Annotated in this window: 46 protein-coding genes, 1 tRNA gene and 1 other annotated feature (1 of these 48 running past the window's edge); of the genes, 27 read left to right on the forward strand and 20 right to left on the reverse strand. The window is 67.3% G+C overall.

Annotated features, from left to right (window positions below; genetic code table 11):
• Together MFF01_RS02290 and MFF01_RS02295 are read left to right on the forward strand one after the other, a co-directional pair.
• Window positions 1–162 carry the final stretch of a hypothetical protein gene (locus MFF01_RS02290; RefSeq protein ID WP_238221492.1) on the forward strand. Its footprint begins 210 nt before the window's first position, so 162 of the gene's 372 nt are visible here — the last part of the coding sequence; its start codon lies beyond the left edge, outside the window; its stop codon occupies window positions 160–162.
• A gap of 195 nt (window positions 163–357) precedes the next feature.
• Window positions 358–1,131 (forward strand): pirin family protein, encoded by a 774-nt coding sequence (locus tag MFF01_RS02295; RefSeq protein ID WP_238221495.1) that lies wholly within the window; start codon window positions 358–360, stop codon window positions 1,129–1,131.
• Window positions 1,132–1,537: 406 nt separating this feature from the next.
• Here MFF01_RS02295 and MFF01_RS02300 read toward each other — a convergent pair whose 3' ends face one another.
• The 3 genes from MFF01_RS02300 to MFF01_RS02310 form a co-directional block, all read right to left on the reverse strand.
• Window positions 1,538–3,346: an ATP-binding protein gene (locus MFF01_RS02300; RefSeq protein ID WP_238221496.1), complete on the reverse strand. Its 1,809-nt coding sequence runs from the start codon at window positions 3,344–3,346 to the stop codon at window positions 1,538–1,540.
• Between the two features lie 281 nt (window positions 3,347–3,627).
• Window positions 3,628–3,849 (reverse strand): hypothetical protein, encoded by a 222-nt coding sequence (locus tag MFF01_RS02305; protein WP_238221499.1) that lies wholly within the window; start codon window positions 3,847–3,849, stop codon window positions 3,628–3,630.
• Between the two features lie 126 nt (window positions 3,850–3,975).
• The gene (locus MFF01_RS02310; RefSeq protein ID WP_238221501.1) at window positions 3,976–4,497 is read right to left on the reverse strand and encodes a DUF421 domain-containing protein; all 522 of its coding nucleotides are present in this window, start codon (window positions 4,495–4,497) and stop codon (window positions 3,976–3,978) included.
• Between the two features lie 344 nt (window positions 4,498–4,841).
• Between MFF01_RS02310 and MFF01_RS22105 the strand changes: the two genes are divergently transcribed.
• From MFF01_RS22105 to MFF01_RS02340, 7 genes are all read left to right on the forward strand, one after another.
• Entirely contained in the window at window positions 4,842–5,072 is a 231-nt protein-coding gene (locus tag MFF01_RS22105; protein ID WP_306421577.1) for a ribosome modulation factor, read from the forward strand.
• Between the two features lie 107 nt (window positions 5,073–5,179).
• The gene (locus MFF01_RS02315) at window positions 5,180–5,452 is read left to right on the forward strand and encodes a hypothetical protein (protein ID WP_238221502.1); all 273 of its coding nucleotides are present in this window, start codon (window positions 5,180–5,182) and stop codon (window positions 5,450–5,452) included.
• Between the two features lie 23 nt (window positions 5,453–5,475).
• Window positions 5,476–7,617: an ATP-binding protein gene (locus tag MFF01_RS02320; RefSeq protein WP_238221510.1), complete on the forward strand. Its 2,142-nt coding sequence runs from the start codon at window positions 5,476–5,478 to the stop codon at window positions 7,615–7,617.
• Window positions 7,618–7,637: 20 nt separating this feature from the next.
• The gene (locus MFF01_RS02325; protein WP_238221513.1) at window positions 7,638–8,303 is read left to right on the forward strand and encodes a response regulator transcription factor; all 666 of its coding nucleotides are present in this window, start codon (window positions 7,638–7,640) and stop codon (window positions 8,301–8,303) included.
• Window positions 8,304–8,584: 281 nt separating this feature from the next.
• Complete coding sequence (locus MFF01_RS02330) at window positions 8,585–9,082, forward strand: BA14K family protein (protein ID WP_238221515.1); 498 nt, start codon at window positions 8,585–8,587, stop codon at window positions 9,080–9,082.
• Window positions 9,083–9,205: 123 nt separating this feature from the next.
• Entirely contained in the window at window positions 9,206–9,538 is a 333-nt protein-coding gene (locus MFF01_RS02335; RefSeq protein WP_238221517.1) for a hypothetical protein, read from the forward strand.
• Between the two features lie 235 nt (window positions 9,539–9,773).
• The gene (locus MFF01_RS02340; protein ID WP_238221519.1) at window positions 9,774–10,175 is read left to right on the forward strand and encodes an exopolysaccharide production protein YjbE; all 402 of its coding nucleotides are present in this window, start codon (window positions 9,774–9,776) and stop codon (window positions 10,173–10,175) included.
• A 76-nt stretch (window positions 10,176–10,251) separates the two neighbouring features.
• Here the strand turns inward: MFF01_RS02340 and MFF01_RS02345 are convergent, their stop codons facing one another.
• On the reverse strand, window positions 10,252–11,328 hold the full coding sequence (locus MFF01_RS02345) for an AI-2E family transporter (RefSeq protein ID WP_238221521.1): 1,077 nt from the start codon (window positions 11,326–11,328) through the stop codon (window positions 10,252–10,254).
• 143 nt (window positions 11,329–11,471) lie between these two features.
• On the opposite strand from MFF01_RS02345, the gene MFF01_RS02350 reads away from it, so the two are divergent.
• Window positions 11,472–12,044 carry a hypothetical protein gene (locus MFF01_RS02350; RefSeq protein ID WP_238221523.1) on the forward strand — a complete coding sequence of 191 codons (573 nt, stop codon included), beginning with the start codon at window positions 11,472–11,474 and terminating at the stop codon, window positions 12,042–12,044.
• A gap of 84 nt (window positions 12,045–12,128) precedes the next feature.
• Here the strand turns inward: MFF01_RS02350 and MFF01_RS02355 are convergent, their stop codons facing one another.
• From MFF01_RS02355 to MFF01_RS02370, 4 genes are all read right to left on the reverse strand, one after another.
• Window positions 12,129–12,989, reverse strand: a complete 861-nt coding sequence (locus tag MFF01_RS02355) for a mechanosensitive ion channel family protein (protein ID WP_238221525.1) — start codon at window positions 12,987–12,989, stop codon at window positions 12,129–12,131.
• Between the two features lie 180 nt (window positions 12,990–13,169).
• Entirely contained in the window at window positions 13,170–13,424 is a 255-nt protein-coding gene (locus MFF01_RS02360) for a hypothetical protein (RefSeq protein ID WP_238221527.1), read from the reverse strand.
• A 171-nt stretch (window positions 13,425–13,595) separates the two neighbouring features.
• A complete protein-coding gene (locus tag MFF01_RS02365) occupies window positions 13,596–14,102 on the reverse strand; it encodes a hypothetical protein (RefSeq protein ID WP_238221529.1) in 507 nt (168 codons plus the stop codon).
• Between the two features lie 160 nt (window positions 14,103–14,262).
• Window positions 14,263–15,324, reverse strand: coding sequence for a PRC-barrel domain-containing protein (locus tag MFF01_RS02370; RefSeq protein WP_238221531.1), 1,062 nt, complete (start codon window positions 15,322–15,324; stop codon window positions 14,263–14,265).
• Window positions 15,325–15,674: 350 nt separating this feature from the next.
• On the opposite strand from MFF01_RS02370, the gene MFF01_RS02375 reads away from it, so the two are divergent.
• Window positions 15,675–17,006 (forward strand): cation:proton antiporter, encoded by a 1,332-nt coding sequence (locus MFF01_RS02375; RefSeq protein WP_238221533.1) that lies wholly within the window; start codon window positions 15,675–15,677, stop codon window positions 17,004–17,006.
• Here MFF01_RS02375 and MFF01_RS02380 read toward each other — a convergent pair.
• Complete coding sequence (locus tag MFF01_RS02380) at window positions 16,970–18,259, reverse strand: DUF2254 domain-containing protein (protein ID WP_238221535.1); 1,290 nt, start codon at window positions 18,257–18,259, stop codon at window positions 16,970–16,972. The genes MFF01_RS02375 and MFF01_RS02380 overlap by 37 nt on opposite strands.
• A 287-nt stretch (window positions 18,260–18,546) precedes the next feature.
• On the opposite strand from MFF01_RS02380, the gene MFF01_RS02385 reads away from it, so the two are divergent.
• Both MFF01_RS02385 and MFF01_RS02390 read left to right on the forward strand, forming a co-directional pair.
• Window positions 18,547–18,687 (forward strand): hypothetical protein, encoded by a 141-nt coding sequence (locus tag MFF01_RS02385; RefSeq protein WP_238221647.1) that lies wholly within the window; start codon window positions 18,547–18,549, stop codon window positions 18,685–18,687.
• Between the two features lie 255 nt (window positions 18,688–18,942).
• Complete coding sequence (locus MFF01_RS02390) at window positions 18,943–19,446, forward strand: hypothetical protein (protein WP_238221537.1); 504 nt, start codon at window positions 18,943–18,945, stop codon at window positions 19,444–19,446.
• 67 nt (window positions 19,447–19,513) lie between these two features.
• On the opposite strand, the gene nhaA is transcribed toward MFF01_RS02390, so the two are convergent.
• Window positions 19,514–20,725: a Na+/H+ antiporter NhaA gene (gene nhaA / locus MFF01_RS02395; protein WP_238221539.1), complete on the reverse strand. Its 1,212-nt coding sequence runs from the start codon at window positions 20,723–20,725 to the stop codon at window positions 19,514–19,516.
• 721 nt (window positions 20,726–21,446) lie between these two features.
• Here nhaA and MFF01_RS02400 point away from each other — a divergent pair.
• Both MFF01_RS02400 and MFF01_RS02405 read left to right on the forward strand, forming a co-directional pair.
• Window positions 21,447–22,217 carry a potassium channel family protein gene (locus tag MFF01_RS02400; RefSeq protein WP_238221542.1) on the forward strand — a complete coding sequence of 257 codons (771 nt, stop codon included), beginning with the start codon at window positions 21,447–21,449 and terminating at the stop codon, window positions 22,215–22,217.
• Between the two features lie 224 nt (window positions 22,218–22,441).
• On the forward strand, window positions 22,442–22,705 hold the full coding sequence (locus tag MFF01_RS02405; RefSeq protein WP_238221544.1) for a hypothetical protein: 264 nt from the start codon (window positions 22,442–22,444) through the stop codon (window positions 22,703–22,705).
• A gap of 374 nt (window positions 22,706–23,079) precedes the next feature.
• Here the strand turns inward: MFF01_RS02405 and MFF01_RS02410 are convergent, their stop codons facing one another.
• The 3 genes from MFF01_RS02410 to MFF01_RS02420 all read right to left on the reverse strand — a co-directional run bounded on the left by MFF01_RS02410 (window position 23,080) and on the right by MFF01_RS02420 (window position 26,211).
• On the reverse strand, window positions 23,080–24,585 hold the full coding sequence (locus MFF01_RS02410; RefSeq protein ID WP_238221546.1) for a SulP family inorganic anion transporter: 1,506 nt from the start codon (window positions 24,583–24,585) through the stop codon (window positions 23,080–23,082).
• Between the two features lie 114 nt (window positions 24,586–24,699).
• Window positions 24,700–24,755, reverse strand: a sequence feature (sul1 is cis-regulatory element that is thought to sense ions involved in sulfur or methionine metabolism; They are found in Alphaproteobacteria).
• A gap of 77 nt (window positions 24,756–24,832) precedes the next feature.
• Window positions 24,833–25,912: an endonuclease/exonuclease/phosphatase family protein gene (locus MFF01_RS02415; protein WP_238221550.1), complete on the reverse strand. Its 1,080-nt coding sequence runs from the start codon at window positions 25,910–25,912 to the stop codon at window positions 24,833–24,835.
• A gap of 20 nt (window positions 25,913–25,932) precedes the next feature.
• A complete protein-coding gene (locus MFF01_RS02420; RefSeq protein WP_238221551.1) occupies window positions 25,933–26,211 on the reverse strand; it encodes a hypothetical protein in 279 nt (92 codons plus the stop codon).
• 280 nt (window positions 26,212–26,491) lie between these two features.
• On the opposite strand from MFF01_RS02420, the gene MFF01_RS02425 reads away from it, so the two are divergent.
• A complete protein-coding gene (locus MFF01_RS02425) occupies window positions 26,492–26,935 on the forward strand; it encodes a PRC-barrel domain-containing protein (protein WP_043382524.1) in 444 nt (147 codons plus the stop codon).
• A 137-nt stretch (window positions 26,936–27,072) separates the two neighbouring features.
• Here the strand turns inward: MFF01_RS02425 and MFF01_RS02430 are convergent, their stop codons facing one another.
• From MFF01_RS02430 to MFF01_RS02440, 3 genes are all read right to left on the reverse strand, one after another.
• Window positions 27,073–28,230, reverse strand: a complete 1,158-nt coding sequence (locus MFF01_RS02430; protein ID WP_238221553.1) for an MFS transporter — start codon at window positions 28,228–28,230, stop codon at window positions 27,073–27,075.
• A gap of 259 nt (window positions 28,231–28,489) precedes the next feature.
• Window positions 28,490–28,792 (reverse strand): DUF3862 domain-containing protein, encoded by a 303-nt coding sequence (locus MFF01_RS02435; protein ID WP_043382738.1) that lies wholly within the window; start codon window positions 28,790–28,792, stop codon window positions 28,490–28,492.
• Window positions 28,793–28,850: 58 nt separating this feature from the next.
• Complete coding sequence (locus MFF01_RS02440; protein ID WP_373319595.1) at window positions 28,851–30,050, reverse strand: efflux RND transporter periplasmic adaptor subunit; 1,200 nt, start codon at window positions 30,048–30,050, stop codon at window positions 28,851–28,853.
• 130 nt (window positions 30,051–30,180) lie between these two features.
• On the opposite strand from MFF01_RS02440, the gene MFF01_RS02445 reads away from it, so the two are divergent.
• Window positions 30,181–33,351: an efflux RND transporter permease subunit gene (locus tag MFF01_RS02445; protein WP_238221554.1), complete on the forward strand. Its 3,171-nt coding sequence runs from the start codon at window positions 30,181–30,183 to the stop codon at window positions 33,349–33,351.
• A gap of 407 nt (window positions 33,352–33,758) precedes the next feature.
• Here MFF01_RS02445 and MFF01_RS02450 read toward each other — a convergent pair whose 3' ends face one another.
• Together MFF01_RS02450 and MFF01_RS02455 are read right to left on the reverse strand one after the other, a co-directional pair.
• Window positions 33,759–34,760 (reverse strand): catalase family peroxidase, encoded by a 1,002-nt coding sequence (locus MFF01_RS02450; protein ID WP_238221557.1) that lies wholly within the window; start codon window positions 34,758–34,760, stop codon window positions 33,759–33,761.
• A gap of 155 nt (window positions 34,761–34,915) precedes the next feature.
• A complete protein-coding gene (locus tag MFF01_RS02455; RefSeq protein WP_238221559.1) occupies window positions 34,916–35,821 on the reverse strand; it encodes a LysR family transcriptional regulator in 906 nt (301 codons plus the stop codon).
• A 218-nt stretch (window positions 35,822–36,039) separates the two neighbouring features.
• Here MFF01_RS02455 and MFF01_RS02460 point away from each other — a divergent pair, with 218 nt between their 5' ends.
• Genes MFF01_RS02460 through MFF01_RS02470 form a run of 3 tightly spaced genes read left to right on the forward strand, consistent with a single transcriptional unit; the run spans window position 36,040 to window position 38,747 of the window.
• Complete coding sequence (locus tag MFF01_RS02460; RefSeq protein WP_238221560.1) at window positions 36,040–37,350, forward strand: dicarboxylate/amino acid:cation symporter; 1,311 nt, start codon at window positions 36,040–36,042, stop codon at window positions 37,348–37,350.
• A 36-nt stretch (window positions 37,351–37,386) separates the two neighbouring features.
• Window positions 37,387–38,223 (forward strand): bifunctional allantoicase/(S)-ureidoglycine aminohydrolase, encoded by an 837-nt coding sequence (locus tag MFF01_RS02465; protein ID WP_238221562.1) that lies wholly within the window; start codon window positions 37,387–37,389, stop codon window positions 38,221–38,223.
• A 17-nt stretch (window positions 38,224–38,240) separates the two neighbouring features.
• A complete protein-coding gene (locus tag MFF01_RS02470; protein WP_238221645.1) occupies window positions 38,241–38,747 on the forward strand; it encodes an ureidoglycolate lyase in 507 nt (168 codons plus the stop codon).
• A gap of 73 nt (window positions 38,748–38,820) precedes the next feature.
• Here MFF01_RS02470 and MFF01_RS02475 read toward each other — a convergent pair.
• A tRNA-Gly gene (locus MFF01_RS02475) sits at window positions 38,821–38,894 on the reverse strand.
• 214 nt (window positions 38,895–39,108) lie between these two features.
• On the opposite strand from MFF01_RS02475, the gene MFF01_RS02480 reads away from it, so the two are divergent.
• Both MFF01_RS02480 and yacG read left to right on the forward strand, forming a co-directional pair.
• Entirely contained in the window at window positions 39,109–39,759 is a 651-nt protein-coding gene (locus MFF01_RS02480; protein WP_238221564.1) for a Maf-like protein, read from the forward strand.
• A complete protein-coding gene (yacG, locus tag MFF01_RS02485) occupies window positions 39,756–39,962 on the forward strand; it encodes a DNA gyrase inhibitor YacG (RefSeq protein ID WP_238221566.1) in 207 nt (68 codons plus the stop codon). The genes MFF01_RS02480 and yacG overlap by 4 nt, the downstream gene beginning before the upstream one ends.
• Before the next feature lie 104 nt (window positions 39,963–40,066).
• Here the strand turns inward: yacG and MFF01_RS02490 are convergent, their stop codons facing one another.
• A complete protein-coding gene (locus tag MFF01_RS02490) occupies window positions 40,067–41,401 on the reverse strand; it encodes an MFS transporter (protein WP_238221568.1) in 1,335 nt (444 codons plus the stop codon).
• 364 nt (window positions 41,402–41,765) lie between these two features.
• On the opposite strand from MFF01_RS02490, the gene cyoA reads away from it, so the two are divergent.
• Genes cyoA through MFF01_RS02515 form a run of 5 tightly spaced genes read left to right on the forward strand, consistent with a single transcriptional unit; the run spans window position 41,766 to window position 46,889 of the window.
• Window positions 41,766–42,971, forward strand: a complete 1,206-nt coding sequence (gene cyoA, locus MFF01_RS02495) for a ubiquinol oxidase subunit II (protein WP_238221570.1) — start codon at window positions 41,766–41,768, stop codon at window positions 42,969–42,971.
• 58 nt (window positions 42,972–43,029) lie between these two features.
• Entirely contained in the window at window positions 43,030–45,033 is a 2,004-nt protein-coding gene (gene cyoB, locus MFF01_RS02500) for a cytochrome o ubiquinol oxidase subunit I (RefSeq protein ID WP_238221574.1), read from the forward strand.
• 5 nt (window positions 45,034–45,038) lie between these two features.
• On the forward strand, window positions 45,039–45,686 hold the full coding sequence (gene cyoC / locus MFF01_RS02505; RefSeq protein WP_238221576.1) for a cytochrome o ubiquinol oxidase subunit III: 648 nt from the start codon (window positions 45,039–45,041) through the stop codon (window positions 45,684–45,686).
• Window positions 45,686–46,144 carry a cytochrome o ubiquinol oxidase subunit IV gene (gene cyoD, locus MFF01_RS02510; protein ID WP_238221578.1) on the forward strand — a complete coding sequence of 153 codons (459 nt, stop codon included), beginning with the start codon at window positions 45,686–45,688 and terminating at the stop codon, window positions 46,142–46,144. The genes cyoC and cyoD overlap by 1 nt, the downstream gene beginning before the upstream one ends.
• 22 nt (window positions 46,145–46,166) lie before the next feature.
• Window positions 46,167–46,889, forward strand: a complete 723-nt coding sequence (locus MFF01_RS02515; protein ID WP_238221580.1) for an SURF1 family protein — start codon at window positions 46,167–46,169, stop codon at window positions 46,887–46,889.
• Window positions 46,890–47,448: the final 559 nt, after the last annotated feature.

A 47,448-nucleotide genomic window follows, 5' to 3' on the forward strand; every position in this document is an offset into this window, starting at 1 on the left:
GGCATCTCGACATCTGAGCTGTCTGAGCAACGCAGCGCCGCCCCCGACAAGTGGATCGTCGTGGTGACGTGCCGGAACGGGATGAAGTTCTACGTCGCCCGGGAGGACATCTCGAACGGGAACCAGACGATGGCAGCCCCGATGCTCGGCAGACCCGCATAAGCGCGCCGATGGGGAGGCCGAACCCCATCGCCTTATGACGAGCTCGAAGGCCCTGGTCGACGAACGGCCCGAAAGGCATCAGCCCAGGCTTTGGGTGTTCCTCCTCTTCCGCGGGCGTGATGGCACCTGCACCGGCCGGACGCGTTGTCGGGCACGTCCAAACGGCGGTCCGGCGAGCCAGGAAGTCGATCCCACATGATCCGCAAGGCGATGCGAACGAATGCTGATGCTATCGACAGCGGCCGGTTCTCGGCCCGGGCGTATTTCCCTGGTCACCTCGCGCCCGGAAACCAGGACCACGGCCTGGGCCCCCTTGCGACGATCATGGAGTCCTTCCTCGCCCCAGGGACTCACATCAAGCTTCACGAGCACGTCGTGGACGAGATCGTCTCCTGGGTCCCGGCGGGCGTGATGCGCCACGATGATCCCAAGGGCGGCCACCTCACGGTCGACGCCGACCATCTCATGGTCATGAATGCGGGGCGGGGCTTCCAGCACGAGGAGCGCACGCGTGACGACGACCCGGGGCTTCGCATGTTGCAGATCTTCGTTAGGCCGTACGCAGAAGGTCTCGATCCCGGCATCCAGTATGGCCGGCTTCAAGAGGCCCGTCCGAACGAATGGCGACACGTCTTCGGCCCGAGCGGGGGTGAGGCCTCCTTCCACGTGCGCAACGCCGTTGATTGCCACGATATCCGCCTTTCCGCCGGGCAAGCCACGTCCCTGCCGACCGAGGCTGGCCGAGCAACGTACTTCTTCGTGTTCACCGGATGCGTCACGGCCGACGACCAGACGTTCAGCGAGGCCGAGAGCGGCTTGGCGGTCGAGGGCGGGGAAATCCGTTTGGAGGCCATCGCTGATGCGGTTGTCCTGGCCTTCGTCATCGACGTTAAGGTCGAGGTCTGCCGCGGCGGCACGGTCGGGGATGGCGAGACCGTGCGTCGTATGGCTGCCCAGGCGCTCCGCTGAACCCGAACCCGGGTGGGCTGCGGGCGCCTCCCCGCGGGTCCTTTCCCCCCTAACGAGGTCGAAGGAACCGACTGCGGCCTTGCTGAATGTCGAGGAAGGGTCCGGACGGGTCAGGGACTGGTCCGACCCGACCGGAGGAACGGCTACTCGGCCTTATCGCCCTTCGAGGGCTTCGTGGTACATGTGGTTTCCCCAGCAATGCCGATCATGCCGTCCTTGATGGCAAGCTTGTCACCCTTCTCGACCGACCGTCCGTAACCCGATCCCTTGACGCGGGGTTCGCACCCGCCCTTGGCAATCGACCTCGGTCGAGGCGCCTGCCGCTGAGCGTGGCAGGCTCTCGGGGCCTGGGATAGGTTCGACCGCCGCTTACCCGAGGGTCACGCGACCGACGGACGTACTGATTTCACTCCTGGGCCACGGAATGGGCGCAGGCCCGAGCCGCGTCGCGGGCCTCGTCCAGACGAGGTAAAAACAGGGCTATGGTGGTGCCTTGCCCCACCTCCGAGCGGATCGATACGTGCCCGCCCGATTGCTTGACGAAGCCGTGGACCTGCGACAGGCCAAGCTCGGTGCCCTTGCCGACGGGCTTGGTCGTGAAGAAGAGCTCGAAGACCTTCTCCTTGATGTCCGGCGTCATGCCCATCCCGGTGTCCGACACAGCGATCAACACATATTCCCCGGCGCCCACGTCCGGATGCAGCGCTGCGTAGGCCTCTTCAAGATGCGCATTCGCGGTCTCCATGGTGATCCTCCCACCGTCCGGCATCGCATCGCGCTCGTTCACTGCAAGATTGAGGATGATGCTTTCGAGCTGATTGGCGTCGGCAAAGATGGGCCACAACCCGTCCGCAAGGATAGTCTCGACAGCAATGTTTTCGCTCATCGTCCGGCGTACGAGGTCGCACATGTCCGACATGAGCTTGTTGGCATCCACCGGCGCCGGATCGAGTGGTTGCTGGCGCGAGAAGGCGAGCAGGCGATGCGTGAGCGCGGCGGCGTTGTTTGCGCCGTCGATGGCGTTCGACAGGAGGCGCACGAGACGTTCGTCGCCATCAGCCAACCGCTGGCGCAGCAGGTCGAGGTTGCCCACAACGATAAACAAGAGATTGTTGAAGTCATGGGCGATGCCGCCGGTCAGACGGCCGACGGATTCCATTTTCTGCGCTTGGCGTAGCTGTTCGCCTATGCGTTCACGCTCGCGGGCCTCCTCCTGGAGGGCATCGGCAGTGTTCTGCCACTGCTTGCGAGCCAGTTGCTCGCGCCGCGTCTGCCGTATCGCCAGGTTGGAGACCGCCAGGAGAGCCAGGGAGGCCAGGATTGCCACGATGCCGAAATCGAGGAGGTTGCGCCGCCACGGCGCCAGGGCGGAAGGCACGCCGATGCCGAACCCGACGAACACCGGATACCCGCCGACCTTCCGATAGCTGAAAATTCGCTCGACGCCATCGATCTGTGAGAGGAGCCGGAACCACCCGCTTGGCGAGGACCGGATACGCTGCATCATGGCTCCGGACGTTGTCAGCGCAGCCACCAAGGTCGATGGCTCGCGCGCCAGGATTTGGCCGTCCTCGCGGACCAGGATGACGTTGTGGTCGTACTCGGGGTCGACGCTTCGGTAGAAATCCTCGAAGTAGCTCCGGTCGACCGAGACCGCCGTTACGCCTTGGAACGCGCCCTGCCGATCCCGAATGCCGCCCGCCACGTTGAACACCTGCTTGCCGGATTGCGGCCCGGTGTGAGCGCGCGAAATGTATAGAAGCGGTTGGTTGGCCTCCGCCAGGGCCTTAGACCAGTCGCGGTCGGCGAAGCTAACGTTCGGATCGGCCGGGTATGTCCGCCCGCTTGAGCGCATGCGACCCTGACTATCGACGATAGTGATGGTGGCGACTTGGTCGAGCTGGTTCTGCAGGAGCACCTGAAGTTGATGGAGCGCGGCGCGATCCTCCTCGCTCATCCAATCGATAACGCGCAGGCGTTCTCCGACCTGATCAATTACGAGCCGGTTCGTCTCGAAAACCTTGACGGCATGTTCGTGCAGGATGCCGACGGTTCGTTCGACCCGTACTTCCGCATCATGCAGGGCGTCTGCGTAGCTCTGCCAGGATGCGAGTGCGAAGAGTACCGCGGGAAGGAGAATGGCTGCCGCGAGCAGCGCAGTGCCGGGCTGGAGAGTGTCGTGCAGGCGCGAGCGGCCCGACGCCGGATTGGACAAGCTGGACTCGCTATTCCGAAGCACGGTCTACAGCCAACGCATGATTGCGATTTCTGTCCTGCCCATGAGGTCTGTTCACGAGGTTGCGGTCAAGCAAGGGGGACGGTGCCCGTGAACCATCTCCCTTCTCGACACCAGAGATGGGGGCATGCCCCTTACGACGAATACCTTCGTCGAGGCTGGATCAGCCGATTTATTTGGACGCGCACACTGTAGCGCGCCGAATTCTTCTGCGGCGTATACCGCCATTGGTGAGGTGATCCTAATAGGCCAAGCTTACATTATGAACCACTGGATGGCTCGCCATCGCGGCAAACTTGGCCGCCAGCTTGGCGGATCAGACCCTCGATCTCAGAACGGCTCTCCTGAGCCTGCATAAAAAGATCTTTATCATCGCCGATGCAATAAACATTGCTCTGCTCTCCGACAGATACAATCGTTTTGATCGAAGAGATATTTACAAGCACTTTGTTGCTCGAAACTGTGATTTCAATGAAATTCATTAGATTTTCTCCATGAGGTCGAATGACTCTGCCACAAACTGCCCGTCCATGTCTCGGAATTGGCAGGAGTGTCCAGATGGTACACTTATCAACTTACGGGAGGACGGGGCGCCCGCTTCCGCTGCATCAGGCCGAGAGCTCTCCCTGTACGTTCGCCAGCGTGGTCGTCTCGGGAGTTCCTGATTGACCCTTGAGCACGCTCATGGAGCCATCCGTCTCCAGGACGACGGCATCGACGACGGCAAGATCGCCCGCACCGGAGGACCGAAGCGCGGAGAGCACCTCATCCTTCGTCACCCTCTGCGTCCGCAACGCATGCTCCAGGAACAAGCCGTTATGCACGAGCAAGGTCGGCTCACTCTTGATCAGCCCGTCGACCCAGCTCACTCGAACCGCGAGCCAGGTGATGGCGAACTGGAAGAAGACCAGGATCGCCATGGCCAGGACGCCCTCGGCCAGCGCGACCGACTTGCTGAGCAGCACCGTCGCGAGGGTCGAGCCAAGGGCGACCGTCACCACCAGGTCGAAGGCATTGAGCTTCGTCAGCGTGCGCTTTCCGGATATCCGCAGGATCGCGACGAGCGCGACATAGGCCAACGGACCGACGAGGAGCACGCGCCCCAGTCCCGTCCAGCTATCGAACAACATGAGTATCCTCCTGGGCCCCTCGGCCGGCGGGCCCTGCGAAGCATGCCGCCGCCCGCCGATCAGGGCGTTCCGGATCGAGGCTCGATCGGGCTGTACGAGGACAACGTTCGCGACCACGCCCGGGTGCGTAAGGATTGCCCCTGGAGGATTGCGGGCTTCCCTGACAGCGTGCCGGTTTCCCGCACCGTATTCCGTTTTGCAGGCACGATGCCGGGATAAACCCGACATGTGTCGGGATGACCCGCGCACCCGGGGAAACAGCTTGCCGCCCGACCCGAGTTCAGCGCTTCTCAGGGCGGCCACGCAGGACATCCAAGCTGACTGGAAGGTTGGCGCACATGCTTATGGACATCATCAGGCAAGGTTCCCGCGCCCGTGCGGAGGGCCACCGGAGAGATGCCTGCCCCTTCCCCGAGGACTCCCGCGAGCGTCGGGCCTGGATGGAGGGCTACGAGGCCTCCTCCTGGGCCTTCGGAGCGAGGGTGCCACATCCGGCACGAAGGCTCGCGGGCACCACGTCCCCGAACAACGGAGTAGGTGGGTCAGGCGCGCCCGTGCCGAAGACGTCCGCCTGAAACCCGTGCGAGCACGGCCGGGTCGTTCGGCATGGGGAAACCAGTGCCACCCGACCTCATCGCCCGCCCCAGGGACGGGACACGAATGAAACAGGGAGGCTCAAAAGATGTCGCGAAAAGCCCGGCATTCGCCGAAAGGCCGAACCCTCGCCCGCCTGGAACGGGTAGTGACGGTCCTCGTGGAGGCGAAACTCATCGATGGCGCCTCCCCGCCGGACCTCATCGAGCGCTTGCAGCGAATGGAGGAAACCGTGCGCGAGACGCATCGCGACCGCCAGACCCTTCAGGTCATCGAATCGGGTCTCCGCCTTCTTCACGATGCGAACGGAACCGCGGCGACCAGCCCGGCTTCATCGTGTGAGCCCTTCGAGTTCCCGTGAGGAACCCGTCACGCCGGAATGCCATGACCAGGCTGATCGAAGGCCTCCACGGCTCGACCGACGCAAGTGGGGCCGTGGAGGAGCGTGGTTCCTTGGATGTTGGCGAGGAAGTAACCGTGCCGGCGGGCCAATGGAGCCGCGGCAGCGTCCGGACCTTCGTCGCCCTCGCCTTCGCGGCCGCCATTCCCTTGCTGCTGCTGAGCGGCTGGATGGCCACCCTCATGGCGCAGCAGCAACGCGACCAGACGCGGAGCGCCGCCGTAGCCAGTGCCACCCGGGTGGCCGAACGCGTCTCATCGGACATCGCCTCGCAGATGGAGGTACTCGGTGCGCAGGCGGCATCCGCCAGCCTCGACCGGCCGGACCTCGCGGCCTTCTACGCCGAGGCCACGCGGCTCAAGGCGGCGCACCCACTTTGGGAAACCGTCGAGCTCTCGAACCCTTCCGGGGTCCAGATCGTCAACCTCCTGCGCTCGCTCGATGCGGAGCTCGGCCCGACCGCCGACCGCGAGAGCTTCGATGCCGTCATCCGCTCGGAGCGCCCGGTGGTCGGCGGCATCGGGCCGGTCGGACCGATCTCGGGCCAGCGCCGCGTCGCCCTCCGGGTGCCGGTCATCCGGAGCGGGGCGCTCCGCTTCGTCCTTTCGGTCGGACTGGCCACCAACGCCGTCAGCTCGATCCTGCGCGATGCCGGGGCACCGGAGGGCTGGGTCGGAACCATCGTCGACGGGGACGGGAACACCATCGCCCGCACCCGTGCCGAGGCCCAGGAACTCGGACATCCGGCGAACCCGGCACTGCGGGCCGCGATCATGCGCGCTCCAAGCGGCTTCTACAGCGGACCTTCGTTGGAGGGGCCGGACATCGACGTCGTCTACCGCACCCTGGAGGGTACGGGTGGATGGTCGGTGCATTTCGGAATGCCGGTCGCGGCACTGAACGCGCCCGTGGCACGTTCGTATTACGTGCTGGCCGGCGGCAGCGCGCTGAGCTTCGGCTTGGCCTTGGGGCTCGTGGGCCTGGTGAGCCGAGACATGGCGCAGCGACGAAGCGGCGAGCAGGCGCGCTTCTCGCTCGCCCTGCGGTCGAGCGAGGAGCAGGGGGCGTTGGCGGTCGAGGCCGCGGAGCTCGGGACATTGCGCTGGGATACGGCCCAGGAACGCGCCATCGGCTCCGTGCGGGCCGCCGAGCTCCTGGGATGGGATGCCGAGGCGTCGCTGGATCGAGAGACCCAGGCCGACGCCAGGAAGATGCTTGATGCGGTCCACGAGGAGGATCGCCACAGACTCGTCGATGCGGTTCGACATTGTATCGCCGACGGCATGCCCCTCGACGAGGAGTTCCGGGTCCGGGGTCGGGGGGGGCAGCCGCGCTGGGTCAGGATGATCGGCCGCGTGCCGGAGACGTTCAAGGGCGCACCTGCCGCCCTGATTTACGGCGTGGTGGCGGATATCGAGCCGCGCAAGCGCATCGAGGCCGAACGGCTCGAACTGCTCCGCCGTCTCGGCGAGGCACAGGAGGACGAGCAGCGACGGATCGCCCGGGAGCTGCACGATCAGGTCGGCCAGACGGTCACTGGCCTTTCGTTCGGCCTGAAGGGCCTGCAAGGTCTCCTGGAGGCACAGGGCGTATCAGGCGAGGCGACCGATCAGGTGCAGTGGCTGCGCTCGCTTGCCGGCGAGATCGGGCGCGACATCCATCGCGCCGCCGTCCAGCTCCGTCCGACTGCGCTCGACGACCTGGGCCTGCGCGAGGCGCTCGCCACCTTGCTGCGCGAATGGTCCCTCCGCCATGGCATCCCGTCCGACCTCCAGTTCCCGGGCGAGGCCTCCCGGCTGCCGGCGGATATCGAGACGGCCCTCTACCGGATCGTGCAGGAAGCCCTCACCAATATACTCAAGCACGCGCAGGCTCGCACCGTCAGCGTCTCGGTGGAGCGGCGTCCGGACGAGGTGCGCATGATCGTCGAGGACGACGGCATCGGTTTCGACGCGGAGAAAGGGCCCGGACCGGTAGAGGATGGTGCGGCGGCCAGGCCCCACCTCGGCCTATCGGGCATCCGGGAACGCTTGTCCCTCCTGCGTGGAACGCTCACACTGGAGACGGCGCCGGCCAGCGGGACGACGCTGTTCGTGCGCATCCCGTCCCCGCCCCGATCCGCCTGACGCCGAGCAAGGGCCAACCGATGGACCGTATCCGGGTCGTCCTCGCGGACGACCACCCAATCGTCCGCGCAGGCGTTAAGACGTTGCTGGGCACCGACCTCGGGATCGAGCTCGTCGGCGAGGCCGGCAACGGCGCCGAGGCCCTGTCTATCATCTGTGGCCTCCGGCCGGACGTCGCCGTCATCGACGTCTCGATGCCCGGCATCAACGGCCTCGACCTGACCGAGCGGGTCACGCGCGAATGCCCGGGCACCAACCTCCTCGTCCTCACGGTCCACGAGGACGTGGCCTACGTCCAGCCTCTGCTCCGGGCGGGCGCACGGGGCTACCTCCTCAAGCGCTCGGCGGCGGAGGATCTCCCGCGTGCGGTGCGGGCCATCGCCGCCGGCGGCGTGTATCTCGATCCCGCCATCGCTAGCCATGCCCTGGCGGACCCATCCGGTGGGTCCCGGGGGGGCGATACGGGCGAGGCCGGCGAGGCGCTGAGCCCGCGGGAGACGGAGGTGCTCAGGCTGATCGCGCAAGGCTTCAGCAACAAGGAGATCGCCCGGAACATCGACGTGAGCGTGAAGTCCGTCGAGACGTACAAGGCGCGGGCGGCCGAGAAGCTCGGGCTGCGCACGCGGTCCGAGATCATCCGATATGGCGCCTCGCACGGTTGGCTCGATGCACTCACGCTACGGTGACGGCACCGGAAGACGTCGAACCGCTGCGTTCCGATCATCATGCTCACCATCGAGGGCATCCATCCGCGACCCACACGACCTGGCATGCGATGGCTCCGTGACGGGCGAACCCTGACGTGGCTGCCGCGAACTCCGACAGGAAATCCCCTGCGTCCCGCCTAAATCTATCAGCATCCGATCAGGCTTCTCGACCGGCGAAACAACAAGTTTCCCCGCTCAAGCCAATAAATGATCTGCTCGGAGTAGGCCGAACTACGGCAACAAGCTGAGGATACGCCTTGATGTCTATATCGAAGCTTAGGACATTCGCCATCGCCGTCATCGGATCCGCAGCGATCCTCGGTGGTTCGGGCTCGGCGTCGGCCCGCGACGGCACTGCCCAGTCCCTATTCGCAGACCTCCAATCGAGCGGCGCGGGTTTCACCTACGTTCGTGATGGTCGCTACGGCGGGGGTATGCGTGGACACGGTGTGGGCCGACATCGCGGTTTCGGCGTGCGGCGCTTTGGCCATGCCGGACGCGGATATGGCCGGCATCGCGGCTATGGCCGTGGATACGGCTACCGTCGACGCGGCTACGGGCGTGGAGGCGCGGCCCTCGGCGGCCTGGCCGCCGGTGCGATCATCGGCGGAGCGCTTGCGGCCCAGGCGGCACAGGGGGGCAACGGGAACGGCCCGTCGCGCGCCGAGGTCGCCTCCTGCTCACGGCGCTTCAAGTCCTACGACGCCTCTTCCGGCACCTACCTCGGCTACGATGGCCAGCGCCACGCCTGCCCCTGACGGACTTCACGCCGTCTCGCGGTTCAACCTCGGGAATACGCGTCGGTCCCGGAAGTTCCCCGCGCGGTGACCCGTACCGGACGACACCTGCCCATCAACTCAAGTCCACTGGAGAATGACATCATGACCCGTTCAAGAACCTCGTGGAACGTCGATCTCGCCAAGGGTCTCGTCTCGGCAACCCTGCTGCTCGCACTGGCGTCGCCTGCCTTCGCCGTCTCCGTCATCAACAAGGACACGAAGGAACATACGGTCACCGTGGACCTGGGTTCGACCGAGACCAACAAGAAGTTCGCGACCGGCGACACCCTTCAGATCGAATGTCCGGAACGCTGCGGATTGCGCGTGGTCGGGTCCGGCTACGGACGTCAGCCCGGCCCCGACGGCAAGCTGCTCATCGACAAGGGCGGAATGCTTCGCTTCACCGACGAAACCGGCGCTCCCAAGGCGCAATGACGGGCTGGTCCCCTCGTGCAGGAGCAATCCGCTTATGCCCAATTCCGCTGGTCGGGACGCAGCCTGGGACGGTCGGCATCCCTGACGACGCCCCCGGCGACCGCTCGCGAGGGAACCGACCTTTACGCATTGCCCAGCGGGACACCGTCATCGAGCGAACGACGTTCGAACGGGTCCCATCCGCGGCACGACTGGTCGCCCGCTCCGCTCGGTCCCATGAATCGGAGGAAAATCGATGAAGTCCTTGAAGTTTGCCCTGCCGGCGTTGCTGGCCCTGACCATTCCGGCCCTTGCCGCGCCTTGCGCCACGGACGACGTGAGGGCGAAGGACCCGACACCCCAGCACGTGGACCCGAAAAGTTCGGACGTGGACCGGTCGAGCAAGAACCTCGCGGGTGGCTCCCAGCCGGCCTCGCCCGGCACCATCGGTGCCATGAACAATGTCGGCGCCAACCAACGCCTCGGTGAGAAGCCCGGCACGGAAGCCAGGATCGACCAGGGCGATGGGGTCGGCACATCGAGCAAGAACCTCGCTGGGGGGGCGCAACCGGCCTCTCCCGGTACGGTCGGCGCCATGAACAACGCCGGGGTCGAACAGAAGCTCGGCAACTCGGCCAGCAAGGATGGCGATTGCTGATCGGCGATGCAGCCGCGGGGACCGTCATGCACCGGCCAGGACGGTCCCCGCGCGTTCCATCGATGGGTCCCGCACGTCAGTCGTGATCCTCGCCCAGAGTAGGCTGGCGAGCGGTTTCCCGGCGACGGCGTGCCAACCAGCCCTTGCGTTGCTCGGGCTCCGACAGCAGCCGCGTCACCCACTGGGTCGATGGGAAAGCCTCGCAGGCGATCACGATGGCCGAGGTCAGCGGAACCGCCAGTATCGCGCCGGCGATGCCCCAGACCCAGCTCCAGAACGAGAGCGCGACGATGATGGCGAGGGGCGAGACTGACAGGCTCCGTCCCTGGAGCATCGGGTAGACGACGTTGCTGATGACCAACTGGATCACAGTTAGGCCGACGAGAACGAGGACCGGAGCCGTCACGGTCTGGAACTGCATGAAGGCGTAGAGGCTGGGCGGCAGGATGCCGATCAGGTTGCCCACTACCGGGACGTAGTTCAGGAGAAAGTTCAGGACGCCCCAGACCAGCGCCAGGTCGAGGCCGACGGCGAACGCGAGAAGCGTCGTCGCCGCCCCGGTGAGGAGGCTCGTCAGCGTGCTGATGCCGAGATACTGACGGGTCTTCCCCGCGATGGACTCGACGGATTCGAGGACCTTCCTCTGTTCCTCGCGGTTGAAGGTCTCGCGCAGCTTGATGCGCAGGGCCGGCACCTCTGGCAGGCCGAACGTCACTAGGAGCGCGATGAACCCGAGATAGGCAAGCGTCGCGTAGACGTTCTGCAGGAGCCCTCGCGCCACGCCGATCAGGCGACCGTAGGCGACCTGGCCGTCGAGCGGCCAACCCCAGAGTTCGCCCCACCGCGCAAGTCGCACGTAGAGGACATTGAAGCGGTCCCAGTCCCGCTCGAAGGCGAAGACGACCTGCGCGGCGCAGAAATAGACCGCGACGGTGAACCCGGCGAAGACAACTGCAAGCGTGGCGACCGTCGCGGCATAGGCGAGGCCGGAAGGTAGGTACCGGTCCATCCACGTCTTCACCGGCCATACGGCCGCGATCACGACGCCGGCCGCCGCGAGGGGCATCGTCACGGAATAGCTCGCCCGGAGCGCGCCGATCCCGAGGATCACCGCGATGACGCCAAGCAACTTGTTGCGGGTCGTGTCACGCATGGTCAACGGGCGCATCCCCTCGGTGTTCGTGAGGTAGGTCGCCCGCTGATCGCTGGCGCATGCAGGTCCACCAGCGTCCCGGCGACGTTGGAAGTTCAGAATGCCCCGGCGTCTTCGTCGGAAGGATCAGGTCAGGAACCGACATGCACTTTTTATCGACAAGGCTGCTCATCTCGGCTGTGGCCCTCCTGCCCGCGGTGGCCTCGGCACAGGGAGACGCCTCGACCACGGGAGGGCCTGCGAACCTATGCCAGGAGCTCGTGGCCTTCGTGCGCCAACCCGTGGCCTCGATGAAGGCTGTCGAGACGCCGGCGCAACAGGCCACCGCCGTGACGGCCCGGAAGAGCGGCGAGCCTTCGGAGAAGCCGTCCGCGTCGGGTACGCCACAGAACACCTCGGGAATGAGCGGGCAGATCACCGCCTCGGGTCCGGGCGCCGCCGGCCCGCAGGGTGCCGCGCAGAACAAGGCCGTGCCCGAAGGCTCGACGGCCACGGCGTCGGGGCCGGCGAAGGATGCCCCAATCACCGCACCGGCCGCGCCTCGGCCCTCGACCGAGGACGTGCGGCACGTTGAGGATGCCGCCGGGGCGAACGATCTCGTGCGTTGTCGGGACGTCGCCCAGGCCATGCGCCGCGCCGGCGTTGCGATGCCCGCGCCGCTCCTGGCTCTCTCGGCCATGTCCCCACAACTCCTGGAGGCGGCACCCCGTCCCTGACGTAGATCCCAACGGCACTCCCCGTTGTACCGAAGTGGTCGGGGCGGGGTCATCGTCGGTCCACCCGACATATCAGGGGAGAGGTCACGGGATCGGGCGGTCGTCGTCCCGTCGTCCTTCCTCCACTTGCCGACGGGACTTCGGCGGATTCCGACCGATCGGCCAGCCTTCCCGTTGCCGGGTCCGGTCGCCATCGGTTTCCTCCGTCTGGTCATGGAAGAGCACCTGCGAGGTCGGGTAAGGCAGGTCGATGCCGGCCTCGGTTAGCGCCTCCTTCACGCTCGTGATCGCCCCGTCCAGCGCATCGACGGCATCCCGGCGCCGGGGCGGGTCGATCCAGAACCGTGCCACCATGTCAACGCCGGCGGCCCCGAGCCCGGTCACCAGCGCTTCCGGGGGCGGGTCGGCGAGGACGCCATCGGTTTGCCCGAGGGCCTCCGTGACGACGCGCCGGGCCTTCCGGATGTCGTCCCCGTTGCCGATGGTCAGCGGGAAGGACAGGCGGCGCTTTTCGTGCGCGGTGATGACGGTAATCTTGTCGACGAACAGCGTGGCGTTCGGGATCAGGACCCGCTCGTTGTCGTAGGTGCGAAGGACGGTGGCGCGCACCCAGACGTCTTCCACCGTGCCCTCGTACGAACCGGCCCGGATCTGGTCGCCGATGACGAAGGGACGCGTCAGCAGGATCAGGATGCCGGCGAGCAGGTTCTGCAGGACGTCCCGGAAAGCAAAGCCGATGGCCACGCCGCCGATGCCGAGCAGGTTGAAAAGGTCGGCGGCCGATACGGAGGGGAAGGCCACCGAGGCCGCGACCAGGAACGCCACGAGGATGGTAACGCCACCTGCGATGCGCCCCAGCACGGCGGCCGAGCCCGGCGAGGCATCGCGCAGCGCTGCCGCCCGGCGTACCGCGGCGCGCACGCCACGGGCGATCAGCAGGCCCAAGCCGAACAGGAGGAGGGCAACGGCGAGCCCCGGCACCAGTGTCACGGCCGAGCGGCCGAGTTGCTCAAGCCGGTCGAACGCTTCCGAGAAGATCATGTGGCATCCGACGTCATGGGACGGCCGACGGGGGGCTTTCAACCCTCCGGCGGCGGCTCGCTCACTGCGAGGGTGCGACCCGGCCTATCGGCGGGGGCCTCCGCTGGTCTGGCCGTACTGCTTGGCTCCCGGCGGCCGCGACGGCATGTTGGCATTGCCGCCGCTGCGACGGTGACGCCGCATCTGCCGGCGGGACATGCGGACCACGATGAGGTCGTGATTGCGTCCGGCCGTGACGCCGGCGGCGTCAACGGGGACTGGCGAGGCCTGTGACGGCAGGGTTGCGGCACCGAGGCCAAAGCCGGCCAGGAGTGCGGAAGCAAGGATCGAACGCTTCATGTCTATTCCGTCGGTTTTCGATGGATGCCGCCCCGGCAGGTGAGCGTCGCGCTATGGCGGTCACAAGGCCCAATCGTACGGCCGCAAACGTGTTCCGGGGGGCAAGCTTCCTCATCCGACGCAAGCCAAGGAGTAGCTCGCGACCGTACGGTGGTGACATGGCCTCCAGGGTCACCCGGCGGCAGGCTTGAAGGTCATGTCCTTGAAGCGGGCGCAGGACCCCGCTGTTTCGCCGAGACGGAAAGCATCACCGCTTTCCTGGAAATGGCAGCGCATCGGGAATTGAGCTGTTCCCGCGTCACCCTTCGGGTCGGATAGGACCAGGAGGTTGCTCTGGGAGGCGAACTGCCATTGCCCCTCGACCTTCCGGCTCCCATCCGTCTCGTCCATGCGGAAGGTGTTGTCGGCGTTGAGCCGCAAAGAAACCGGACCGGCGGTGAAGGTTCGTCCGCTGTAGGCGTCGAGCGAGCCGGTTCGCGATGCCGTCGCCCGTGCATTCGCCTCGGGCGACGTGGCGGGGGCGGCAGCGACCACCTCGGGTCGAGCCGTGGCTACCGGATCGGCGACCTTGGGCTCCGTCGCCGCGGTCGTGGTCGTCTGGGCCTGCGAAGATTTCTGCTCGTCGCAGCCGACAAGTGCCAGAAGCGCGACCGCGGGAATAATGATTGTCCTGAGCATGAGACGATCCTCGTATGAGGGGTGAGCCCGTACGGGCCGGGCCGGAGGGTCTGCCGGGCCTTGGCACCCTCCGGCCTGCGAAGAATTATTGGCGGGCCGGTCCGCCTGCATCCTGCGACCGGCCCACCCGTCCACGGTCCCTCGGTGGGACCGTTCGGGCTCACTGCATCACGGACAGGTTCGCCTGGTCGTCGTCGTTCAGCTTGCGGTAGTCGGCGACGTCCTTGCGCCAGTTGTCCATGTTCTCGACGTCCTGCTCGCTGACGCCGCGGATCACCAGCCGGTCGTTGCCCTTGACCGAGAAGCGCTCCAACGGGAACGCGACCTTATCCTCCCCTAGGCCCAGGAAACCGCCGTGGGAGACGACGACGTAGCGCTTGCTGTCCTTCTGGCTCATGACCACGCGGTCGACCTCGCCGAGCTTCTTGCCCTTGGCATTGTAGACATCCATGTCGTCGAGCTGCTTGACGCGCATGGCATGCCCCGCGGTCGCGCCCGACCCCGTGCTGGCGGTCGAGTCGATGAGGCCGAATTCCTTCTCGTAGGCCTGGCGCTGATCGGCGGTACGGGCACCCTGGTCGGACTGGCTCGTCCGCTCGACCTTGACCTGCGGCTGCCCCTGCTGCTGCACGATGCTGACCTTCGCCTGCTCCTGGCTGTACTGGATCTGGGGCTGGGCCTGGCCCTGGCGCTGGACGTTCACGTCGGCGGGGTCGCGGGACTGCACGACCTGCAGCTGGGGCGCGGCCTGGGATACGTCGACGTCCGGACGCGGCATCCGGACCGTGATCTCGGGCCGCGGGATGTTGACCGTCACCGTCGGCGCTGGCTGATGCACGGTGATCTGCGGCTGCATCTGATGCAGGGTCACGGTCGGCTGAGCCTGCTGCACGCGGATCTGGGGAGCCCCCTCCTGGAGCGTGATGCGGGCCTTGTCGTTCGGGTTATTCGTCCCGGCCGAGCTTGAATCGAGCTGCGCCAGGGTGTCATGGCAGGCGCTCGCCTTGTTGTCGCGCTTCCATCCGCGGACGGTGTCGGGCTTCACCTTGGCGTTCTCGGCCTTATCCTTGTCGAGGAACGTGATGAGGCGGTCGCAGTCGGCGAGGCTCGCCTGGTTCTGCTGGGACCCGGTCGCGTTCGTCGTGGCGGAGCCCGTTTGGGCGATGGCCGAGGAGGCGAAGAGCGCCGACGAGCCGAGTAGTGCCATTGCGAGGGTACGCATCGTCTTTCTCCATGCTGAGATCTGACATGTGCCTGCCCATACGGCTGCGGTTACCCGCTCCGGGGACTGGGAAGGCCACCGTTGCCGGTGCCTCATCTCAGGTGGTTTGGGCCCGCCGAGGGACGAGTCGGGAGAAGCGACGCCCGCGCGTCGGGAGGACCCTGACAGCGGTGTCCAGACGTTCGTCTATACCGGGGTGCGCGTTATGAAAGACGGGTGGGATCTCGCATGCGCGCCGTGCCGGGCTTCCGTTCAGGTCCCGACCGGCTCTCCACACCGGTTGAACCGTGTACCTCCCGGCCGCGTCGAAGCGGTTCCGGCCCCCAGGGCGGCCATGTCAGGATCCGACCGTGATTTCAATCTTCGACCTTGCCGCCGCGTTGCTGACGCTGTCCGCCCTGTTCGGCTGGATCAACCGACGCTTCGTCCACATGCCGCACGGCATCGGCCTGCTGGTGATGGGGCTCGTCGCCTCGCTGCTGTTGGTTCTCCTCGACGTCGCCTTCCCGGAACAGCACCTCTACGAGGCCCTCACCGGTGCCCTCCGGCAGATCGATTTCACCGCCGTGGTGATGAACGGGATGCTGGCGTTTCTGCTCTTCGCCGGCGCCATGACGCTCGACCTCGGTGCCCTGCGTGACCGGGCCTGGCCGGTCGCCACGCTCGCTCTGGTCGGAACCGTCATCTCGACGGCCGTGGTCGGCGGCGCCTTCTGGGGGGCAGCCCAGGCCATCGGCCTGCCGGTCACCCTGCCCTGGGCGCTGGTCTTCGGCTCCATCATCAGCCCGACCGATCCGGTGGCGGTGCTCGCCACTTTGAAGAATGTGAAGGTGCCCCTCGCCCTGGAGATCGAGATGCAGGGCGAGGCCCTGTTCAACGACGGCGTCGGCATCGTCCTGTTCACCGTCCTCCTCGGCTTCGCCGCCGGCGTCGGAGGCGAGGCGTCCGGCGCGGCCGGGATCGTCCGCCTGCTCGTGCAGGAAGCCGGAGGCGGCCTGCTCCTCGGGGTTGTGACAGGCTATGCCGCCTACCGCGCCATGCGCACCATCGACGACTTCCCCGTCGAGGTCCTGATCACCCTGGCGCTGGTCACTGGTACCTACGCGCTGGCCCAGAAGCTCCATGTCAGCGGCCCCCTCGCGGTGGTCGCGGCCGGTCTGCTCGTCGGCGACCGGGCCCCGCGCGATGCCATGAGCGAACGCACGCAGGGCTACGTCTCGTCCCTGTGGACGCTGATCGACGAGGTCCTGAACTCTGTGCTGTTCCTGCTGATCGGGCTGGAGGTGCTCGTGCTGCGCTTCAGGGCCGACACCCTCGTCCTCGCGGCGGCGGCGGTTCCCATCGTGCTCGTCGCGCGTCTGCTCGCGGTCTCGGCGCCCCTGCTGGCGTTCCGGTGGGGCGGGAACCTGTCAGCGAAGAACGTGCCCTTCCTCACCTGGGCTGGCGTACGAGGCGGCATCTCGGTTGCGCTGGCCCTTTCGATCCCGGAGAGCGAGGCCAAGCCGATCATCCTTGCGGCGACCTACGCGGTCGTGCTGTTCACCATCATCGTCCAGGGCTCGACGCTCGGCATGGTGGCCAGACGCACCGTCGCCAAGCCCACGCCCGGGGAAGGTCGAGCCGAGGACGGGGCGGCGGTCACCCCTCAGGCGTCGGAGGTGGTGGTCCTGAAGCGTCCATAGCGCTCCTCCAGGTCCATCAGGTCCGCTGGTTCGGCGACGTCCCGGCGGGCCGCGGCGATGACCAAGTCGGCGTGCCTGCGCAACTCGGTGCGACGGTCATCCCGACGCTCGACCTCGGCGACCCGGGTTAACACCTCCAGCATGCGGGCGAGGACATGGACAGACCCGGCGGCGTTCTGGCGGATCATGTGCAGCATCGCATCGCACAGCCCGGCGTAGTCGGTCATCGGCTGGACCAGCACGATCCGGCCCTCCCGGGCGGTCACCCCGCCCGGCATGAACCGCGGGGCGAGCCGGCACAGCGCGTCGCCGAGATGGTCGACCACGCTGCCGGCCGTGAACGGGTCGTTGGTGCCGGGCGAGAGCGCCCGGACCGCCACCTCGCTCAACTGCCGCACGGCATACTCAAGGTCCTGCAGGGCGGCCGGGCGCGGACCGAATGTCAGGGCCTTGTCGAGCGCCTCGGTGGCGTCCTCGACCGTGCTGGAGAGATGCGCCAGGGGCAGGCCGGCCGGGACGTAGTCGCCCTGGCGCACGCGCAGGGAAACCAGGATGCCGCGCTCGTGGGCCCAGTCGGCGAGGTTGTCGGCGTCCACCGCCTGGAGGTAGCCGCACCCCGACGCCGTCGCGTTCCCGGCCCCGGGAATAGGGAGGGTACTGCGGACGTCCGGCTCTTCGAGGGTGTGCTTCCCGATGGCATCGCACAGGTCGTCGTGGACGGCATCGACGACGGTCTCGACGTTGATGCCGATGGCGGTGTGGTGGACGAACCAGACGAGCGTCGCGACACTCAACATCGCTAGAACGATGGCGCCGCTGACCGCGAGGTGCGGGACGAATGGCGTCTCCTGCACGGTGCGCACCGTGCGCAGCACGATCAGCGCGTAGGCGAAGGTCCCGAGGAAGATCCCGAGCGCAACTTGGTTGCGGGCGTCGCGGATGAAGTTGCGCAGCAGCCGCGGCCCCATCTGGCCTGAGGCCATGGAGAGCGCGGCGATGGTGATGGAGAACGTCGTGCCGGCGACGCCGATGGTTGAGGAGGCGACTGCGCTCAGAAGGGCGCGTGCCCCCTCGGCCCCTCCGGTGTAGCCCCAATCCGAGGCCGGCGACGACGCGTCGTACCCGGCGATGCGCGCGGTCTCCAGCCAGACCGCGAACTGTCCCAGGCCGAGGCAGGCCATCACGATGAGACCCGGGCGAAGCCAGAACTGGTCGCCGAGGGTCTCCAGCCAGGCCCTGATCCGCGAGTTCATGATGGTCTCCCGTTTCTGGTGAAGCCCCTTTGCGATCCACCTCCCTGCGCCTTCGCATGTGGCAGTGCAGCGCAGGGAGGTGGATCGCCGACGCGGCGAAGCGGGTGGGAGACGGACCGGACGGTCATGTATCCATCGTTCGCGACGGGGTGTCACGGGTCGGATGACGCCACTACGCCATCCGTTAGTTCAGTCATGCAACGAAAGTGGAACGCTCCATGACCATAGACCGCGCCAAGGTCCGTCGGGGTCGCATCGGAACCATTGGTCGTCGAGCCGGACCGGAGGTGCGAACTTCAGACGTCGTCCTCGCCGTCGTCGGCGTCGCTCTCCTTGCCGGCCTGTGCCTGCTGGGCTTGGCGAGCATGGTCGGCGATGCGCAGGGCCTCGCGGGCGGTTCACTCCCTGCATCGGTCCAGACGCTCTGATTAGGATCATGGACCGATCACGTCGTTGGATATCCGGACCGCCGTCCTCGATGCCACCTGCCCGTTTGGATGGTCACCTCGCCTGGAGGGGGAACGTCCGGCCGCACGCGGAAAACGGGAACCGTCGGCGCATCCGGACTGCGCTTGCGGTTCACCGCTGGTGACCTACCATTCCGCCGTCGGCATTCGAGCCTACGGCCCCTCGGAACGATTCAGTCGAAGACCACGCGCCCCGATCTGAGCGAGTACCGTGCGATGGCGGAGGACGCATTCCGTCTAAGCCGTGCCACGGGCGAGCGCCGGGTCGTAAGCAACCGTGGCACGCACCACGCGCAAGCCGTAACCGACGTGCTGGTGTCGAATGCCGAGGCCAGCCTGTCGTTCCTGTGCCGCGGCTTCTCGGCCGAGGTCTTCGATGCGGTCCGGATCGAGAACTTCCTCGGCAAGCCGGGAACGCGCCTCAACGTCCTGCTCGACGGGGATATCGGCAAGGGCGCCCCGACGGCCCTCGCCGGGCTGGCGGAGCACATGGCCAGCGACGACCCTCACCTCCGGGTCCGACTGCTGGCGCGTCCGTCACCCATCCATTTCGGCATCGCCGACGGACGCGACACCCGTACTGAGACGGACGTTGCCTCGCGCAAGGCGACCGTCGTATTCGGGGATACCGCGCTCGCGGCGGCGGCGCAGCAGCGCAACAAGTCGCTCTGGGATGCCGCAAGCAAGTTGACGGTCGCCGGGATCACACCGGCCGCCTGACGACAAACCCCCATCCGTAGCCTCGGCTCAGTAGCCTTCGGGCTGCGGATCTCGACACCGACGTTTCCTAGTGGCTGTCCTGGACGTCGGCACGGCCACCCATTTCGGCTCTGGGGGCCAGCAGGAGCACGATGGCGCCCAGGGCCATGCAGGACAGCGACCCGACCAGCACGCCGATCTTGGTCTCGGCCTCAAGCTCGGGGCTGTCGGCGAAGGCGAGAAGCCCGATGAACAGGCTCATGGTGAAGCCCACCCCGCAAAGGAGCGACAGGCCATAGAGGTGCCACCACCCCGCATGGGCGGGGCGTTGGGCCCACCCCAGCCTCACCGCCGCCACGACCGCCCCGAACACACCGATCTGCTTGCCGACGAACAGGCCCATGGCGACCCCTAGGGTCACCGGATCGAGAAGCATCTTCATGGTCATGCCGGCGAACGACACCCCGGCGTTGGCGAACCCGAACACAGGGAGCACGAGGTACGACGACCACGGGTGGATCGCGTGCTCCAGGATGTGAAGGGGCGAAGTCGGATCGTCGGGCTTACCGACGCTGAGGCGAAGGGGAATCGTGAGGGCTAGAAGGACACCTGCGATGGTCGCGTGGATGCCGGACTTGAGCACCAGGAACCACAGGACCGCGCCGAGGACGAGGTAGGGCGCGAGCCGGCTCACCCCGGCCTTGTTCATACCGAACAGGACCGCGAACACGACTGCCGCCCCGCCGAGCATCGGCAGCGACAGGTCGGCGGTGTAGAACGCGGCGATAATGAGGACGGCCCCGAGGTCGTCGATGATGGCGAGCGCGGTCAGGAAGATCTTGAGCGAGACAGGGACACGCGACCCGAGCAGGGCCAGCACCCCGAGGGCGAAGGCGATGTCGGTGGCGGTCGGGATCGCCCAGCCGCGCAGGGTCTCGGGCGAGGACCGGTTGAGCGCGACGTAGACCAGGGCCGGGGCGACCATGCCGCCGAGGGCCGCGACGCCGGGCAGAACGCGATCCGGCCAGGTCCGCAGGCGCCCGTCGAGGACCTCGCGCTTGATCTCCAGGCCGACGAGCAGGAAGAACACCGCCATCAGGCCGTCGTTGACCCAGTGCAGGACGCTGAGGCCGCCGACGTAGGTCTTCAGGACGTCGAAATAGGCCCCCGACCAACCCGAGTTCGCGATGGCCAGCGCCAGGGCGGCGCTCGCCATCAGGATCAGGCCGCCCGAGGCCTCGTTGTGAAGGGCATTGCGAAGGGCGGAGAAGGGGCGGCGAAGGGGTCCGGGCGCGCTCATGGCCCAGGCCTGCCACCTGTGCGCTTCGGAGGCAATGCTGCCGCCCGCCCAGGTCTGACCGGCAGGAAGACCTGCCGAACCTTGCGGCTGCGCTCCAGCACCGGCTTGTGTCCCTCGGCATCGAGGGCGCCCGAGGCGCGATCCCGCCGTTCGGAAGCGACCGCATGCCTTCCCCGGCCGTTCGCGAGGACGGCCGGTTGGCGGACGGGTCGCCGGCGGCCCGCTTCATCCTCAGGGCACGCCGGGCGTTCCCGCTCAATTCGCTGCGGGCCGCGTCGTGCCGCCGGCGCTCGTGCTCCCGGCTCGTCCGCTTGAGGGCGCCGGCCAGGACCGCGCCCTTGCGCTTCGTGCCGGTGTTGTCGGTCGCGGCACGTGCGCCGGAGGGAGCGGACTTGCCACGGACCTCGCGACGCTGCTGCCGGGAGATGTCGCGGGCCCTGTCACGGCGCTCGCGCAGGCGCTTGACCAGGTCCGAGAGGGCGTCGCCGTCGAGGCCGCGAAGGGCCGGGTGGTGGGCCTGCCAGACAAGGTCGTGCTCGTCGCCGCTCAACAGGCGTGGCTCTTCCTTGCGGGTCGCCGACCTTCAGCAATGCTCCTTCGGGGGATCGCTCCCGGCCATTCGGGTCCACGGTCCGCCCGCAACGTGTCAGACGTCCCAGGGGTGCCGATCCATCCGCAGGCGCGGCGAGACGGGCGGCCCAGGCGCGGGTAGAGACCTCGCATGGACGCTTTGAAACACCGGCTGCGGGACCTGTACGAGGGCGAGACCGACAGAGCCCACCGGTTCCGCTACGGCCTGCTCGTGTTCGACGTCGCCACGATCCTGTTCATCGTGGTGTCGTCGTTCATGCCGCGGGCCCCCCTCGTCGAGGGCCTCGACGTGCTGATCGGTCTTGCCGTGCTCACGGACTTCGTCGCCCGCCTGTCCATCTCGCCGCATCGCGGGCGGGAGTTCCTGCGACTGGCGACCTGGGCGGACATCGTCGCGCTTGTCTCGTTCCTCGCCCCGATCATCGGCGAGGGGGCGGGTTTCCTGCGCATCATGCGAACCCTGCGCCTCCTGAGGACCTACCAGCTCCTCGACCGGCTTCGGTCCGACAGCGCGTTCTTCCGCCGCAACGAGGAGGCGGTGCTAGCCGCCACCAACCTTGCGGTCTTCGTCTTCGTGATGACCGGGGTGGTCTACGCCACGCAGCACCGCTCGAACCCGGCCATCGGCAATTACGTCGACGCCCTGTATTTCACCGTGACCTCGCTCACCACCACCGGCTACGGGGACATCACCCTATCGGGCACGTCGGGGCGCCTGATCTCGGTCGTGGTGATGCTGTGCGGCGTGACGCTGTTCCTGCGCCTGGCGCAGGTGCTGTTCCGACCGAACAAGGTCCGTTTTCCCTGTCCGTCCTGCGGCCTTCAACGGCACGAGCCGGACGCCGTCCACTGCAAGGCGTGCGGGACCGTGCTGTGCATCCCCGACGAGGGTGCCTTCTAGGGGCGAAGGACCGTCCGGATCGCCTACCTCGCAACAGGTGGCATTCGGCCGCGATGCATCTGCATTTCATCAGGTTGGGCCGGATCGCTTTTCGCAAGATATTTTAATCCCCCCTAGCGCGTGCGTGGAGACACGTCCGAAATGGAGCTGGCTTCCTATATTCCAATCAGACAGCAACGGCCGGAACGGTTCACCGGACCGGTCAAACAGGAAGCCTCAAGATAATGAATTCAGCTCGTATTGCCGCCGTCGCCGCCGCCGTTCTGTTCAGCGTTGCTTCGCTTTCGCCGGCCATGGCCTATGAGACCCAGGGTCGCTACACCGCGTTTTCGCCCTACGATGTCGAGACCACGGGATCGTTCAATGGCGAGCGTCGTCCCCCCGCCTACTTCGGCTGCCCGATGAGTTCCGCCGCCGAAGGCAATGCGAACCAGCAGAACTTTCCGGTGCAGCAGTACGGCCAGACCTCCGGCGGAAACCGCTGTTGATCCGGGCGGACGAGTTCGCATGATGCTGCTGAAGGGTTTCTCCTACGCGATGGCCGTCGTCTTCGCCGGAGGTCTCGCCATGACCGTGATCGGTGCCTCCCAGGCCCTGATGGGCTTGTGACGGCTTGATCCGCCGGAAGCGGGCGAACAAGCTGCTCCCGGTCATATCGGATCGCCCCCAAAGGATACGCCATCGAACGCCCGGCTCCGGCCGGGCGTTTCCTTGTGGCCGAGGGCTCTTCGGGGTGATCGCGATGTCCCTATCAGTAGGCCGTCCCACGACGAATTTCGTAGGCTCGCGGGAGTTGCGGCGGATGCCTGGCACACCCGCGATGATACCGCCTGGAGGGAAGGGCGACCAACTGTCTTTGGCTTCAGTGACCGCCGACGGCGAAGGTCGTCCCAGGCTTGTCGTGGGTGCCGATGCGCTCGACCATCGTCGCCGTCGCCTCGTTCATGCCGACGACGTCCACCGTGATGCCGTGGTGCCGGAACTTGAGCACCACCCGGTCGAGGGCGTTGATGGCCGAGATGTCCCAGAAGTGCGCCGCCTGCAGGTCGATCACCACGCCCTTGAGGGCTTCCTCGCGGAAGTCGAAGGCGGCGTGGAACGCCTCGGCCGTCGCGAAGAAGATCTGTCCGGTCACCTGGTAGGTGCGCACGTCGCCCTCGCCGAGGGACGACCGGACGGCGAAGAACTTCGTCACCTTGTGGGCGAAGAACAGTCCGCTCAGGATGACCCCGAACAGCACGCCCTTGGCGAGGTCGTGGGTCGCGACTACCACCGCCACGGTGCCGAGCATCACGAAGCTCGATGCCTTCGGGTGGGTGACCAGCGTCCCGAGCGACTTCCACTGGAAGGTGTTGATGGCCACCATGATCATCACCGCCACGAGGGCGGCCATCGGGATCCGGGCCACGTAGGGACCGAGCACGACGATCAGGAACAGCAGGAAGGCGCCGGCCCAAAGGGTCGAGAGCCGTCCGCGTCCGCCCGAGGAGACGTTGATGACGGACTGGCCGATCATGGCGCAGCCGGCCATGCCTCCGAGGAAACCGGAGGCGATATTGGCCACGCCCTGGCCGGCGCATTCGCGGTTCTTGTTCGAGGTGGTGTCCGTCATCTCGTCGACGATGGCCGCCGTCATCAGGCTCTCCAGCAGGCCGACCATGGTCAGCGTAAGCGAGACCGGCAGGATGATCCGGAGGGTGTCGAGGGTGAACGGCACCTGCGGCAGGGCCACCCAGGGCAACTCGCTCGGGAGCGCGCCCATGTCGCCGACCTTGTGGATGCCGAGGCCAAGGTACATCGAGACCGCCGTGAGCAGGACGATGGTGACCAGCGGCGACGGCACGGCCTTGGTCAGGTACGGCAGGCCGTAGATGATGCCGAGCCCGACGGCGGTCATGACGTAGACCGCGGTGCCCTGGCCGAGGAGCTCCGGCATCTGCGCCAGGAAGATCAGGATCGCCAGGGCGTTGACGAAGCCGGTGACCACCGACCGCGAGACAAACCGCATCAGGTTGCCCAGGCGCAGGGCGCCGGCGACGATCTGCAGGAGCCCGGTGAGGATCGTGGCGGCGAACAGGTAGCCGACGCCATGGTCCTTCACGAGGCCGACCATGAGGAGCGCCATGGCCCCGGTGGCGGCCGATATCATGGCAGGGCGGCCACCTGCGAAGGCGGTGACTACGGCGATGCAGAAGGCGGTGACTACGGCGATGCAGAAGGAGGCGTAGAGGCCGACCTTGGGGTCGACCCCGGCGATGATCGAGAAGGCGATGGCCTCGGGGATCAAGGCCAGGGCGACGACCGTGCCGGCCATGAGTTCACGGGTGACGTTCGGAGCCCATTCGCTCCGGAGATGTGCGAGGTTCATGGTGGGTGGGAGACTTTCGTCGTCCCGCACGCGAAGCGTCATCGATCCGGTGCAGGATGCGCAAGACGATGGGTCGGCCTCCTCGGAGGTCCACGACACGGTCATCGTCGATTGCGTGGTCCGGCGGATCGGCGGCCGGAAGAGCCACCCGGGGTTTCACCGGGTCCTGTTGGATGAGGGCCCATAGCGCGGTTCGATGCCGCGACGCAATAAGGGATCCGAAACGTCGGTCCCGTCCGAGGGAGCCTCAGTGGTCCTTGGGCAATCGTATCCTCTCCACCGCCCCCGCGGCTGCGAGGGTGGCGTTGGCTGCGGCGACGTCACCCTCGTCCGGAGGGGCGACGGGATCGACGGACGCTCCGGTTCGCCGGCACAGGCGGGCGAGGTAGGGGAAGTGGTCGGACCCGAAGGCGTCGAGCCGTTCGATGGAAACAGTCTCGAATCCCCCCTCGTGAAAAATCTGGTCGAGGGGCCAGCGCAGCCAGGACGATCCGGCGTTCCAGGTTGCGACGTAGCCATATCCTCGGCGCGGGTCGACGAGGCCCGAGAGCCGTCGCATCCGCTCGACCGCGATCTCCCACGGCGTCGCATTGAGGTCGCCAGCCAGGATGCCGGGCTCCACGCGCTCGTTCAGGATGCCCGAAGCCGCGTAGAGCTCGGCGTCCCTACCGAGGGACGACTGCCACGGGAGCGGGGGCTTGGGGTGGAGTCCGATGAAGTCGATGGTCTCTCCGGTCCTCATGGTCACGCCGGCGACGATGGCCGGCGTCTCCCGCTTCGCGAGATGGCGGATATCGCCGTCGACCAGGGGCAGGCGCGAATAAAGCTCGATGCCGTAGTAGGATCCGGTGATCCGCTTCAGGACGTTCGGCATCCGCTCCCGGAGGGGATCGAGCGCCCCGTCCCACCATGCGTCCGTCTCCATCGCCAGGAACAGGTCGGGGTCGGCCTTTCGGACAGCGTCGAGCAAACCGGGAGCGTTGCGGTTCCCGAGCTGAACGTTCGCGATCAGCACGGACAGTCGTCGGTCCGCCGGACATGCCTCCATGTGGCCAGCCCCGTTCGGCCGGTACGGCCACAGGATGGCAATGTTGACCACCAGCGCCATCAGGACCGCGGCCCCGGCGATGCCCGTTACCCACCGTGCCTTCGACGGGAAAAGCAGGAGTCCGACACCGGCCCCGAGGAGCCCGATGGCCCAATACAGGCGCGGAAAATCCAGCAGCCGCACGGCCCACCACTCGGTCGGGACCAGGGGCAGGAGCGTGGACGCGACCAGAACCGCAGCGACGCCGAGGGTAACGACGTGGAGGACGCGCCGGATCACGGTGCCGGTGCCGCCGCCGCTCAGCGCATGTCCTTCGGGAGATGCTGGATCGGGTTCGTCCGCGACGGGGCGCCGTCGCCTTGCAGGGACCCGCCCTTCATGACGTCGGTGGACGACTGGATGGCGCTCGGCGGCGCGACGCGGCCGTTGCCGCCGTCTTGCGACGTGCCCAACGGCAGGGTCCCCGGGGTGGGCTGGTCGATCCGGCTGGCCGCGGACTGAGCGAACGCGGGAGCTGCAACACCGAGGCTGGCCACCACGGCCACGAGGGCGACCGCCCTGGGGATTCTGTTCGTCATTGCAGGGTGATGTCCGTTCCGGCTGCTATTGGGGCTGCGATCTTCCAGGCCCCAATGCCTCCGGGTGGTCGGTGTTCCCATCTCATCGGACACCCGTTCGCGACCGCCGGGAGGCATCGGCGCGATCCCCGCATTGTGAGGCAAAAAGTCGAATGTGTCTGAAACGTTTCCGGAAGGCGTACGTTGAGCTTCCCGATATGACCGGGGCGACGATGTCGAGGCATCGAGTTGTTCGTCTCCCTCAGACTATCGCCCAAACATTCCCGAATGGAGAGAAGCTTTGTCGTTCCGTAATCTTGCCGCCGCGTTCGCCCTGACTTGCGTTGCCGTTCCCGCCCTGGCCCAGACGCCGGCACCGGCCACCACCGCGCATTCCGCGTCCGACATGGGCATGAAGATGGCCGACACCGCGACGGTGAAGCTGAAGTTCGTCACCGTGAAGCCGGCGGACATCACCTCTTCGAAGCTGATCGGCACGAACGTCTACAACAACAACAAGGAGACGGTCGGCGAGATCGAGGACCTCGTCATCGAGAACGGCAAGACCGTGACCGGCGTCATCGTCAGCGTCGGCGGCTTTCTCGGCCTGGGCGAGCGCTACGTGGTCCTCGACCCGTCGACCATCTCGGTGAGCAACAAGGACAACAAGTGGGCGGCCTACGTCGACACTGACAAGGACACCCTCAACAAGGCCCCGACCTTCGACTACTCCAAGAAGAAGTAATTCCCTGCGGGTCTGACCGGCCCCTGTGAGACCAGTGAAGGCCCGGACGCCCATTCGGTCGGCGGCCGGGCCTTTTCGTGTCCCGTGTCCCAGGACCGGGCACGGCCGGGATGCCGGACGTGGTCGCGACCCCGAGCTCAGGCCCTGACGCCCGACGGTTCCGGCATCCGGATCAATAGGAGGGCCGCGGCGGTCCCGATGGCGCTGGAGACGAGGAACGCCGCGGTGAACCCGCTGAGGTCGACGATGCTGCCGGCCAGAACATTCGACAGGGCGATGGCGACGCCCTGGACGGTCGCGATGGCTCCCGAGGCGAGGTTGTAGCGACTCTTGTCCTCCATGAAGTCGGCGATCATCAACGGCTTGATCGCGCTGTAGAGGCCGGTACTGACCCCCTCCAGGGACTGGACCGCGAACAGCCAGATCGCGTCGTCGGACACCGTGTAGAGCAGGGCTCGGACGGGCAGCATCGCGAACGCGAACAGGATGATGGGCTTGCGCCCCCAACCGTCGGCGAAGCGCCCGACCATGATGGCCATGGGCAGCATCACCACCTGGGCCGCGATGATGGTCATGGAGGTGATAGCGGCGGACCAGTTCTCGTGCGCCAGGGAGATCTTCTGGGCGACCAGCGAGGCCATCGGCCCGTTGGCGAGTTGGAACAGGAAGATCGACGCGGCGAAGATCAGGAGCGGGCGATTGGCGAACAGCACCTTAAACGCGGAGCCGCCTTTCGGCTTCGGCTTGACCTCCTCAGCGAGCTCCTGCCCGACGATGTCGCGCGGGATGGAGAGCACGGCTGCGGCGGCGAGGAGCGAAAGGGCTGGGACGAGGAAGAACACCGCGCGGTCTGGGAAGCCGTAGCCCACCAGGGCGATCAGGACGGCGATGCAGACGTTGCCGCCGCGGTACCATGCGCTGTTGCGGCCCATCCGGCGTGACAGGCGCGCCTTCGGGAAGATGCCGAGCGTGAGGCCGGCGATGGTCGGGGTGAAGCTGCTGCCTGCCGCGGTCAGGATCGTGAAGGCCACCAGCACAGGCCAGAACTGGGGCCAGATCGCGATCACCGCGGCCCCGGCCGATGCCGCCAGCAGGGCCACCACGATGGCCATGCGCTTGTCCCGTGCGGCGTCGATGACGGCGCCGAGGGGTGCCTGTAGGGCGACGCCGATGAGGCCCGCGACGGTCGTGACCAATCCGATGGTCGTGGCGCTCCACTCCCGGTGCACCAGCAGGAAGACGTTGAGGTAAGGGCGTAGGCCGCCGTTCACGTCGACGACCGTGAGGTTGAGCAAGTCGAACTTGCGAGGGTGCAGTTTCCCCGCCCCTCCAGCCTCGGCTTCCGGGGACGTCCCGCCCGACTTCATGCCCATAATGCCATCATGCCCGTCCTCCTATGACGGGAAGCGACGCTTGAATTAGGATTGTGTTCTGTCCCTCCATGATGTGGGGGGATCGTCGGGGACAGAGGAGGCACGGACCGCCGGCCATCTGGTTCAGGCTTCGGCGGGGGCAACCGTCCAGGGTGCCCGACTCGTCCCCACGCCTCGACAGTCACAGCCCAAGTTGCGCTTTCCGTGTGAGATGCCCGTTGCGGAAGGTCAGGGTGACGTTAGCGCCATACCGACCCGCCCCACGCCACGAATAGGTCGCCCGGCGCGTCGCGCCGATTGTCATATGGGTTACCTGCCGGCCCTCGCATCCGAAGATCGTCCGGACCCGCGCCATGCTCATGCCCGTCTCGATGCGGTCGTAGGCCGACCGCGTGGCACGGCATTCCTTCGCCCGTGCGTCCGTGGCGAAGCAGCCGACGGTGAGGAGGGCTGCCATCAGGATGACGGGGCGGTCGTTCGGCATGTTGTCCGATGTCACTGGGGTGGATCGACGAGGTTCGATGATTGGGGGGTCATCGACCCTATCCGGGTCCGTTCACGGCGTGACCGGCCTTGCCTTCCCGACCGGCGTCGGCGTCCGGTCGGACGACGACCCTCAGGTTCTGGCGCATGTCCTGAAGGTGGTCGACCACCACCCGGTCGCCGTCCGAGAGCCCATCCAGGATCGCGGTGTCGTCGCCATAGGCATCGCCGGTGGTCACGGGCCGCTGTTGCACCGTGCCGTTCCCGTCAACGACGTAGACGATCTGCTGCGCGAGTTGCGCATCCAGGGACACGGTGGGGACCAGCAGCCTGTCCTTCGTGCCGGTCTGGATCTTGGCGCGCACGAACTGCCCGGGCAGGAAGCGCTCGTCGGTGTTGGGCATCAACGCCCGGACGAGACGACGGGCAGTTCGGGGATCGAAGCGGTTGTCGAGCTGGTAGATCCTGGCCTCGCGAACGGTCTTGCCCTCGGCGTCGAGGACGGCGACCGTGACGCTTCCGTCCTTCATCGCCGCCCGGATCGTCTCGGAGTCCTCCGAGGAAAGGGCCATCTGGATGTCGATGGGATCGAGCTGCACGACCGAGACGAGCTGGGTCTGGTTCTCGATCACGAGGTCGCCGGGATTGATCGTCGAAAGGCTGGCGCGTCCGTCGAAGGGCGCGTTCACGATGGCGTAATCCAGGTTCAGGTTCTGCTTGGCAATCGCGGCCTCGGCCCCCTGGACCTGGGCGACGGCGGAGGTCCGGTTCGACTGCAGCTGCTGGAACCGTTGCTCGGTGGCATAGCCCTTGTCGGCCAGGGACTCGGTGCGGTCGACCTCCGCCTGGGCGAAGGTGAGCTGCGCCTGTGCCTGCGCCGCCTGGGACTTCGCTGTCTGCAGTGCGACCTCGAAGGGGCGTGGATCGATGCGGAACAGGACCTGCCCCTTCTTCACGTGTCCGCCCGGCTGGAAGGGCCGCTCCGTCACGTTGCCGGTCACCCGGGCCTGCAGGGTCGCGTCCTGCTGCGCGATGATCGTGCCGGTGTACGTGAAGGCGATGGGCACCTGACGCTTGCGGGCGACGATGACCCGGACCTCCAGGGGAGGCTCCTTGGCCTTCAAGCTTTCCTTTGTGCCGACGAATGGCAGGGCGGCCACGATCCGGTCCGGCGAGGGGCGCCCGGCCATGTACCAGCCACCCGCGCCCAGCAGGACGATCAGTCCCGCCCCGACACCGTATCCGACTGCTGCCCGCACCAACGATGCTCCTTAAGACCGATGGGGCCGGCCACCGCGACCGCCCAGCGCGAGAGGAACACGCCTGGGGACGAGACGTTGCATCGCGGGGTCCCCGCATCCGGCCCTGGACCGGAAGCCACGTGCCCGCATGTTTGCCCGCTTCGTCGACCGGCCGGTGCTCGCCGGCGTCATCTCCGTGCTCATCACGCTGATCGGTGCCGTCGCGGGTCTCACCCTGCCGATTGCGCAGTTCCCGGAGATCGCCCCGCCGATCATCAACATCCAGGCGACGTATCCCGGCGCCAGCGCGCAGCAGGCCTACGACGCCATCGCGATCCCGCTGGAGCAGGAGATCAACGGCGCGCAGAACCTGCTCTACATCAGCTCGACCAGCAACACCGACGGCAGCGTCAGCATGGACGCGACCTTCGACGTCGGCTCGGACCTCGACGCCGCCGCCGCGGAAGTTCTGACCCGCGCCAACAGGGCGGAGGCCAAGCTGCCGCCCTCGGTGAACGCGCAGGGCCTCGAAATCACGAAGAGCTCGCGCCAGCGTCTCGGCAACATCGTGCTCTACGCCGACGAAGGCTCCCCCTACGACGAGCTGTTCCTGGCCAATTGGGCCGAAACCCAGGTGATCAAGCCGCTGCGTCGGGTGCAGGGCATGGGCCGCATCGTCAACTTCTCGAACAAGCGCTACGCCATGCGCGTGTGGCTCGATCCGATGAAGATGGAGGCCCTCGGGATCGGCCCTGGCGCGGTTAACGACGCCATCAGCCAACAGAACGCGCAGATCACCACCGGCACCCTCGGCAAGCCGCCGGTCGACCAGGCCACTGCCTTCGAGTTGCAGCTCGTTACCCAGGGACGCTTGCGTAAGCCGGAGGAGTTCGGGAACATCCTCCTGCGCGCCAACCCGGACGGGTCCGTGGTCCGTATCCGGGACGTCGCCAGGGTCGAACTGGGATCCGAGCAATACGGAGTCCGGTCGAGCTTCGACGGTTCGGCCTCCGCTACCCTCGGTCTCTACCAAAACCCCGACGCCAATGCGGTGCAGGTGATGGACGGCGCCCGCGAAACGATGAAGGACCTCGCCAAGCGCTTTCCGCCGGGGCTGAAGTATCGCATCGCCCTCGACCGGACCGAGTTCGTGAAGGAGGCGATCTTCGAGGTGGTGCGGACGCTGTTCGAGGCGCTCGCGCTCGTGGTGATCGTTACCTACCTCTTCCTCCAGAACTGGCGCGCCACCCTGATCCCGGCCATCGCGGTCCCGGTGGCGCTGGTCGGCACCTTCGGGCCGATGGCTCTGCTCGGCTTCTCGTTCAATACCCTCAGCCTGCTCGGCATGGTGCTGGCGGTGGGCCTCGTCGTCGACGACGCCATCATCGTCGTCGAGAACACCGAGCGCCTGATGGACGAGGGCATGGAGCCCCGCCAAGCGTCCCGGGAGGCCGTCACCGAGGTCGCCGGGCCGGTGATCGCCACGACCCTGGTCCTGGCCGCCCTGTTCGTGCCGGTGGCCTTCATCCCCGGCCTTACGGGCAAGCTCTACAATCAGTTCGCCCTGACCATCGCCATCTCGGTGATGATCTCCGCGGTGGTCTCGCTCACCCTCACGCCGGCGCTCTGCGGGCTGATCCTCAAGCACCGCGACCATGACGCGAAGGATGAGAGCCTATTGCGAGCTCCCCTGCGTTGGTTCAATCGCGTGCTGGAAGGGGCGAGCCGTCGTCTCGTCAGCACGATTGGTTGGCTGACCAGTCATGTCGCCCTTGTCGCCATCGCCTTCGTCGCCTTCGCGGCCCTCACCGTGTGGATGACCATGGCGCGACCCTCCGGATTCGTGCCGGACGAGGACCAGGGCTACTTCTTCGCCGACGTGGTCCTGCCCAAGGGGGCCTCGGTGGCCCGCACCAACGTGATGGTCGACCGTCTCGGGCAAGCGCTGCGCGAGATCCCGAGCGTGGAGCACACCATCGGCGTGACCGGGCGCAGCATCCTGGCCGACGCCATCGCGCCGTTCTACGGCTTCCAGATCCCGACGCTGAAGCCGTGGGGTGAGCGCACCGAGAGCGTGAACGATGTCATCGCCACGGTTCAGGAGCGCTTCAAGCACGATCCCGACGGCAAGGTCCGCGTGGTGAACCCGTCCCCGCTTCCCGGCCTCGGCTCGCGCAGCGGCCTGACCCTGGAGCTCCAGGATCGCAGCGGTACCGGCGGTCTGAAGCTGGCGCAAGCCGCCAACCGCTTCATCGCCGAGATGGAGAAGCTGCCGTCGGTCGGGCGTGCGATTCCGACCACAACTTACGGCGTTCCGCAAATGCGCCTGGAGATCGACCGGGCCAAGGCGGAGCAACTCGGCGTGCCCCTGCAGAACCTCTTCGACGCGTTGGGCACCTACGTCGGTTCGAGCTTCGTGAACCTCTTCAACCGCTTCGGATACGTCTATCAGGTCTACGTCCAGAGCGAGGCTTCCGGCCGCCGTACCATCCAGGACGTGGAGGCGCTGACGGTCCTCAACAGCCGTGGCGAACCTGTGCGGGTGGGCTCGCTGATCCAGACCAGCTTCGTCACCGGTCCGACGGCGGTCCTGTCCTACAATACCTACCCCACCATCGAGATCGCTGTGGACACCGCCGCGGACGCCAGTTCCGGAACGGCCATCGCGGCCATTGAGGCGTTGGCCGATGCCAAGCTACCCTCGACCTACGCGGTCGAATGGACCGACGTCGCCTATCAGGAAAAGATTGCCGGCGGCTACGCGCCCCTGATTTTCGGCCTCGGCACCCTGATGATCTTCCTCCTCCTGGCCGGGCAGTACGAGTCATTGCGCCTGCCCTTCGTGATCCTTCTCGGGACGCCGATTGCGATCTTCGGCGCCATCGCCTTTCTGGCGATCCGAGGCCTCGCCCTCGACATCTTTGGGCAGGTCGGGCTCCTGCTCCTGGTCGGGCTGGCCGCCAAGAACTCGATCCTGCTCGTCGCCTTCGCCGAAGACTTGCGCAAGCAGGGCGAAGACGTGCTCAAGGCCGCGCAGGACGCCGCGCGGCTGCGCATGCGCCCGATCCTGATGACCTCGTTCGCCTTCATCATGGGGTCGGTACCGCTCGCCATCGCCAGCGGCGCAGGCGCCAACGCCCGGGTGTCGATGGGCACCGTGGTCATCGGCGGCCTGCTGGTGGCCACCTTCGTCACCCTGTTCGTGACGCCGACCTTCTACGTCGCCTTCGAGCGCCTGTTCGGCAAAGATGGCGAGGAATCCGCTCGTACCCCAAACGATCGGGTATCCCCTCAGGCCTCTGAGGCAGCCGGAAGCTAACGGTCGTTGATTTCCGCGGCTCGGCAGGAGGTTCATCATTGCCTGACGAGCGCAGGGCGGAGCGCAGCTATGCCATCAGGCCGAATGCTTGGTAGATGGGAACTCTTGTATCCTCGCGAGGATCGATAAAGGCGAGCGCTTCCTCCGTGTCCAGCCTATCCCCCATGCGCCAGCGCTGAAGGTCCGCTCACGGGCAGCCGGCAGACCGGCTTGAATGACCGCACTGGGTCGAATGCGGAACGTCCGCTTCCGGACGAAGGGCCGGGGTCCGCTCCCCACTCAACGCGGTCGCGCAGCTCTCTCCCGGGGGCGCCGAACGGCTCAGGCGACCGGGGGGGAACATTGGTAGCCCGAGGCCGCCGAGGCCGGTTCCCCGCCCCGGCGGAGAGAGGAACCGGACGACGCCCTCAGTTCGCCCGGCGGGACAGGGACACCGCGTAGGCCGGCGAGCGGACGGCGAACATCGGATCCGTGGCCGGGCCGGCCACGCCCTCGGGGAGGTCCGCCACGGGATCGAAGGTGGCGGCGTCGCAGGTGGCATCGGGCTCGAGGGCCGCGATGGCGATCGTGCCGAGCTTGACCGACTTGCGGTTCTCCTCCGGCCACGCGACGGTCGGGTCGTTCACGGGGTCGTTCGGTTCGCCCAGGATGGCGACGAGGTCGAACTTCGCCGGCTCCTTCGACAGGCGCTCCTTGAGTTCATCGGCATAGAAGCTGTCGGGTTTGCCCTTCAACTCGTCGTCCGTGAGGCCGAGCTGGCCGGCCTGCGCCACCCATTTCAGCTTCGCCACCGTCGCGGCGCCCTTGGCGTCCGTGAGGGTGTAGGCGTGGACGCCCCAGTAATCGACGCCCGCGAAGCTCGCCGGCACGGGCCGGGCGTTGAGCCAGGCGGCCTGACGCGTCGTCTCGGGATTGGCGGCGGCGAATACCTTGATCTTGTCGGCATCCGGCTTTCCGTCCGGCCCCGGCGCCCGCACGGTGGCGAATTCGAGGAGCTGCTGCGGGGTCTTCGTCGAGAACACCGGCGCCGAGATCACCACGAACACCATGTCGCCGGACGGGTCGGCGAGGCGCATGGCGAACCCGCGGGTGACGGGCTTGGCCTTGTCGGAGATTTTCGCGTTGCTGCCGCCCATGGAGAAGCGGGCCGTGACCGGCACGGTCCTGGTGAAATGCGGGGCCTTCGACAGGCCCGGCGCCTCGGCCGAGGGCGTGAAGCTGCCCTTGACGCAGACGCCCTTGGCGCCGCTCGCCCGCACCTTCGGCTGATTGCCGCCGGCCGCCACGAGGGCGTTCACGATCGCCCCCGGATCCGCGTCCTGCGCCGAAGCCCCCCCGGCGAGCAGGCTTGCCGCCAAGGCGAGAGTCCCGAGGGCGACGGCACCGGGTGAGGAGGACGGGGACACCATGGAAAGCCTCTGGGCGATGAACGGCGGCCGCGCGGTTCGGGCCGGGCGGCACCATGGAGCGATTCTAGATTGTGCGCAATCCGACTGCCGATAGCGACTTCGTGTGCGGGCGGCCGGATCGGGGCCGTCGCCCGTGGTGCGCGCGACGCGTCGGCCTATCCGCCGTGCCGCAGGCGGTTTGCGAAGGCTTCGGCGTGCACGCGGGTGAGGGCCAGGAACGTCTCGACGATGGGGCCGCCATTCGGGGCGTGGAGGGCGTGAACGTCGGCCGTCGTGCCGAATTCGGCGAGGGGGCGGAACACCACCTGGTCGTGGCGAAGGCGGCCGACGAATTCCGGCACGATGGCGATGCCGAGCCCGGCGGCCACGAGGCTTACGAGGGAGGTCGCCTCGTTCACCTGCTGCGACACGCGGGGGGTGAAGCCGGCGCCGATGCACCGGTTCCAGAGGTCCTGGGCGAACTGCGATTCGTTCGGGTTCAGGATGACGAACGTTTCGTGCCGCAGGTCGGCGAGGAGGATATCCCCGCGATCCGCGAGGTCGTGATGCGCCGGCAGCACGACGCACAGCCGCTCGCGCCACGCCAGTTCGAGGGCAAGATCGGTCTCGGCGGGCGGGCTTCGCAGGAAGATCAGGTCGACCTGATGCGATTTCAGGGCGAAGATCTGCCGGTTGGGCGACATCTCGTGCAAGCGCAGGTCGACGTCGCCGTGCCGCTGTCCGAAGGCGTGGACGATCCCGCCCAGGGGCCCGGCCAGGATCGAGCCGGTCAGGCCGATGGTGAGGATGCCGGCCGTTCCGTTGCCGATGGCGCGGGCGCGGCCCATCGCTTCGTTGGACTTCTCGAGGATGGCCTCGGCCCGCGCGAGGAAATCGTGCCCGGCGCGGGTGAGGACCACGCGGCGCGTCGTCCGCTCGAACAGATCCGTGCCGATCTCGAGTTCCAGGGTGCGGATCTGCTGGCTCAGGGGCGGCTGCGAGATGCCGAGGCTCTCGGCGGCGGCCGTGAAGCTGAGATGCTTCGCGACGGCCACGAAGTAGCGCAGATGTCTGAGTTCCACAGACGCCATCCATACGAATTTCAGATCAGCTTAGACACAAGGAATATTTGACGTCTAGATATCGCCGGTGGATCGTGCGGACCGGTCCCTCCGAGGGCAGCCTGCCGCACCACGCCCCCGCGTGGCGTGGGTCTTGCTGAAATTCAGGGGACTTGCCGACGCACCGGAGCCGGGCGCCCGGCACGTCGAGGGTCTTCAACATTCAGAGGGAGGTTCGCATGAGGCGCTTCTTCGCGTCCCTGTTCGGGCAGGTCGTGGCCGCCCTCGTCCTCGGCGTGGTCATCGGCGTCGTCCGACCGGACCTTGCCGTGGCCCTGAAGCCCCTCGGCGATGGCTTCATCAAGCTCATCAAGATGGCCATCGCGCCCCTGGTGTTCGGCGTCGTCGTGCACGGCATCGTGGGGGCCGGGGACCTGCGCAAGGTCGGCCGCGTCGGGCTCAAATCCCTGGTCTACTTCGAGGCGGTCACCACCATCGCCCTCGTGCTCGGGATCGTCCTCGCCTACGTGTTCGAGCCGGGGCGCGGCATGAACGTCGATCCCGCCACCCTCGATGCCAAGGCGCTGGCGAGCTACACCGACCGGGTCGGCCAGGTCACCGGCACCGTCGACTTCCTCATGAAGCTGATCCCCACGACGGTGGTCGACGCCTTCGCCAAGGGCGACATCCTCCAGGTGCTCATCATCGCCATCCTGTTCGGGTCCGGCCTCGCGCTGCTGGGCGACCAGGGCAAGCCGCTCGCCGACAGCATCGAGCGCATCACCAACGTGCTGTTCAAGGTGATCGGCTTCATCGTGCGCCTCGCGCCGCTCGGCGTCCTCGGGGCCGTGGCCTTCACGGTGGGCAAGTACGGCATCGGCTCGTTGAAGCAGCTCGGCGTGCTGGTGGTGCTGTTCTATGCCGGCGTCGCGTTCTTCGTGTTCGTGGTGCTCGGCGCCATCATGCGGGCGGCGGGCTTCAGCATCCTCAAGCTCTTAGGCTATCTGCGCGAGGAACTGATGGTGGTGGCCGGCACCGCCTCCTCCGACAGCGTGCTGCCGCAGGTGATGCGCAAGCTCGAGCGCCTCGGCATCCGCGATTCCACGGTCGGCCTCGTGATCCCCACGGGCTACTCGTTCAACCTCGATGCCTTCTCGCTCTACCTCACGCTCGCCACCGTGTTCATCGCGCAAGCGACCAACACCGATCTCTCCTTCGGCCACCTGCTGCTCATCCTCGGCATCGCGCTCCTCACCTCGAAGGGCGCCCACGGCATTCCGGGCTCGGCCATCGTGGTGCTGGCCGCCACCCTCTCGGCGGTGCCGGACATCCCGGTGATCGGCCTCGTGCTGGTCCTGTCCATCGACTGGTTCGTCGGCATCGCCCGGGCGCTCGGCAACCTCATCGGCAATTGCGTGGCCACCGTGGTGATCGCCGCCTGGGAGGGTGATATCGACCGGGCGCAGGCGCACCGGGTCCTCGACGGCGACGTGCCCGTCGACACCACGGCGGCCCTCGACGCCCCCATCGTGACCGCCCGTCCCGCCTGACGCCCGGCTCCCCGAGACAACGGTTCGAGACACGCCATGAGCGCTTCCTCCTACAATCCGCCCTGCGGCGGCCTCCCGCCCCAGACCGCCCTCATGACCGGGCGTGCGGTGTTCACGGAAGCCTACGCCGTCATCCCCCGGGGGGTGATGAGCGACATCGTCACGAGCGTGCTGCCGTTCTGGGAGGGGGCGCGGGCCTGGATGCTGTCGCGTCCGCTCTCGGGCTTCTCCGAGACCTTCGCGCAGTACCTCATGGAGGTGGCGCCCGGCGGCGGCAGCGACCGGCCGGAGCCCGACCCGGAGGCCGAGGGCGTGTTGTTCGTGGTGGAGGGGCGCCCGAGCCTGACCCTGGAGGGGCAGAGCCACGGCCTGCGGCCCGGCTCCTACGTCTACCTCGCGCCCGGCGCCGCGTGGTCCCTGCGCAACGCCGAGGCCAGTTCCGCCCGCTTCCACTGGATCCGCAAGGCCTACGAGCGGGTGCCGGGGCTCGACGCGCCCGAATCCTTCGTCACCCACGAGAGCCGGGAGGAGCCCGCCGCCATGCCGGGCACGGACGGCGCCTGGGCCACCACCCGGTTCGTTTCCGGCGACGACGTGCGCCACGACATGCACGTGAACATCGTCGCCATGCGCCCCGGCGCCTCGATTCCCTTCGAGGAGACCCACGTGATGGAGCACGGCCTGTTCGTGCTGGAGGGCAAGGCGGTCTACCGGCTCAACCGCGACTGGGTCGAGGTCGAGGCCGGCGACTTCATGTGGCTGCGCGCCTTCTGCCCGCAGGCCTGCTACGCGGGCGGCCCCGGCCCGTTCCGCTACCTGCTCTACAAGGACGTGAACCGCCATGCCGGGCTGAAGCCCCGGAGCGCCCGGTGACCCCGCGGGGCGCCCAGGTGAGCGACCGCGCCGTCACGGCCGAACCCCTGACGGCCGCGGCCTTCGCGCCCTTCGGCCGGGTCATCGACCGGGATCAGGTCGCGCCCCGGCCCATGAACGCCGGCAAGGCCCGCCGCTTCCACGACCTAGCCGAGATCGCGGTCGCGGGGGAGGGGGCCCGGGTCGTCGTCGGCCTCGTCGAGGCCGAGCCCTATCCCGTGCCCCTGGTGGTCGGCCTCGTCGAGCGCCATCCGCTCGGCGCCCAGGCCTTCGTGCCCCTGAACGCCGCGCCGTTCCTCGTCGTCGTCTGCCCGGATGAAGACGGCCGCCCCGGCCGCCCGCGCGCCTTCGTCACGGCTCCGGGCCAGGGCGTGAGCTACGCCCCCGGCACCTGGCACGGGGTCCTGACCCCGTTCGGCGCGCCCCAGGATTTCGTGGTGATCGACCGCGGCGGCCCGGGCGTGAATCTCGAGGAGCACACTTTCGCGGAGCCCTGGACGATCCACCTGCCGACACGGGCCTGAGCGCCCGCGAGGAAGCGGGCCGCCTTCATCGGGCGGTGGGCCTGTCGTCGGATCGTCGAAGGAGGGAACCGTTTGGAGCGGGCGGCGGGAATCGAACCCGCATATTCAGCTTGGGAAGCTGACGTTCTACCACTGAACTACGCCCGCCCGCCGCTGTGAGGCGGTGCGACGCTTCGCGTCGCGGGGAGGACCATACCAGAGACGGTTGCGTTGTCCACGGCCTTGATGACGGGATGCGCCGCGTTCCCATCGGGGCCGGATTCCGATAGGGCGGAGGCGTGCCGGGCGGTCTCGCTTCCTGATCCCACGCCGCCCGCGATGCCTCGGCCCGCTTCCTCCGCATGACGGTTCGCCCCTGACGATGACAGACGCCCCCGCTTCGTCCCCGCCCGCCGGCGCGGCACGCCTCGTCCTCGCCTCCGCCTCGCCCCGGCGCCTCGCCCTGCTGCAGCAGGCGGGCATCGAGCCCGACGCGCTGCTGCCGGCCGACGTCGACGAGACACCCCGCAAGTCCGAGACGCCGCGCGAGCTCGCCCGGCGCCTGGCCCGCGACAAGCTCGCGGCGGCCGGCGACGTCGCCCGGCGGCGCGACGACATGCGCCAAGCCTACCTGATCGCCGCCGACACCGTGGTGGCGGTGGGGCGCCGCGTCCTGCCCAAGGCCGAGGTGGCCGACGAGGCGGCCGATTGCCTGCGCCTGCTCTCGGGGCGCCAGCACCGGGTCTATACGGCGGTCTGCGTCCTGTCGCCGAAGGGCACGCGGCGCGAGCGCCTGGTCGAGACCCGGGTGCGGTTCAAGCGCCTGTCGGGGCGCGAGATCGAGGCCTACCTCGCCTCCGAGGAATGGCGCGGCAAGGCCGGGGGCTACGCCATCCAGGGCCTGGCCGAGGCCTTCGTGGTCAAGCTCGTTGGCTCGCACAGCGCGGTGATCGGCCTGCCGCTCTACGAGACCCTGAGCCTTCTGGAGGGCGAGGGGTTTCCCGTGCGCGCCGCCTGGGGGAGCGCGGCATGACCGGCCCGCTGCCCTGGCCGCCCGAACTGCCGGAATCCTGCCCGATCTGCGGCAAGCGGACGAAGGCGGAGGTCCGGCCGTTCTGCTCGACACGCTGCGCCGACATCGACCTCGGGCGCTGGCTCACCGACCGCTACGCGATCCCCACCGCCGACGACGAGGACGAGGATGCCGTCCCCGAGGGGCGCGATGAGACGAGCTAAAACGCGAAAGAGGCCGGCTCCCCGTAGGACCCGGCCTCTTTCGTGATGCGGCCCGACGGGGTCGGGAGCGGGCGTCCCCCTCGGCCATGGCCAGGGGGGCGTCTTCAGGCCCGGATCGAGGCGCGACGGTTGTAGCCCAGGGCCGCGAGGGTCGCGACGGCGCCCGACAGCAGGTAGACGCCGACCCACGCGAGGCCGAACTCGCTCGACAGGCTGAGCGCCACCAGGGGCGCGAACGCGGCGCCGATGAGCCAGGCGAGATCCGCCGTGATGGCCGCGCCGGTGTAGCGGTAGCGGGTGCCGAGGTTGCTCGTCACCGAGCCCGAGGTCTGGCCATAGGAGAGGCCGAGAAGGCCGAAGCCCACGAGCACGTAGATCGTCTGCCCCACCTCGCTGTCGCCCACGAGCAGGGGGGCGACGATGCTGGCCAGGGCGAACAGCAGGATCAGGACGGCCGAGACGGCCACCAGGGTACGGCGCCCGATCTGGTCGGCGACGATGCCCGAGATCACGATGGCCCCGGCGCCCAGCATGGCTCCGGCGAACTGCACCATGAGGAACTCGCCCACCGAGCGGTTGGTGAACAGGTTGATCCACGAAATCGGGAACACCGTCACGAGGTGGAACAGGGCGAAGCTCGCCAGCGGCACGAAGGCGCCGATGAGGATGTCGCGGCCGTGGAACCGCATCGCCTCGAGGGCCGGCGTCGGCTCGAGTTCACGCTTCTCGATGAGGCGCACGAACTCCTCCGTCGCCACGAGGCGCAGGCGGGCGAACAGGGCGACCACGTTGATGGCGAAGGCGACGAAGAACGGGTAGCGCCAGCCGAAATCGAGGAAGTCGGCCTCCGAGAGGTTCGCAAGGAAGAACGCGAACAGGGCCGAGGCCAGCATGAAGCCGATGGGCGCGCCGAGCTGCGGCATCATCGCGTACCAGCCGCGCCGGTTCTCCGGGGCGTTGAGGGCCAGCAGCGAAGCGAGGCCGTCCCAGGCTCCGCCCAGCGCCAGCCCCTGTCCGCACCGGAAGGCCGCGAGCATCCAGATCGCCGTGGCGCCGAGCGTCGCGTAGTTCGGCAGGAAGGCGATGGCCGCCGTCGAGCCGCCGAGGAGGAACAGCGCGATGGTGAGCTTGACCCCGCGCCCGTGCCGCCGGTCAATCTCGAGGAAGATCGCCGAGCCGATGGGCCGCGCGACGAAGGCGAGGGCGAACAGCGCGAAGGAATAGATCGTGCCGGTGAGCGGCGTGGCGAAGGGGAAGAACACCTTCGGGAAGATGAGCACCGAGGCGATGCCGTAGACGAAGAAGTCGAAATACTCGGCGGCTCGGCCGATCACCACACCGATGGCGATCTCGCCGGGGGCGACCGTGTGGTCGCTGAGGGTCGCGTGTGCGTCGCGCTCCAGGGGCGTCGAGGACGGCACGGCGTAATCTGCGCTCATCGGGGGACGTATGCTCGCTCGCTTGAAGGTGGAGGAGGCCTCGCGTCGGCGCGGGCGGACCTCCGGATCTCGATCCTGATTATGGCCTGCCACCGGCCCACGTCAAAGCGCAAGGTCGGCCGGCGCGGGGCAGGGCGGCGATGAGCGTGGTGCCGTCCTGTCGCACCCGGCGGATTGTCCCGGCGGCGGGAAAGCACATTGCCTCGTGCGAGGGGGTTTGGCTATGCTCCGCACGCCTACCTGAGAGCATACCTTTCCCCTTGTCAGGCCGGCCGGTTGCAGCGCACTAGGCGGCACGTTCGACGTGGCGCCGCTGGGCGGCACGGCACGGGCGGCATCATCGAGTTCGCGTCTGCCCGATCCCATGACCGTCAGATTCCTTCGCACGCTCCTCCTTCTGCCCGTGTTCGGCCTCCTCTCGGGGTGCAACATGGTGCTCATGAATCCGTCGGGCGACATCGCCATGCGGCAACGCGATCTCATCCTGGCCTCCACCGGGCTGATGCTGCTCATTATTATCCCGGTCATCGCCGCGACCCTGTTCTTCGCGTGGCGCTACCGCCAGTCCAACACCGAGGCCGCCTACGATCCCGACTGGCATCACTCGACTCACCTCGAGGTGCTGATCTGGTCGGCCCCCCTGGTGATCGTCGTGGCGCTCGGCGCCCTGACCTGGATCAGCACCCACACCCTCGATCCCTACCGGCCCCTGAGCCGCATCGACGCGTCGCGGCCCCTGCCGGAGGGCGTGAAGCCCCTCGTGGTCGAGGTCGTCGCACTCGATTGGAAGTGGCTGTTCTTCTACCCAGATCAGGGCATCGCCACCGTCAATGAGATCGCCGCCCCCGTCGATGTGCCCATCACCTTCAAGATCACGGCCGCCACGGTGATGAACTCGTTCTTCATTCCCGCTTTGGCCGGACAGATCTACGCCATGCCCGGCATGGAGACGAAGCTGCACGCGGTGATCAACAAGGCCGGAATGTATGAGGGCCAGTCGGCCAACTACAGCGGTTCGGGCTTCTCGCGCATGAACTTCCGCTTCATCGGCCTGGATCAGGCGGGCTTCGACGCCTGGGTGGCCAAGGCCAAGCAGGCGAACAAGCCCCTCAGCCGCGACGCCTACCTCGAACTCGAGCGCCCGAGCGAGCGCGAGCCCGTGCGGTTCTACTCCTCCGTCGATTCCGGTCTCTACGGCCAGATCCTCAACATGTGCGCCGTGCCGGGCAAGATGTGCATGCACGAGATGATGGCCATCGACGCCAAGGGCGGCGCCGGCAAGGACAGCCACGCCAACCGCGCCCGCCTCGAATACGACAACCGCTACGCCGAGCGCGGCGACGAGGGCAACGCCGCCACGGTCGGCGGTTCGGGCCGCGAATCGCACAGCTCCGAGCAGCCCCAGGGCATGAAGCCGAAATCCATCGCCCCCGACGTGACGCCCCGCGGTGCCGCCGAGCAGCCGGGGACCGGGCATGACGGCCACGCCGGTCACGGGGATCACGGTACGTCCCCCAGCGACGGGCCGAGCGGCGCCGATCCCGTCGCCCCCGGTCAGCTCAACAAATAACGCGGACGCTCATCGTCGCCCGCGACGCCGTTCGGCACTCCTCTCACGAGACAGGCCCATGTTCTCCAATCCGGATCTCCAGAAGCTCCTGTTCGGGCGTCTGACGCTCGACGCCGTGCCCCTGCATGAACCGATCCTCCTCATCACCTTCGCCATGGTCGGCCTCGGCGGCGTCGCGGTGCTGGGCGGTCTCACCTATTTCCGCCTCTGGGGACCCCTGTGGCGGGACTGGTTCACGAGCGTCGATCACAAGAAGATCGGCATCATGTACATCGTGCTGGCCCTCGTCATGCTCCTGCGCGGCTTTGCCGACGCCCTTATGATGCGCGCCCAGCAGGCCATGGCCTTCGGCGACGTCGAGGGCTATCTGCCGCCGCATCACTACGACCAGATCTTCACGGCGCATGGCGTGATCATGATCTTCTTCGTGGCGATGCCGCTGGTGACGGGCCTGATGAACTTCGTCGTGCCGCTCCAGATCGGCGCCCGCGACGTGGCCTTCCCGTTCCTGAACAACTTCAGCTTCTGGATGACGGTGGCGGGCGCCGTGACCGTCATGGCCTCGCTGTTCGTCGGTGAATTCGCCCGCACGGGCTGGCTCGCCTATCCGCCGCTCTCAGGCCCGGCCATGAGCCCTGGCGTCGGCGTCGACTACTACATCTGGGCCCTGCAGATCGCCGGCATCGGCACGCTCCTGTCCGGCATCAATCTCATCGCCACCATCGTGAAGATGCGCGCCCCCGGCATGAGCATGATGAAGATGCCGATTTTCACCTGGACGGCGCTCTGCACCAACATCCTCATCGTCGCCGCCTTCCCGATCCTCACCGCCGTTCTGGCGATGCTGTCCCTCGACCGCTACGTGGGCACGCATTTCTTCTCGAACGACCTCGGCGGTAACCCGATGATGTACGTGAACCTCATCTGGATCTGGGGTCACCCGGAGGTCTACATCCTCATCCTGCCGGCCTTCGGCGTGTTCTCGGAGATCACCGCGACGTTCTCGCGCAAGCGCCTCTTCGGCTACGCCTCCATGGTCTACGCCACCGTGGTGATCACGATCCTGTCCTACCTCGTGTGGCTGCACCACTTTTTCACCATGGGCTCCGGCGCCAGCGTGAACTCGTTCTTCGGCATCACGACGATGATCATCTCGATCCCGACGGGCGCCAAGATCTTCAACTGGCTGTTCACCATGTACAAAGGCCGCATCGACTTCGACGTGCCGATGCTCTGGACCGTCGGCTTCATGGTGACCTTCACCATCGGCGGCATGACCGGCGTGCTGCTGGCCGTCCCCCCGGCCGACTTCGTGCTCCACAACTCCCTGTTCCTCATCGCGCACTTCCACAACGTCATCATCGGCGGCGTGCTGTTCGGGATGCTGGCCGGGATCACCTACTGGTTCCCGAAGGCGTTCGGCTACAAGCTCGATCCGTTCTGGGGCAAGACCTCGTTCTGGTTCTGGCTCACGGGCTTCTGGTTCGCCTTCGCGCCGCTCTACGTGCTCGGCCTCATGGGCGTGACGCGCCGCGTGCAGCACTTCGACGATCCTTCGCTGCAGATCTGGTTCATCATCGCGGCCTTCGGGGCGTTCCTCATCCTGCTCGGCATCGCCTCGTTCGCCGTCACCCTCGTGGTCAGCTTCCTCCGCCGCGAGGAGCTGCGCGACGTGACCGGCGACCCGTGGAACGGCCGCACCCTGGAATGGGCGACCTCCTCGCCGCCGCCGGACTACAACTTCGCCTTCACGCCCGTGGTCCACGACCATGACGCGTGGTGGGACATGAAGAAGCGCGGTTACACGCGTCCGGTCAGCGGGTTCCAGAAGATCCATATGCCGCGCAGCACCGCGGCGGGCATCATCCTCGGCGTGCTCAGCATCGTCTTCTCGTTCGCGATGATCTGGTACATCTGGTGGCTCGCGGCGCTCAGCTTCGTGGCGATCGCGGTGGTCGCCATCGGCCATACCTTCAACTACGCCCGCGACTTCTACATCCCCGTCGACGAGGTCGTGCGGACGGAGAATGCGCGCACGGCCCTTCTCGCGGAACGAGTCTGAACACCATGGCGGCGCATTCCACGGCGGCTCTGACCGCCGAAGACTTCCAGGGGCCGGGGGACACCCCGGTCTTCCTCGACGCCGAGGGCCGGCATCATCCCGAGAACGGGACGATGCTGGGCTTCTGGCTCTACCTCATGAGCGACTGCCTCATCTTCGCGGCGCTCTTCGCGGTCTACGCGGTCCTCGGGCGCAACTACGCGGCCGGTCCTTCGCCGAAGGACCTGTTCGATCTGAAGCTCGTGGCGTTGAACACCTCGATGCTGCTGTTCTCCTCCATCACCTATGGCTTCGCCATGCTGGCGATGGAGAAGGACGATCAGGACCGGATGCAGCTCTGGCTCGCGATCACCGGCCTGTTCGGCCTGTGCTTCATCGGCCTCGAACTCTACGAGTTCCACCACCTCATCCACGAGGGGGCCACACCCCAGCGCAGCGGTTTCCTCTCGGCGTTCTTCACCCTGGTGGGCACCCACGGCCTCCACGTCAGCCTCGGCCTCGTCTGGCTCGTGGTCCTGATGGTCCAGGCGCACATGCGCGGTCTCGGCGATGCCAACAAGCGCCGCCTCCTGTGCCTGTCGATGTTCTGGCACTTCCTCGACGTGGTCTGGATCGGCGTGTTCACCTTCGTCTACCTCATGGGAGTCCTTTGATGAGCGCCGCAACGGAGGACGCGCACGTCCGTGGCAGCGGCCATGAGGTGCACGAGATGCCGGGCGGGCACGGCTCGTTCCGGGGCTACATGACGGGCTTCGTCCTGTCGGTGATCCTGACGGCGATCCCGTTCTGGCTGGTGATGTCCGATGTCCTCGGCAATCCCCGCCTCACCGGCATCATCGTCATGGGCTTCGCCGTGGTGCAGATCGTGGTCCACATGGTCTACTTCCTGCACATGAACACGAAGTCGGAAGGGGGTTGGACGATCCTCGCCCTGATCTTCACCCTGACCCTCGTGCTCATCACCCTCGTGGGCTCCGTGTGGGTGATGTACCACCTCGATACCAACATGATGCCGGCCGACCACGGCATGCACATGCCCGCGCCCCAATCGATGCCGGTCGAGCCCGGCACGGCGGGCCCGGCGCCGGCGACGCATCAGCACAACCATTGACCGATCGTCCGGGCCGCATTCCATGAGTGCGGCCCGTTTCCGTTCCGGCCCCTGGTTATTCGGACTGCTCGCCGGCCTCCTCGCCGCCGGCCTCGTGGCCCTCGGCGTCTGGCAGCTCCAGCGCCGCGCCTGGAAGCACGACCTCGTCGCCCGCGTCGAAGCCCGCATCCACGCCGCGCCCGTACCGGCCCCCACGGATTGCGCAAACGCCGATTGCGATCCCTACCGCCACGTCTTCGCTGACGGCGTGTTTCGCCACGACCGCGAGACCCTGGTCCAGGCCGTCACGGAAGCCGGCGCCGGGTTCTGGGTGCTCACCCCCCTGGAGGGCGGGGACAGCCGGGCGATCCTGATCAACCGCGGTTTCGTCCCGACCGACCGGCGCGATCCCGCCACACGGTCGGCCGGCCAGCTCACCGGGCCCGTGCATGTGGCCGGCCTGCTGCGCCTCTCGGAGCCCGGCGGCGCATTCCTGCGCAGCAACGATCCGCCGGCCAATCGCTGGTTCTCGCGCGACGTCACCGCGATCGCGGCCGCCCGCGGCGTGACGGCCGCCGCCCCCTACTTCATCGACGCCGATGCGACGCCCAATCCCGGCGGCCTGCCGCTGGGCGGCCTCACCGTCGTGGCGTTTCCCGACAACCACCTCGTCTATGCCCTGACCTGGTTCGCCCTCGCCGCCATGGTGCTGGGCGCGGCGGCCTACGCCTTGCGCGACGCCGCCCGCACGCGACGGCGTGCCTGAGACACCGGGGCAGGGGAGGGGGCTTTTCGGACGAGGCCCGCCACCGCCGAACAGTGCGGCTACGGAAGAGGGGAGGGGGCACGCGCGCGACCCCTGGCACGCGCCATCCCCGTCACGAAACGGCGTTTGCGAGCGAATTCAGGGGTTTGGGGCGGGCTGTCTTGGACCTGTCGCAAAAAATGCGCGTGGCGGTCATTTCGCGGTTGACGGTGGGCGGGGCGGCCTCTAGAAGCCTGTTCATCGGCGGCGGCCAGCGGGTCTTACGGGATCTGGCGGGGCGGTTTGCCGGTCATCTTGGAGATTTAGCGGATGGATGATCCGGCTCTGGCTGGATGGTCCACTGTTTTTGTCTCTTGGATGTTGTTCTGTCGGTTGGATGGTTTGGCGGGTTCGCTGGATTGTCCAGGTTGACAGGGCGGCGACGGGGCTCTAGACGCTCCGAACCGCTGGGACGGCCCACCGATGGTGGGTTCGGTACCACGGTTTTCCAAGTCTGGCAACCGGGTTTCGTGTGGGCAACCACCGTCTGGTTGATCTTGAGTTTCCGGAGCGATCCGGC

It is taken from the genome of Methylobacterium adhaesivum (genome assembly GCF_022179065.1).
Lineage (GTDB): Bacteria > Pseudomonadota > Alphaproteobacteria > Rhizobiales > Beijerinckiaceae > Methylobacterium > Methylobacterium adhaesivum.

Bases quoted from the DNA above. Each gene is read 5' to 3' on its own strand.
- MFF01_RS02295 (WP_238221495.1), top strand. From the start codon at position 358: ATGATCCGCAAGGCGATGCGAACGAATGCTGATGCTATCGACAGCGGC.
- MFF01_RS02305 (WP_238221499.1), bottom strand. From the start codon at position 3,849: ATGAATTTCATTGAAATCACAGTTTCGAGCAACAAAGTGCTTGTAAAT.
- MFF01_RS02310 (WP_238221501.1), bottom strand. From the start codon at position 4,497: ATGTTGTTCGATAGCTGGACGGGACTGGGGCGCGTGCTCCTCGTCGGT.
- MFF01_RS22105 (WP_306421577.1), top strand. From the start codon at position 4,842: ATGGACATCATCAGGCAAGGTTCCCGCGCCCGTGCGGAGGGCCACCGG.
- MFF01_RS02315 (WP_238221502.1), top strand. From the start codon at position 5,180: ATGTCGCGAAAAGCCCGGCATTCGCCGAAAGGCCGAACCCTCGCCCGC.
- MFF01_RS02320 (WP_238221510.1), top strand. From the start codon at position 5,476: ATGACCAGGCTGATCGAAGGCCTCCACGGCTCGACCGACGCAAGTGGG.
- MFF01_RS02325 (WP_238221513.1), top strand. From the start codon at position 7,638: ATGGACCGTATCCGGGTCGTCCTCGCGGACGACCACCCAATCGTCCGC.
- MFF01_RS02330 (WP_238221515.1), top strand. From the start codon at position 8,585: ATGTCTATATCGAAGCTTAGGACATTCGCCATCGCCGTCATCGGATCC.
- MFF01_RS02335 (WP_238221517.1), top strand. From the start codon at position 9,206: ATGACCCGTTCAAGAACCTCGTGGAACGTCGATCTCGCCAAGGGTCTC.
- MFF01_RS02340 (WP_238221519.1), top strand. From the start codon at position 9,774: ATGAAGTCCTTGAAGTTTGCCCTGCCGGCGTTGCTGGCCCTGACCATT.
- MFF01_RS02345 (WP_238221521.1), bottom strand. From the start codon at position 11,328: ATGCGTGACACGACCCGCAACAAGTTGCTTGGCGTCATCGCGGTGATC.
- MFF01_RS02350 (WP_238221523.1), top strand. From the start codon at position 11,472: ATGCACTTTTTATCGACAAGGCTGCTCATCTCGGCTGTGGCCCTCCTG.
- MFF01_RS02360 (WP_238221527.1), bottom strand. From the start codon at position 13,424: ATGAAGCGTTCGATCCTTGCTTCCGCACTCCTGGCCGGCTTTGGCCTC.
- MFF01_RS02365 (WP_238221529.1), bottom strand. From the start codon at position 14,102: ATGCTCAGGACAATCATTATTCCCGCGGTCGCGCTTCTGGCACTTGTC.
- MFF01_RS02370 (WP_238221531.1), bottom strand. From the start codon at position 15,324: ATGCGTACCCTCGCAATGGCACTACTCGGCTCGTCGGCGCTCTTCGCC.
- MFF01_RS02380 (WP_238221535.1), bottom strand. From the start codon at position 18,259: ATGAACTCGCGGATCAGGGCCTGGCTGGAGACCCTCGGCGACCAGTTC.
- MFF01_RS02390 (WP_238221537.1), top strand. From the start codon at position 18,943: ATGGCGGAGGACGCATTCCGTCTAAGCCGTGCCACGGGCGAGCGCCGG.
- nhaA (WP_238221539.1), bottom strand. From the start codon at position 20,725: ATGAGCGCGCCCGGACCCCTTCGCCGCCCCTTCTCCGCCCTTCGCAAT.
- MFF01_RS02400 (WP_238221542.1), top strand. From the start codon at position 21,447: ATGGACGCTTTGAAACACCGGCTGCGGGACCTGTACGAGGGCGAGACC.
- MFF01_RS02405 (WP_238221544.1), top strand. From the start codon at position 22,442: ATGAATTCAGCTCGTATTGCCGCCGTCGCCGCCGCCGTTCTGTTCAGC.
- MFF01_RS02410 (WP_238221546.1), bottom strand. From the start codon at position 24,585: ATGAACCTCGCACATCTCCGGAGCGAATGGGCTCCGAACGTCACCCGT.
- MFF01_RS02420 (WP_238221551.1), bottom strand. From the start codon at position 26,211: ATGACGAACAGAATCCCCAGGGCGGTCGCCCTCGTGGCCGTGGTGGCC.
- MFF01_RS02435 (WP_043382738.1), bottom strand. From the start codon at position 28,792: ATGCCGAACGACCGCCCCGTCATCCTGATGGCAGCCCTCCTCACCGTC.
- MFF01_RS02445 (WP_238221554.1), top strand. From the start codon at position 30,181: ATGTTTGCCCGCTTCGTCGACCGGCCGGTGCTCGCCGGCGTCATCTCC.
- MFF01_RS02450 (WP_238221557.1), bottom strand. From the start codon at position 34,760: ATGGTGTCCCCGTCCTCCTCACCCGGTGCCGTCGCCCTCGGGACTCTC.
- MFF01_RS02460 (WP_238221560.1), top strand. From the start codon at position 36,040: ATGAGGCGCTTCTTCGCGTCCCTGTTCGGGCAGGTCGTGGCCGCCCTC.
- MFF01_RS02465 (WP_238221562.1), top strand. From the start codon at position 37,387: ATGAGCGCTTCCTCCTACAATCCGCCCTGCGGCGGCCTCCCGCCCCAG.
- MFF01_RS02480 (WP_238221564.1), top strand. From the start codon at position 39,109: ATGACAGACGCCCCCGCTTCGTCCCCGCCCGCCGGCGCGGCACGCCTC.
- yacG (WP_238221566.1), top strand. From the start codon at position 39,756: ATGACCGGCCCGCTGCCCTGGCCGCCCGAACTGCCGGAATCCTGCCCG.
- MFF01_RS02490 (WP_238221568.1), bottom strand. From the start codon at position 41,401: ATGAGCGCAGATTACGCCGTGCCGTCCTCGACGCCCCTGGAGCGCGAC.
- cyoA (WP_238221570.1), top strand. From the start codon at position 41,766: ATGACCGTCAGATTCCTTCGCACGCTCCTCCTTCTGCCCGTGTTCGGC.
- cyoB (WP_238221574.1), top strand. From the start codon at position 43,030: ATGTTCTCCAATCCGGATCTCCAGAAGCTCCTGTTCGGGCGTCTGACG.
- cyoC (WP_238221576.1), top strand. From the start codon at position 45,039: ATGGCGGCGCATTCCACGGCGGCTCTGACCGCCGAAGACTTCCAGGGG.
- cyoD (WP_238221578.1), top strand. From the start codon at position 45,686: ATGAGCGCCGCAACGGAGGACGCGCACGTCCGTGGCAGCGGCCATGAG.
- MFF01_RS02515 (WP_238221580.1), top strand. From the start codon at position 46,167: ATGAGTGCGGCCCGTTTCCGTTCCGGCCCCTGGTTATTCGGACTGCTC.